Annotated in this window: 39 protein-coding genes (1 of these 39 running past the window's edge); 19 read left to right on the top strand and 20 right to left on the bottom strand. The window is 49.7% G+C overall.

The genetic code is table 11. From position 1 onward, the window contains the following. Positions 1-1,199: the 3' portion of a phosphoserine phosphatase SerB gene (serB, locus tag E5354_RS11995; RefSeq protein ID WP_135947604.1), read on the top strand. Its footprint begins 49 nt before the window's first position; only the last 1,199 of its 1,248 coding nucleotides appear in the window; its start codon lies beyond the left edge, outside the window; the stop codon is at positions 1,197-1,199. Then, positions 1,174-3,498, top strand: a complete 2,325-nt coding sequence (locus E5354_RS11990; RefSeq protein ID WP_135947603.1) for a patatin-like phospholipase family protein — start codon at positions 1,174-1,176, stop codon at positions 3,496-3,498. The genes serB and E5354_RS11990 overlap by 26 nt, the downstream gene beginning before the upstream one ends. 141 nt (positions 3,499-3,639) lie before the next feature. Here E5354_RS11990 and E5354_RS11985 read toward each other — a convergent pair whose 3' ends face one another. The 4 genes from E5354_RS11985 to E5354_RS11970 form a co-directional block, all read right to left on the bottom strand. Further along, the gene (locus E5354_RS11985) at positions 3,640-4,110 is read right to left on the bottom strand and encodes a DUF4252 domain-containing protein (protein ID WP_135947602.1); all 471 of its coding nucleotides are present in this window, start codon (positions 4,108-4,110) and stop codon (positions 3,640-3,642) included. After that, positions 4,097-4,618: a hypothetical protein gene (locus tag E5354_RS11980; protein WP_135947601.1), complete on the bottom strand. Its 522-nt coding sequence runs from the start codon at positions 4,616-4,618 to the stop codon at positions 4,097-4,099. The genes E5354_RS11985 and E5354_RS11980 overlap by 14 nt, the downstream gene beginning before the upstream one ends. Continuing rightward, on the bottom strand, positions 4,615-5,091 hold the full coding sequence (locus tag E5354_RS11975) for an RNA polymerase sigma factor (protein ID WP_168353898.1): 477 nt from the start codon (positions 5,089-5,091) through the stop codon (positions 4,615-4,617). The genes E5354_RS11980 and E5354_RS11975 overlap by 4 nt, the downstream gene beginning before the upstream one ends. Positions 5,092-5,234: 143 nt before the next feature. Beyond that, a complete protein-coding gene (locus tag E5354_RS11970; RefSeq protein ID WP_135947599.1) occupies positions 5,235-6,512 on the bottom strand; it encodes a replication-associated recombination protein A in 1,278 nt (425 codons plus the stop codon). A gap of 313 nt (positions 6,513-6,825) precedes the next feature. Here E5354_RS11970 and E5354_RS11965 point away from each other — a divergent pair, with 313 nt between their 5' ends. From E5354_RS11965 to sprA, 5 genes are all read left to right on the top strand, one after another. Next, entirely contained in the window at positions 6,826-7,065 is a 240-nt protein-coding gene (locus E5354_RS11965) for a hypothetical protein (protein WP_135947598.1), read from the top strand. A gap of 25 nt (positions 7,066-7,090) precedes the next feature. Further along, positions 7,091-8,059: a PstS family phosphate ABC transporter substrate-binding protein gene (locus tag E5354_RS11960; RefSeq protein ID WP_168184334.1), complete on the top strand. Its 969-nt coding sequence runs from the start codon at positions 7,091-7,093 to the stop codon at positions 8,057-8,059. A gap of 73 nt (positions 8,060-8,132) precedes the next feature. Beyond that, positions 8,133-9,749, top strand: coding sequence for a tetratricopeptide repeat protein (locus E5354_RS11955; RefSeq protein WP_135947596.1), 1,617 nt, complete (start codon positions 8,133-8,135; stop codon positions 9,747-9,749). 117 nt (positions 9,750-9,866) lie between these two features. Further along, on the top strand, positions 9,867-10,448 hold the full coding sequence (gene ruvA, locus E5354_RS11950) for a Holliday junction branch migration protein RuvA (RefSeq protein ID WP_123396846.1): 582 nt from the start codon (positions 9,867-9,869) through the stop codon (positions 10,446-10,448). A 49-nt stretch (positions 10,449-10,497) separates the two neighbouring features. Further along, positions 10,498-17,916 (top strand): cell surface protein SprA, encoded by a 7,419-nt coding sequence (gene sprA / locus E5354_RS11945; protein WP_246863809.1) that lies wholly within the window; start codon positions 10,498-10,500, stop codon positions 17,914-17,916. On the opposite strand, the gene fmt is transcribed toward sprA, so the two are convergent. Then, positions 17,917-18,879: a methionyl-tRNA formyltransferase gene (gene fmt / locus E5354_RS11940; RefSeq protein ID WP_135947595.1), complete on the bottom strand. Its 963-nt coding sequence runs from the start codon at positions 18,877-18,879 to the stop codon at positions 17,917-17,919. Positions 18,880-19,032: 153 nt separating this feature from the next. On the opposite strand from fmt, the gene E5354_RS11935 reads away from it, so the two are divergent. After that, on the top strand, positions 19,033-21,105 hold the full coding sequence (locus E5354_RS11935) for a hypothetical protein (RefSeq protein ID WP_135947594.1): 2,073 nt from the start codon (positions 19,033-19,035) through the stop codon (positions 21,103-21,105). Positions 21,106-21,685: 580 nt separating this feature from the next. Here E5354_RS11935 and E5354_RS11925 read toward each other — a convergent pair. The 5 genes from E5354_RS11925 to E5354_RS11905 form a co-directional block, all read right to left on the bottom strand. After that, positions 21,686-22,402, bottom strand: coding sequence for a LytR/AlgR family response regulator transcription factor (locus E5354_RS11925; protein ID WP_135947592.1), 717 nt, complete (start codon positions 22,400-22,402; stop codon positions 21,686-21,688). Then, positions 22,399-23,124, bottom strand: a complete 726-nt coding sequence (locus E5354_RS11920) for a sensor histidine kinase (RefSeq protein ID WP_168353897.1) — start codon at positions 23,122-23,124, stop codon at positions 22,399-22,401. Before E5354_RS11920 ends, E5354_RS11925 begins: the two co-directional genes overlap by 4 nt. A 290-nt stretch (positions 23,125-23,414) precedes the next feature. Then, on the bottom strand, positions 23,415-25,586 hold the full coding sequence (locus E5354_RS11915; RefSeq protein ID WP_135947590.1) for an outer membrane beta-barrel family protein: 2,172 nt from the start codon (positions 25,584-25,586) through the stop codon (positions 23,415-23,417). Between the two features lie 172 nt (positions 25,587-25,758). Then, the gene (locus tag E5354_RS11910) at positions 25,759-26,043 is read right to left on the bottom strand and encodes a winged helix-turn-helix domain-containing protein (protein ID WP_135947589.1); all 285 of its coding nucleotides are present in this window, start codon (positions 26,041-26,043) and stop codon (positions 25,759-25,761) included. Beyond that, a complete protein-coding gene (locus E5354_RS11905; protein WP_135947588.1) occupies positions 26,040-26,663 on the bottom strand; it encodes a hypothetical protein in 624 nt (207 codons plus the stop codon). Before E5354_RS11905 ends, E5354_RS11910 begins: the two co-directional genes overlap by 4 nt. Before the next feature lie 361 nt (positions 26,664-27,024). Here E5354_RS11905 and E5354_RS11900 point away from each other — a divergent pair, with 361 nt between their 5' ends. Then, positions 27,025-27,465 carry a hypothetical protein gene (locus tag E5354_RS11900; protein ID WP_135947587.1) on the top strand — a complete coding sequence of 147 codons (441 nt, stop codon included), beginning with the start codon at positions 27,025-27,027 and terminating at the stop codon, positions 27,463-27,465. Between the two features lie 231 nt (positions 27,466-27,696). Further along, positions 27,697-29,376 (top strand): putative transporter, encoded by a 1,680-nt coding sequence (locus E5354_RS11895; protein ID WP_123396857.1) that lies wholly within the window; start codon positions 27,697-27,699, stop codon positions 29,374-29,376. Positions 29,377-29,503: 127 nt separating this feature from the next. On the opposite strand, the gene E5354_RS11890 is transcribed toward E5354_RS11895, so the two are convergent. Further along, positions 29,504-33,346 carry a response regulator gene (locus E5354_RS11890; protein WP_135947586.1) on the bottom strand — a complete coding sequence of 1,281 codons (3,843 nt, stop codon included), beginning with the start codon at positions 33,344-33,346 and terminating at the stop codon, positions 29,504-29,506. Positions 33,347-33,958: 612 nt separating this feature from the next. Between E5354_RS11890 and E5354_RS11885 the strand changes: the two genes are divergently transcribed. From E5354_RS11885 to E5354_RS11865, 5 genes are all read left to right on the top strand, one after another. Next, entirely contained in the window at positions 33,959-37,060 is a 3,102-nt protein-coding gene (locus tag E5354_RS11885; protein WP_246863808.1) for a SusC/RagA family TonB-linked outer membrane protein, read from the top strand. 44 nt (positions 37,061-37,104) lie between these two features. Continuing rightward, positions 37,105-38,769, top strand: coding sequence for a RagB/SusD family nutrient uptake outer membrane protein (locus E5354_RS11880; RefSeq protein WP_135947584.1), 1,665 nt, complete (start codon positions 37,105-37,107; stop codon positions 38,767-38,769). 283 nt (positions 38,770-39,052) lie between these two features. Continuing rightward, positions 39,053-40,204 (top strand): alpha/beta hydrolase-fold protein, encoded by a 1,152-nt coding sequence (locus E5354_RS11875; protein ID WP_135947583.1) that lies wholly within the window; start codon positions 39,053-39,055, stop codon positions 40,202-40,204. Between the two features lie 121 nt (positions 40,205-40,325). After that, positions 40,326-41,072 carry an acetylxylan esterase gene (locus E5354_RS11870; protein ID WP_123396862.1) on the top strand — a complete coding sequence of 249 codons (747 nt, stop codon included), beginning with the start codon at positions 40,326-40,328 and terminating at the stop codon, positions 41,070-41,072. 2 nt (positions 41,073-41,074) lie between these two features. Next, positions 41,075-42,526: a family 43 glycosylhydrolase gene (locus tag E5354_RS11865; RefSeq protein ID WP_135947582.1), complete on the top strand. Its 1,452-nt coding sequence runs from the start codon at positions 41,075-41,077 to the stop codon at positions 42,524-42,526. Between the two features lie 87 nt (positions 42,527-42,613). Here the strand turns inward: E5354_RS11865 and E5354_RS11860 are convergent, their stop codons facing one another. From E5354_RS11860 to E5354_RS11845, 4 genes are read right to left on the bottom strand one after another with little or no spacing between them, the layout of a single operon-like run. Next, positions 42,614-44,779: a M3 family metallopeptidase gene (locus E5354_RS11860; protein ID WP_246863807.1), complete on the bottom strand. Its 2,166-nt coding sequence runs from the start codon at positions 44,777-44,779 to the stop codon at positions 42,614-42,616. A gap of 27 nt (positions 44,780-44,806) precedes the next feature. Further along, on the bottom strand, positions 44,807-45,937 hold the full coding sequence (locus E5354_RS11855; RefSeq protein ID WP_168353896.1) for an endonuclease/exonuclease/phosphatase family protein: 1,131 nt from the start codon (positions 45,935-45,937) through the stop codon (positions 44,807-44,809). Between the two features lie 8 nt (positions 45,938-45,945). Next, positions 45,946-46,887 carry a rhomboid family intramembrane serine protease gene (locus tag E5354_RS11850; RefSeq protein ID WP_135947580.1) on the bottom strand — a complete coding sequence of 314 codons (942 nt, stop codon included), beginning with the start codon at positions 46,885-46,887 and terminating at the stop codon, positions 45,946-45,948. Beyond that, complete coding sequence (locus E5354_RS11845) at positions 46,874-47,644, bottom strand: rhomboid family intramembrane serine protease (protein WP_135947579.1); 771 nt, start codon at positions 47,642-47,644, stop codon at positions 46,874-46,876. Before E5354_RS11845 ends, E5354_RS11850 begins: the two co-directional genes overlap by 14 nt. 248 nt (positions 47,645-47,892) lie before the next feature. Between E5354_RS11845 and E5354_RS11840 the strand changes: the two genes are divergently transcribed. Together E5354_RS11840 and E5354_RS11835 are read left to right on the top strand one after the other, a co-directional pair. Continuing rightward, on the top strand, positions 47,893-48,165 hold the full coding sequence (locus E5354_RS11840; RefSeq protein ID WP_123396868.1) for an HU family DNA-binding protein: 273 nt from the start codon (positions 47,893-47,895) through the stop codon (positions 48,163-48,165). Between the two features lie 133 nt (positions 48,166-48,298). Further along, the gene (locus tag E5354_RS11835; protein ID WP_123396869.1) at positions 48,299-48,898 is read left to right on the top strand and encodes a porin family protein; all 600 of its coding nucleotides are present in this window, start codon (positions 48,299-48,301) and stop codon (positions 48,896-48,898) included. A 79-nt stretch (positions 48,899-48,977) separates the two neighbouring features. Here E5354_RS11835 and E5354_RS11830 read toward each other — a convergent pair whose 3' ends face one another. The 4 genes from E5354_RS11830 to hpt all read right to left on the bottom strand — a co-directional run bounded on the left by E5354_RS11830 (position 48,978) and on the right by hpt (position 52,604). After that, positions 48,978-49,559, bottom strand: a complete 582-nt coding sequence (locus E5354_RS11830; protein ID WP_135947578.1) for a hypothetical protein — start codon at positions 49,557-49,559, stop codon at positions 48,978-48,980. An 18-nt stretch (positions 49,560-49,577) separates the two neighbouring features. After that, entirely contained in the window at positions 49,578-51,365 is a 1,788-nt protein-coding gene (locus E5354_RS11825; RefSeq protein ID WP_135947577.1) for a MutS-related protein, read from the bottom strand. A 73-nt stretch (positions 51,366-51,438) separates the two neighbouring features. Next, positions 51,439-52,020, bottom strand: a complete 582-nt coding sequence (locus E5354_RS11820; protein ID WP_123396872.1) for an adenylate kinase — start codon at positions 52,018-52,020, stop codon at positions 51,439-51,441. A gap of 38 nt (positions 52,021-52,058) precedes the next feature. Further along, positions 52,059-52,604, bottom strand: coding sequence for a hypoxanthine phosphoribosyltransferase (hpt, locus tag E5354_RS11815; RefSeq protein ID WP_123396873.1), 546 nt, complete (start codon positions 52,602-52,604; stop codon positions 52,059-52,061). 203 nt (positions 52,605-52,807) lie between these two features. Between hpt and E5354_RS11810 the strand changes: the two genes are divergently transcribed. Beyond that, positions 52,808-54,328, top strand: a complete 1,521-nt coding sequence (locus E5354_RS11810) for an NAD(P)H-hydrate dehydratase (RefSeq protein ID WP_135947576.1) — start codon at positions 52,808-52,810, stop codon at positions 54,326-54,328. Positions 54,329-54,356: 28 nt separating this feature from the next. Further along, positions 54,357-55,436, top strand: a complete 1,080-nt coding sequence (locus E5354_RS11805; RefSeq protein ID WP_135947575.1) for a DUF4831 family protein — start codon at positions 54,357-54,359, stop codon at positions 55,434-55,436. Positions 55,437-57,432: 1,996 nt separating this feature from the next. On the opposite strand, the gene E5354_RS14245 is transcribed toward E5354_RS11805, so the two are convergent. Then, a complete protein-coding gene (locus E5354_RS14245) occupies positions 57,433-57,588 on the bottom strand; it encodes a hypothetical protein (RefSeq protein ID WP_168353895.1) in 156 nt (51 codons plus the stop codon). Between the last annotated feature and the right edge of the window lie 83 nt (positions 57,589-57,671).

Here is a 57,671-nt window from a genome sequence, read left to right as displayed (position 1 = left end):
ACCGCCCGGGTGTGACATCGGCGCTTACCGAGATTCTTGCCAATTACGATGCGGCGATTCTTGATATAGGACAGAGCGACATACATCATACATTGTCGCTCGGACTGCTTTTCAAGACCTATAGTAACGTGTCGGGTAACATAATGAAGGACTTGCTGTTCAAGGCGAGCGAACTCAACGTGCAGATACGCTTCACTCCCATATCGGTTGCCGAATACGAGGAGTGGGTGACGCTGCAGGGAAAGAACCGCTGGATAGTGACGCTTCTCGGCCGACGGCTGACTGCGAAGCAGATTGCTGCCGTGACCAGTATCATTGCCGATCAGAATCTTAACATCGACAGTATTCAGCGATTGACCGGCCGTGTTCCGCTTGAGGAAACGGCCGAGTCGCGCACCAAGTCGTGCGTGGAATTTTCGGTGCGTGGAAATCCTCGTGATGTGAGCGAGATGCAGTCGCTGTTTATGAAACTTTCAGGCAGTGAGGACTTTGACATATCGCTTCAAGAGGACACGATGTATCGCCGTTGTCGTCGCCTCGTGTGCTTCGATATGGACTCTACACTCATTGAAACGGAGGTAATCGACGAGCTTGCAATGCGCGCCGGGGTGGGCGACAAGGTGAAGGCGATAACCGAGCGGGCCATGCGCGGTGAAATCGACTTCGATGAAAGCTTCAGGGAGCGTGTAAGCCTTCTCAAGGGACTCGACGAGAGTGTAATGCGTGACATCGCCGAGCATCTTCCAGTGACCGAAGGCGTGGGCCGCATGATGGAGGTGCTGAAACGTGCCGGATTCAAGACGGCGATACTCTCGGGCGGATTCACCTATTTCGGCAACTATCTTAAACAGAAATTCGGCATAGATTATGTATATGCCAATGAGCTTGAAATCGTCGACGGCAAACTTACCGGCCGTTACGTAGGCGAGATTGTCAACGGCCGACGCAAGGCGGAGCTGTTAAGGCTTCTTGCCCAGGTCGAAAACATCGATATAGCGCAGACTATAGCGGTGGGTGACGGAGCCAACGACCTCCCCATGCTTGCCACGGCGGGACTTGGAATCGCTTTCCATGCCAAACCGAAGGTTAAGGCCACGGCAGGGCAGAGCATATCAACAATCGGACTTGATGGAGTGTTATATTTTATAGGTTTTAAAGACTCTTTCATTTCCGATGGCTCTAAAAGTAAAAATTATTGAAAAAACGAGGGAATATTTCGCAGCCATTTCGGCTTCGATTATTTTGTTTACTTGTTGTGGGGTTGCCGATGCTCAGCAGTCGGTAGGCCTTGTGTTAAGCGGTGGCGGTGCCAAAGGCATTGCTCACATAGGTGTTATTCAGGCGCTTGAAGAAAACGACATTCCGATCGATTACATTGCGGGAACATCGATGGGGGCCATTGTCGGCGGTTTTTATGCATCGGGATATACACCGGCCGAGATGATGCAACTTATTGAATCAAAGGGTTTCCGCTATTGGTCGACAGGCGAGATTGACCCTTCGCTCGTCTACTATTATGCCAAGGACGATCCCACACCGCGGCTTGCTACCGTAAATGTGAATTTCCGCGACAGTTCCGCAACAAAGTCAATTCTTCCGTCGAGTATAATCAATCCGCTGCCTATGAACTTTGAGTTCATGAATCTATTTGCAGCCTATTCGGCTCAGTGCGGCGATGATTTCGACAAGCTGTTTGTGCCGTTTCGGTGCGTGACCTCCGATGTCTACAACAAGCACAAGATTGTGTGTCGCTCCGGCTCGCTCGGCGATGCCATACGTGCGTCGATGTCGTTTCCCATAGTGTTTGAGCCTATCGAAATGGACGGTGTGCTGGTTTACGACGGTGGCATCTACGACAACTTTCCGGTTGATGTAATGCGCGAGGATTTCGCTCCCGACATCATGATAGGCGTTGATGTGAGTTCGCCTGATGCCAAGCCCAATATCAATGACCTTTTCAGTCAGGTCGAGGACATGATAATACAGAATAACGACTATTCGCTTCCGGCCGACGAGGGCATAAAGCTTCGTATCCATCTCGAGGAGTTCTCACTACTTGATTTTGAGGCTTGTCGCAGGATTTATAAGATAGGTTATGACTATGCAATGTCGATGATGGATTCGATAAAGAGCCGCGTCACGGCGCGTGTGCCGGCGGAAACACGCAATTTGCGCAGGGCTGTGTTCAAGTCCAAGACCCCCTATGTGGAGTTTGACTCGGTCAAGGTTCACGGGGCTGCTCCGTCACAGAATGCTTTTATAAAGTATATGTTCACCAACGGCCGCACCGATACATTCGGACTTGCGCAGGCCAAGGATGCATATTATAGGGCCATATCGCCGGGCAAGTTGCGAAATCTGGTGCCACATGCCGTGTTTAACGACTCCACGGGCACATTTACGCTCGACCTTCGTGCCGACATAAAAAACAACTTCAATGTGGGAGTGGGAGGTTATATAAGTTCGTCGACCAATTCGATGTTGTTTTTGTCGGCCGGTTACAATACGCTTAGCTTCAATTCGCTGAACTCCGATATAAACGGATGGGTGGGGCAGAACTATCTTGCAGGTGCGTTGAACCTCAGGCTTTCGATGAAATCGTCCATACCGTCCTACCTGAAACTTCAGGCCGTCATCTCGCGACATAAGATGTATGACAACGACCGCATATTCTATGATAGCGGAAGCACGTTGGTTACATCGTCGGAGGCTTTTGCCCGGTTGCGTTACGGCATGGCTGCGGGACGCAGCGGAAAGGTTGAGCTCGACCTCGGGGTGGGACGCCTTAGCTCGCGATTCTACAAGGATCTGATTGTGAGCGCCGACAATCGTGACAGGCTCACCAATGTACTGGGGCAACTTAGGCTGCACTATGCCTACAATACGCTCAACGATGTGCTCTATCCGACATCGGGAATGTTGATAAGGGCCACGCTCGACGGTGTTTACGGCAATGAATGCTACTATCCGTTGAACGACAATTCGCTTGAGGTGCGCGACACCAAGGGATGGGGCGAATTTACATTCCGCTATGAACGATATTGGGGGTTGAGCAATAATTTCACTATGGGCTTCGAGGGTAATGTAGTTGCTTCGTCGCAAAAACTCCATGACAACTATGCCGCTACGATGGTCATGCTTCCCGCATTTCATCCCACGGCATCGACCTATAGCGTGTTTAACACGGCGTTATCGGCTCCGCAGTATGTCACGCTGGGCTTGCAACCGATATGGACCATCAGTCAGATGTTTCAGGTGCGTGGCGAGTTCCACGGCTTCATGCCCTGGCGCAGGGTGAAGGGCGGAAAGGCCGGTATGCCGCCACATTACGGCGATTGGTTCAGCGATCCTGCATTCTTTGGCGAAGTGGCGGCCATCTATTCACTGCCGTTTGCCCATCTCACGGCTTATGCCAACTATTGTAACAATCCCGGTACAAAGTGGAACTTCGGATTGTCGTTCGGCCTTTTTTTCCTCGCTCCCACGTTCATGCATTGACGACTTATTACTGACATAGGTATAAAAAAATTCAGGCACATTGGCTTCGCCAGCTTATGTGCCTGATGAGTTTTTGAAGCGGATGTTTATTTAATAAAAATGTAAATTGAATTATTACTGGTTATGTTGTAGAAGTATCGATTATAAATTCTTTAAGTCGTCGGCTGAAAAGTCGCCGGTTATGTAGATGGCCGACAGCTCGTGCTTGTCAGCGTCGGAGCGCGTCACATTGATTATGTACAGCTCGCTGAATCGCTCTCCGTTACGCACTGCATATATTTCGACCGAGTCGCCCTCGTCGATTACCTTGCTCAATGTTTCCATCTTATCGGCATCTTCCTTAAGCGCGGGTATTATCATTTCGATTGTAACGGGATCCAGACACGCTAGTACCTCAACGCTTTTGAGCTTGTTTACGGCTTGCGACAGGTTGATAGAGCCGTTAAACTGCATTCCGTCCATAGACTTGAGCATCGATTGCGGAATGTAGACATACTCTACATTCTCCTTCTTGGCGAGATTTTCAAATGTCTTGTTTTGGGCCGTCAGTGACGCAGGAATCAGCAGCATTGCCGCAAACATTGTATTCAATATGTAGTTACTTAACTTCATCGTTGTTAGCGTTTAGAAAGTCGTTGTACAATATACCTATTTTGGTTATCTCATCATTTACAAGAGCCATCTGCTTGTCGGCTCTTTTCAGGCTTGCCGATACCTCAAGGAGCGCCTTTTCGGTTTCAAACGATGCAATCTGAGGGTCAGTTATCTCATAGGGATTGCTCTCCGAGCCGAAAAAGAAGAATGTCGCCAGCGAAATTGCTATAGCCACTCCGGCGGCTACGCTTCCGGTTGTGATCCAGCGGCGGCCACGGTTGTGGGTCTGCTCCTGACGCTCGAGATGATCGATTAGTAATCCGAGCTGCGGACCAAGATCTTCGGGCACCTCTATGTGGGGACGCTTTCTTGAAGCGATGTAGAGGTCGCGGTCGACAATAAGCTCTTCGGGCACCGATTTCATGTCGGCGAAGTAGCGGTCAAGGCGTTTTTCGTCGATTTGCGACGAAAGCCCCGAGTAATAGAGGTTTAGCAGTTGTTTTATTTGATATATTTCCTCGTTCATCTTATGAGATGTTTGTATAGTTCTTTAAGTTGCCGCCTGGCTCTCGACAGCAGAGTCCTTGTGTTGTAGGTGGTTATTCCGAGCAACTCCGAAATCTCCTTTACTGAGCAGTCGGAGTAGGCTCTCAGCCTCAAAGCCTCGCGTTGGATGGCCGGCAGTGTATCCATCAGTTGCGCCACCTTTTCCAATGTGTCGCGCTGGTCGATGCGCTTGACGATGTCGTCATCGGCTTCGTCGTTTTCAAGCGCGATGTCAAGAGGCTCGTTACGGCGATAGCGCGTCCTTGTCATGTCGATGCATTGTCGCTTTATTGTCGTCATGCAGAAACCCTTGGCCGACTGAATTCCTTCGAGTTCTTCGCGCTTCGTCCACAACTTCACCACTGCTTCCTGCACTGCGTCAAAGGCATCATGTCGATCTTCAAGGATGATATAGGCCACCCGATACATCTCCTCGTAGTGTGGCAATATCATTTTTTTGAAAGTCGTAGAGTCCATTGGTTGTTGCTCGTCGGTATTTTTATGGTTTAAGCAGCGGTGATGCTCTCTTCTTGGAGGGCGTCATCGATGAATACATATTATAGACGAATGAATGGGAGGAAATGTGACAGAAAATGTCAATTTTTTTTGCCCCAGCGGCTCTCCTGCAGTGCGCGCAGCTTTGCTTCCGACTGATTTTCACCGGGTTTCCACAGTGATGGATGTTCGAGCTCCTCGGGCATGAACTCTTGTCGCACGAAGTTGCCCGGATAGTCGTGGGCATACTTGTAGTTCTTGCCGTAGTCGAGCTCTTTCATCAGTTTGGTGGGTGCGTTGCGCAGATGCAACGGTACGGGCAGGTTGCCTGTCCTCTCGACAAGGCTCAATGCTGCGTCGATGGCCATGTAGGCCGAGTTGCTCTTGGGCGATGTGGCAAGATATATGGCACATTCCGACAGCGGAATCCGTCCCTCGGGCCAACCGATTTTGTGGATGGTGTCGAATGTCGCGTTGGCGAGCAGAAGCGCGTTGGGGTTGGCGAGGCCTATGTCCTCGGCGGCCAGTATTACGAGTCGGCGGGCTATGAATTTTGGATCCTCGCCTCCGGCTATGAGCCGGGCGAGCCAGTAAACTGCCGCGTCGGGGTCGCTGCCGCGTATGCTCTTGATGAATGCCGAAATGATGTCGTAGTGCATCTCGCCGCTTTTGTCGTATGCGGCGGGATTCTCCTGCAGTCGGTTGGTGACTACCTCGTCGTTTATGACAATAGGTTCGGATTGAGGGGTTGATTGGTCAAGCAGGTCGAGAATGTTGAGCAATTTGCGTGCGTCACCTCCCGAGAATCTAAACAGTGCCGTGGTGCTCTCGACCCTGATGTCACGCTTTTTCAGGATTTCATCGGTGGTTATGGCGCGTTGAAGCAGCTCTTGCAGCTGCTCCTCTTCGAGAGGCTTAAGCACATATACCTGGGCGCGTGACAATAGCGGGCGAATCACTTCAAATGACGGATTCTCGGTGGTGGCTCCGATTAATGTCACGGTTCCGTTCTCGACAGCACCGAGCAGGCTGTCCTGCTGCGACTTGTTGAAACGATGGATTTCATCGATAAACAGTATGGGGCGTCCCTTTGAGAATATGCTTCGGGCGTCGGCTTTGCACTGTTCGAGCACCTCTCTCACCTCCTTTACTCCCGAGTGAACCGCACTCAGTGTATAGAAAGGCGACTCGGTGGTGTTGGCTATTATGCGTGCAAGCGTGGTCTTGCCCACTCCGGGAGGGCCCCACAGGATGAACGATGCCACATGACCGGTGTCGATCATGCGCCGCAGTATGGAACCGTCGCCTACCAGATGCGTTTGTCCTATGTATTCTTCGATTGTGCGCGGTCGTAGCCGCTCGGCCAGTGGTGCTTGCATTTTTTTGTGCTTCTGAATCTTGTTTCTATTACAAAAGTACCTAAAATCGATGAAAAAAGAGGAATCTACGTGTTAATTGTAATTAATATGTTAACCCATGATTACTAAATTGAGATTTTTTATTTAACTTTACAAACCTAAAATTTTGGTCGGTGAAATAGGATTGTCATGATGCTCTTCACTGGCCGGAAATTATATTGCAGGCTTTGTGCAATCGTTTGTTTACGAACTATTAACTTAGCCGGGTGTTAGTATGATATAGGCATTCGTTCAAGCGTGTGCTGCATCATTTAAACACTAAAAACTTTTTGTTATGAGCAACGAAGGAACAGGAAACAATGGCGGAAAGACCGCTCGCACCATTTTCGGTATTATTATGATAATAATATACGTGGGAATGGGTATTTTATTGTTAATCAACTATTTCAGCTGGATGGACAACGGCTGGCAATGGCTTCGTTGGGTTGGCGGATGTCTTTTCATCGTTTACGGACTTTGGAGAGCCTATCGGCAATTCAAGGGCATCGACCGTAATGTCGGCGATCCTGAATAGTAAGTAATAATTAATCCTGAATAACGTGAAACTGAAAATAGCCATAGCATTATTAAGCGCGTCACTGCTCGGACTTGGCTCCTGCCGTAAGGCTCCGACCAACACCAGTACTTCGGGACTGGCGACAATTGTGTGTGACGACAGCTTTGAAAACATAATGAATCAGGAGATTGATGTGTTTGAGTACACCACCAAAGGCAATGCCAACATCATCCCCTATTACGTTTCCGAAAAAGCGTGCATAGACTCTCTTCTTGATTTCCGCACCAAGACAATTGTGATAGCACGTGACCTTACCGAGAAGGAGAAGGCCTATCTCAAGAGCGAGAAGAAGCTCGTGCGCTCCAATCGCATAGCGGTAGATGCCATCGCCCTTATAGTAAACCCCGGAAATCCTGTTGAGATACTTTCGGAAAAGGAGATTGGCGAAATTCTGTCGGGCGAAATCACGCGATGGGATCAAATCGAGCCCAGCAAGCTTGGTGAGATTCAGGTAGTGTTTGACAACGAAGGTTCGAGCACCGTGCAGTATATGCGTGATTCGCTGATGAATGGCCGCAAATTCTCGCCCAATGTCTACGCACAGAATTCCAATCAGGAGGTGTTTGCTCAGGTTCAGCAGCGCAAGAGTGCGCTCGGTATAATAGGTGTAAGCTGGATTAGCGCCGACATGCGCACACGTGACCTCCCTCGCGAGGAGCGCATAAAGTCGCTTGAGCGTCAGGACACCACGGTGGCCGAGTTTGACACTTCGATCAAGGTTCTTAAAGTGCGCCGCGACGACAGCATCGAAGCCTATAAGCCCTATCAGGGTTACATCTACGACGGACGCTATCCGCTATATCGCTCGATCTACATGATTACGACATCGGCCAATGGCAGTCTTTCCCACGGTTTTTATTCATTCGTAACCGGCACAATCGGCCAGAAGATAATTCAGCGCACAGGTATATTGCCGGCTCGGGTACAACCGCGTATGGTGAATTTGAATTAGAATTACTTGAAACAATACAAAGCTCATAATATTATAATAACTGAAATAACAACAAAACAGATTTATTAAAACGATGAAAATCAAACTTTTGTTATCCCTGTTAGTTGCAGGGGCTTTAAGCGTATCGGCGCAGCAAGGTTACAAGGACGGAGTTGAATACTTCAAGGCCGGACAGTACGAAAACGCCAAGACTCTTCTTGAGCGTAATCTTAACGATGCTTCTACCGACAAGGCTGTTGCCTACTACTATCTTGGTGCAATTGCCGTTCATGACAAGGATTTGACCGCAGCAAAGTCTGACTTTGAAAAAGGTCTTGCCGCTAATCCCAACAACGCCTTCAACAAGGTGGGTCTTGGTGAACTCGCACTTATGGGCGGTGACGCAAAGGCTGCTTCAAATTACTTTGATGAGGCTCGCAAAATCAACAAGAAGGATGCCAAGGTGATGGTTGCTATCGCTCGCGCTTACTTCAACACCGACCCCGTTAAGTATGCCAAGGAAATCGATAAGAATCTTGAGCAGGCTTACAAGGCCAACAAGCAGGAACCCGACATCTTCGTTCTTCGCGGTGACATGAAGGCTGCCGAGAAGGAATGGGGTGACGCTGCCGGAAACTACGAGAACGCTATCCTTTATTCAAAGGGTCTGCCCGAGGCTTACGTTAAGTATGCCAACGCTTACTTCAACGTGAACCCCGAATATGCTATCGCAAAGCTGCAGGAGCTCCTTAAGGAAAGCCCCAATTCAGCTCTCGGTCAGCGCGAACTTGCTGAGAAGTACTATCAGAACGACCAGTGGGCAAAGGCTGCATCGGCTTATGGCGACTACATCAACAACCCCAACCACTTTACCGAGGATGAGGTGCGCTATTCGGTACTTCTCTACTACGGTCAGCACTATGATGAGAGTCTTGCCATTGCCAACAAGCTTCTTGCCAGCGATCCCAACAACTTCCAGCTTCAGCGTATCGCCTTCCTTGACAAGGCTGCAATGAAGGACTACACTGCCGCAAAGCAGCTCGCTCAGCGTTTCTTCGCTCTCAACGACCCCAAGAACAAGTACACATCCAACGACTACTCTACCTATGCTCAGGTACTTGAGGAACTCGGTGAGGATTCACTCGCAGTGTTTGAATATGAGAAGGCTCTTGAGGTTAATCCTGAAAAGAGCGACCTTTACAAGGCTCTCAGCTCGGCTTATTCAGGCATGAAGAACTACGACAAGGCTCTTGAGGTGTTCAAGAACTTCATCGACCGTGGTGACTATGTGACCAACGACCTCGTTATTCTTGCCAACCGTTATCAGAACGTAGCCGCTACTTCGGAGAACGGTTCAGAGAAGAAGCAGAACGCCATCAACAACGCAATCGCTACCATCGACCAGGTTATCGAGCGTGTTCCCGATCACTATGTTCCCGTGCGTAACAAGGCCCGTATGTTCCTCGTGAAGAACGACAATCAGCCCTCAAAGGAGATGGCCGACATTTACATGCAGGTTGTTTCGATGCTTGACAAGGATCCCGAAAACAAGACCAAGAACAAGGATGTCTACAACGAGGCTTACAGCCAGATAGCATCTTACTACATCTCGGAGCGTGATGTGCCCATGGCCAAGGAGTACTACGAGAAGGTTTACGAACTCGATCCCACCAACCAGGCTCTTCGCGATTACATCGACAAGATGAAGTAACAGGCATTATCCTGTCATTCAATATAAAAAAGTCGCTCTTTACGGGCGACTTTTTTTATGTCGGCGAGTTTTTGCAAGCAGTCGATATTTTTGTATTTTTGTGAAAAATATGCGTTTATGATAGAATATATAAAGGGCGTGCTTTCAGAGCTGACTCCGGCCTATGCCGTGCTTGAAACTGCCGGTATCGGATATATGCTCAACATAACACTTCCGGCCTACGAGGCTTTGGAAGGGAAGAGCGATGTGAAGCTTCTTGTCCATGAAGTGATACGCGAGGACGCGCATCTGCTTTACGGATTTGTCGATGAGCGTGAGCGCAATCTCTTCCGCCTGCTTATAGGTGTGTCGGGAGTGGGTGCCAACACTGCCCGCATCATCCTGTCGTCGATTCCCGCCCCTGAATTGGAGGTGGTTATTGTAAGCGGCGACCACGCCCGTCTTAAAAATGTGAAGGGAATAGGAATAAAAACGGCGCAACGTGTCATTGTCGACTTGAAGGATAAAATAAAACCTGCCGAGGAAGCGTTACTATTACAACCGTCGGCTACATCCGATACCTACGACGAGGCTCTTGCCGCACTGGTGATGCTCGGCTTTGCGCGTCAGCAGTCGCAGAAAGTGTTGAAGAAGCTCTTTGATGCCGATCCTTCAATCAAGGTGGAGCAGGCTATAAAGAAGGCTCTTGCCATGCTTTAAAGATAGTGACGAGGTATAGTGGCTGTCGGGAGTGGACATCCACTATGCAATGGAAGGTATAATTCATCATATATGCCGTTGGGCTCTCATCGTAGCGGTTTGCTGTGTGTTAGGTTGCATGGCAGGTTCGGTTTTTGCCGCCGAGCCGGGCGACGGAGAAGGTGGTGACGGGGCGACTGACAGCCTCTCATTGCGCTTCCCGGTGCGTCCTACTGTCGCTCCCGACTATGAGTCGCTTGCCAAGGATGAGTTTGCTCTTGATCTCGACACTCCCTCCAATGTTGTCACTGAAGTTGAGTATGACCCCGAGTCGGGGTGTTACATCGTGCGCACCAAAGTTGGCGACTGGGACATAGCTACACCTTTCATGCTCACTCCTTCGCAATATTACGACATCGACATGCGCCACTCGATGCAGCGTTACTTCAACCGTCGCAATTCAATGACCGAGGGGCGTAGCGTCAAGGAGCGTGAGCCCTTCAATGTGCTCGACATGAGTTTCGCTTCGGGACCGCTCGAACGCATATTCGGCCCCGGTGGCATTCAGCTTCGCACACGCGGTACGGTGCTCATATCCACCGGAATAAAAAGCACCAAGACCGATAATCCCGCCCTGTCGCTGACCTCGCGACGCAAGACCTATTTCGACTTCGACCAGAAGATTCAGGCAACTGTGAATGCATCGGTGGGCGACCGATTGAAATTCGGCATGAATTACAATACCGATGCGACATTTGACTTTGACAGCAAGAACATCAAGCTGCAATATGACGGCACCGAGGACGACATCGTCAAGTCGATAGAGGCCGGTAACGTGAGCATGACCACCGGCTCGTCGTTGATACGCGGAAGCACTGCGCTGTTCGGTATCAAGACGCAGCTTCAGTTTGGCCGACTCACGGCTACGGCATTGGTGTCGCAGCAAAACAGTGAGTCACGCTCGGTGAGCACACGTGGTGGAGTACAGACAACTCCGTTTACCGTCAATGCTGATGAATATGATGCCAACCGTCACTATTTTCTCGGACACTTCTTCCGCGACAATTACGATGAGTTTGCCTCGCGCTTGCCTCTCGTGTCGTCGGGCGTCAAGATAACGCGCATTGAGGTGTGGATTACCAACAAGAGCGGCAACTACAGTCAATCGCGCAACATTATCGCTTTCATGGATCTTGGCGAGAGCAAGGTGCTTGCAAGCGACTATTGGCGTCCCGATCCCGCTATAAAAAATACATCCAATCGCTCCAACAATCTGTTGACGGTTATCAAGGATGAATATCCCGATGCACGCAACATCAACATGGTCACGCAGGCGCTTGCGCCACTGCAGGCATTCGGTATAGAAGGAGGCCGGGAGTTTGAGAAAGTTGAGAGCGCACGACTTCTACAGTCGTCGGAGTACACGCTGAATTCCACGCTCGGATATCTGTCGCTGAATGTCGCGCTAAATGCTGATGAGGTGCTTGGCGTGGCCTATGAATACACCTACAACGGGCAGGTGTTTCAGGTGGGCGAGTTTTCATCCGACATAACCGTGTCCGACCAGTCGCTCTATGTCAAGATGCTAAAGAGCACCACGTTCGACCCGCATCAGCCCATGTGGCATCTGATGATGAAGAATGTATATTCGCTCGGGGCCTATCAGGTGGAGCCGTCCAATTTCAAGCTGAATATAAAATATCTGAGCGACACTACCGGCACACCGATAAATTACCTCCCTATAGCCCGATTGTCCCACAAGCCGTTGCTGCAGGTGATGAATCTTGACCGTCTTGACGCCAACGAGGCGTCCAATCCCGATGGACTCTTTGACTTCATCGACGGCTACACGATACTTCCTTCGACCGGAAAGGTGATTTTTCCCGTGGTGGAGCCGTTTGGAAAGCATCTTGCCCGAGCTATTGACAATCCTGTCATTGCCGAACGTTACGTGTACCAGGAGCTGTATGACTCGACACTTGTCGTCGCACGCCAGTTTGCCGATAAGAACAAATTCATTCTTACCGGTGAATATCAGGCCTCCAACGGCGCACAGATAAGGCTTAACGCCATGAATGTGCCGCGTGGGTCGGTTGTGGTGATGGCCGGAGGTGTGCGCCTTGTTGAAAACAGCGACTACACGGTCGACTATTCGATGGGTATCGTGACGATAACCAATCAGAGCATAATCGATTCGGGGCAGAGCATAAGCGTCACGCTTGAAAATCAATCGTTGTTCAGCACCCAGCGCAAGACACTGCTCGGACTCGACCTCAATTACAGGTTCAGCAACGACTTCAACCTCGGCGCCACGGTGATGCACTTCTCGGAGAAGGCGCTCACCGAGAAGGTCAACATTGGTGACGAGATTATAAACAACACTATATGGGGACTGAATCTCTCCTATAACAAGCAATTCTTCTGGCTCACCAATCTCATCAACAAGATTCCTACGGTTAATGCCGTGCAGCCGTCGACACTGAATGTGCAGGCCGAGTTTGCCCACCTTGTGCCTCGCGGACAGAAGTCGGGTTCCAACAAGGGCAGCTCCTATGTCGATGATTTTGAGTCGACACAGACCGGCATCGACCTCCGTTCGCCCTACGCATGGAATCTGGCGTCGACACCTTATCAGGCGGGCCCCGATGCACTGTTCCCCGAGGCGGCGTTGTCCAATAATGTCGACTATGGCAAAAACCGCGCGCTGCTTGCATGGTACTACATCGACCGCATGTTCACGCAGCGTAACTCGTCGCTCGTGCCGGGATATATTGCATCCGACCTGAAGCAGCTCTCCAACCCCTATGTGCGTGAAGTCACATCCACCGAGATTTTCCCCGACCGTCAGCTCAACTACGGCGAATCAAACATAATACAGACACTGAATCTGTCATACTATCCCACTGAACGAGGCCCTTATAACCTTGATGCATTCGACATCGACGATAACGCACTGCTGCTTAATCCCGAGAAGCGATGGGGTGGTATAATGAGGCGACTCGACAACACTAATTTCGAGCAGGCCAATATTGAGTATGTGCAGTTCTGGTTGATGAATCCGTTTCTCGACCCCGACAACCCGAATTATGACGGCGGTGACATGTATATTAACTTCGGTGAGATAAGCGAGGACATACTTAAGGACGGAATGAAGTCCTACGAGAATGGAATACCCTACGACCGTAACGACGAGTATCTCACCGAAACGGTGTGGGGACGAGTTTCCAAGCAGAATTCATTGACCTATGCCTTTGACAACAACCGAGGGTCGCGACTTGTGCAGGATGTGGGCCTTGACGGTTTGAAGAATGATGAGGAGTTCGGTTTCGGTGCTTATCGTGACTATCTTGAGCGGTTGCAGCGCAAGCTCCCGCCCTCCACGATAGAACGAATGAAGAGCGACCGCTTTTCGGCATTCAATGACCCGGCCGGCGACAACTACCACTTCTACCGAGGTTACGACTACGATGCCGAGCGGCTATCGATTCTGGAGCGTTACAAGCGTTACAACGGAGTTGAAGGCAACTCGCTTTCGCCCGAGGATGCTCCCGATCCTTTGTACCAGTCGGCTCGCACGGGCCCCGATGTCGAGGATATAAATCAGGACAACACGCTCAACGAGTATGAGCGTTACTTCCAGTACAAGGTGTCGATTCGTCCCGAAGATCTTGTGGTGGGAAAGAACTACATCACCGACAAGCAGGTGTCGCTTGTGCGTACACGTGACGGTGAGAATCAGCAGGTGGAGTGGTATCAGTTCAAGATTCCGTTGAGCGACTATGAACGCATTGTAGGCTCCATATCCGACTTCTCGACTGTAAGGTTTGCCCGCATTTTCCTCACCGGGTTCAAGCAGGTTACGCATTTGCGCTTTGCTACTCTAGAGCTTGTGCGCGGGGAGTGGCGGGCCTATGACTTCAATCTCAATTCGCGAGGTGACGCTCCGGCCGAAGGCGAGCTTGACCTGTCGGTTGTAAACATCGAGGAGAATGCAGGACGTGAGCCTGTGAATTATGTGTTGCCTCCGGGTGTGAGCCGAATAACCGACCCGGGACAGTCGCAGATAACGCAGCTCAACGAGCAGTCGATGTCGATGAAGGTGACAGGGCTTCAGTCGGGTGACGCACGTGCCGTCTACCGTAACACATCCCTCGATTTGCGTAACTATAAGCGTATTCAGATGTGGGTACATGCCGAGAGCCTTATTGACGACCTGACCAATCTGCAGTCGGGTGAGCTTTCACTGTTCCTGCGACTTGGTTCCGATGTGAAAAACAACTACTATGAGTATGAGATACCTCTTGAACTGACTCCTCACGGACACTACTCACAGGAGCCGGCGAGTGAGCGTTACAAGGTGTGGCCCGAGGCCAATCGCCTTGACTTCGTGCTGCAGAATCTTGTTAACCTGAAGAAGATGCGAAATGCGGCAATGCGTAGCGAAAACAGCACTGTCAGCTACAACAAGGTGTTTGAGGGCAGGGACCCCGACAAGGAATCCAATCGCATGTCAGTGCTCGGGAATCCCTCGTTGAGCGATGTGAGGGTGATGATGATAGGTGTGCGCAACAATGCGTCGACGGCACGCGACGGCATTGTGTGGGTCAATGAATTGAAGGTGACCGACTTTGACGAGAGCGGAGGTTGGGCGGCAAAGGCCAATGTCAATCTCGGAGTATCGGACATAGCGACATTCAACTTCGGGACACATTATGAAACATCAGGTTTCGGTGCGGTGGACCAGCCTCTCAATTCGCGGCGCATGGACGATTACCGTCAATACAACTTTGCTGTTCAAGTCGATGTGGGGCGCTTCCTACCCGAAAAGATGAAGCTGCGTGCTCCCGTGTTCTATTCGGTGATGAATGAGAAGAGCACACCCAAATATAATCCTCTCGACCGTGACGTGCTTCTGAAGGATGCCCTCGACATTGCCGACACACGTGCCGAACGTGACTCGATAATGAATTATGCCGTCGATCGCTCTACGGTGAAGAGTTTCAGCATATCGGGATTGCGCTTTGATGTTAGAAGCGCTAATCCCATGCCCTGGGATCCGGCCAACTTCACGTTTAATTTCTCGTTTAACAAGCGTAACGACCGTAATCCCACAACTCAGTATCAATATGTGAACGATTATCGCGGCTCGTTCCAGTATCAGTGGAATCCGTTTGTAAAGGGAGTCAAACCCTTCGGATGGATCGGCTCCAAATTGCGTAACCTGCGATTCCTGTCGGAGCTTGAATTGAATTATCTGCCCGCCAACATTTCGTTTATCACAACGATGTCACGCTACTACTATGAGTCGCAGACACGCAGTGAGGTCGACCGCGATTTCACGTTGCCGGTTTCGGTGTCAAAGAATTTTCTGTGGGACCGTCAGTTAAACCTTACATGGAATCTTACCAATCGGCTGAGCTTCACGTTCATATCCAATACATCGGCACGAATCGACGAGCCAATGGGAGCCGTGAATCGCAAATTGTTTCCCGACCGTTACCGCGAGTGGCGTGACACCGTAATCCACAGCATAATGCACCTCGGCACGCCGTGGGCCTACAATCAGAGCTTTGTCGCGTCATATCGCGCTCCGTTCAATCGCATACCTGTGCTTGACTTCATGTCGGGTACAATGAGCTATAATGCCGTGTACCGCTGGAATCGCGGAGCTGAGATTGACGGTGTCGACATAGGCAACACCATAAACAGCCAGGCGTCGTGGAATGTCGACGGACGCATAAATGTTGAAGGACTGTATAATAAATTTGACTATCTCAAGAGGGTCAATCGGCGCTTTTCGTCATCGAGCCGTGGAAGCGCTGCGCCTACGCGAGCCAAGCGTTACGAGCGAACGTTCAAATTGTCGGCCGACACTTCAATCGTGATACGACACAATCTGCGCAACAACAAGGTGAGGGTTACGGCCACGACACTTGACGGAAAGCCTTATAGAGTGCGCACCAAAGTCCTTGACCGCAACCGTGTCGAGGTATTGAGCCGTGGCGACCAAAATCTTAAGTTCACGGTAACTGAGGTTATCGACAATCGCCGCACTACATGGAGTGACATCGGTGAGCACGCCACCCGCTTTGCCATGATGCTGCGAGGCGTCAATGTGCGCTTCCGTTCCACCGGTTCGCTGTCGGTGCCGCTGTTTAATCCCGAGATAGGCAATGTATTCGGACAGTCGCGCAGTTACGGCCCCATGGCTCCGGGACTGGACTTCGCTTTCGGTTTTGTCAACGAAGATTATGTGAACAAGGCAAAGGAGCGCGGATGGCTGTTGTGTGACGACGGACAGACATCGCCGGCTATATGGTCGCGCACGAGTGAGGTGACATTTGAAATCGACCTCGAACCCATAAGGGGACTTAAAATCAAGCTCACCAACAACCGCACTGACAACCGCACCAATCAGATACAATTCATGTATGACGACATGCCTGTCACGCGCACCGGAAGCTACACCAAGACGCATTGCGCCATTGCCACATCGCTTCATCGCTTCAAGGCTATCGACGGATACCATAGTGACGTATTTGACCGGTTCCTGGAGAATATACCTGTTGTGGCCGGGCGCGTTGAGGCTCGTTATGCGGGATTGCGTTATCCTATGGGCGGTTTCATGAAGGACAATCCTGTCGCGGGACGCGTATTTGACCCCTCGGTTGCGGGAGTCAACCATTCAAGTAGCGATGTGCTCATTCCTGCTTTTTTAGCCGCTTACACGGGCGTTGATGCACGCAAGATATATCTTAATCCCTTCCCCTCGCTGGCTCATGTGCTGCCCAACTGGCGCGTGACCTATGACGGATTGATTCGCATCGGTTCGCTCGACCGATGGTTCAAGGCGGTGACGCTCACACATGCCTATCAGTGTACCTACACGGTAGGCTCCTATTCGTCGTTTCTCGACTGGATGAGTGTCGACGGTGATTTGGGATTCACTCGCGATGAGCTGACGGGACAGCCTGTGCCTTCGTCACCCTACAACATATCGTCGGTTTCAATAACTGAGCGGTTTGCTCCGCTGCTCGGCATTCAGGTCACGCTTAATAATGACCTGCGCATAAGCGCCGAATATCGTGACGGTCGCACACTGACACTCAATTCCGATGCCGGACAGCTTGTTGAGGCCTGCAGCAACAATGTCACGGTGGGAGTGGGTTACAAGATAGTGGGATTCAACACCGTGCTGCGGCTGCGCGGCTCAGGTCACGGCATAAGCAACGACCTCACGGTGAATGCCGATTTCTCCTATCAGCAGAATCAGGCTCTTATACGACGCATCGAAACCGACTATACCCAGGCCACATCGGGCACGAGAACGATAGGCTTCAACATTTCAGCCAATTATGTGCTTAATCGCAGGGTGACGCTCGGAGCGTTTATCGACCGTCAGGTCAACACTCCGCTCATTTCATCGAGCGCTTACCCCACGAGCACGGGAAGTTACGGTGTTACGCTTAATCTGAGCCTTGACCGATGACTATTGTGCCTTGTAGGCGGCGGGATTGAATCCGCGCAGAAATTCGGCTGTATCCATGCGTCGTTTCCCTGAAAGTTGAAGCGACAGCACTTCGAGCCACTTGTCGCCGCAGGCGATGAGCATGCGGTGATTGTCGCTCTTTATGGTTCCGGGCTCGGCCGATGCGTCATCGTCGGTAACGGCTGTTGTGAATATCTTAATCGTCTTGATGTCGTTGTCGGGTGACACAAGTTCACACCATGCGGCGGGGTAGGGCGAGAGTCCGCGCACGAGGTTGTGTATGTCACGTGCGTTACGTGTCCAGTCGATGTGACATGTTTCCTTGAATATCTTGGGAGCCGGTGTGGGTTCTACGCCTTTGGTCAGCTCGTCCTGCGGCGTTGTCGTCAGGTTGCCGTCGAGTATTCGCTGTACGGTGTCGATGGTGAGTTCGGCGCCGAGCATCATCAGGCGGTCATGGATGTCGCCTACATTATCTTCGGGATTTATCGGTATGCTTCGGCGATCGATTATGTCGCCGGTGTCGATGTCATGTTTCAGGAAGAATGTAGTCACGCCCGTTTCGGTGTCGCCGTTTATCACCGCCCAGTTCAGCGGAGCGGCGCCTCGGTATTTTGGAAGCAGCGATCCGTGGAGGTTGAACGTGCCGAGCCTGGGCATGCTCCACACCACTTCGGGAAGCATTCGGAAAGCGATTACGATAAACAGGTCGGCATTGAGGCTGCGCAGCTCGTCGACAAATTCGGGATTCTTCAGGTTGGCGGGCTGCATGAGGTGCATTCCGTGTTCCACGGCATACTGCTTGACCGGCGACTGCAGCAGCTTGTGGCCGCGTCCGGCAGGCTTGTCGGGCATCGTCACTACGCCTGCAATGTTGTATCCACCCTCGTGAAGGCGCTTGAGGCTCTCGACCGCAAATTCAGGCGTTCCGAGAAACACTATCTTCAGTTCTTCCTTGTTCATGTCGATAAAATTTTCACAAAGGTAATGATTTTTGTGAGATTTGGCTAATCGTGTAACGTAGCCAAAGATATATGTAACACAGGTTACGTTAATCATCGTTGTTTATTGGCTAACTTTGTAAAACATGAAGAATTTTTTAACAGTGTTAATATAATGAAGATAAAAAACATTGCTTTTGGAAAAATGGCTGCGGTGTTGCTATGCTCCGCTGCCGTGACATTCGGCGCCGGCGACATTTACGGTGCGAAGAATGAGAAGGTTGGTGTGGGTAATCCTTACTTGCCGTTGTGGGAGCACCTGCCCGACGGTGAGCCTCGTGTGTTTGAGGATCCTGACAATCCCGGAAAATATCGTGCTTACATCATCGGATCGCATGACCTCAGGGTTAATGAATATTGCGGTCCCGACATCAGAATGTGGTCGGCTCCGGTTGAGGACCTTACCGACTGGCGTGACGAGGGCCCCATATTCACCTACGAAAAGGACGGTAAGTGGGATGTCATGTTTGCCCCCGACCTTGTGGAGGTAAAGCGCAAGAACGGTAAAAAGGAGTATTATCTCTATCCCCACAGCCGCGGTCCGCGACGCGAAGCAATGGTGTGCAAGGGCAGCCGTCCCGACGGACCTTTCGTGCCTGTGAACCTCACTCCCGACGGATCACAGACAGTGGAGGGCAGTATCCTCGGATTTGACCCCTCAATCTATGTAGAAAATATAACCGACAAGTCGGACCCCGACTATAAAATCGGCTTCCGCGCCTATGGATTCTGGGGCTTCCAGCGTTCATCGGCCGCACAGCTCGACCAGAACACCATGTACTCGGTGCGTCCCGGTACTGAGGTGATACCTTACTTTGTGCCCGCCGGTGTGCGTTACGGTGTAGTGCGCGACCCCGAAGGCACCGAATACCCGGCTCTTTACAAGGAGCAGAATCCCGGCGATTTCAACTTCTTTGAGGCATCGTCGATACGTAAGGTTGGCAACAAGTACATAATGATATTCTCGGGACATTCAGGCCCCGACTACGGACAGGGCAGCTCCAACTCGACACTGCGCTATGCATTCGGTGACTCTCCTCTGGGTCCCTGGCGCAGCGGAGGCGTTCTTGTCGACTCGCGCGGTATCGTGCTCAATAAGGAGGGCGATGCTCTTGAGGCTACCAACGCCGCTCACAACACTCACGGAAGTCTTCAGGAGATAAACGGCAAATGGTATGTGTTCTACCACCGCCCGCCACGCGGATTCGGATTTGCCCGTCAGCCTATGGTGGCACCCGTGAAGATTGAATGGGACGAAACTCCCGTAGCAAAGGGCGGAAAGGTTACCATTACAGGTTATGACCCCTACAGCAAGGACGGAAAGTGGAGCGCAAAGGCTTCCAACGGTGACGAATACACCGGCGCCGAGGTTACTTCGGAAGGTTTCCAGATTTATGGACTTGATCCCTATAAGTACTATTCGGCCGGATATGCCTGCTATCTTTCCAATATAGGAGCGCAGCAGGATTCATGGGACATTTGGGACAACAACATGCCCGTTACCATGGCCGGTGGCGAAATCGTGGGTTACAAGTACTTCGGATTCGGCGGCCTTGACGAGGCAAAGGACGGTCTTAAGCCTTTTGCCGGAACCAAGAAGGGCAACGGTACCGAATTCAATCTGTTCCTCACTCCCAAAGCTCGCTGGCCCTTCACTATAAGCGTATGGCTCGACGGTCCCTGGGACAACGATGTATGGAAAGGCAAGAAAATAGGTGAAATCAAGGTGCCCGCAGGTGCTCCGCAGGAGTTGACAAAGTACACCATCGATGTGTCGGACGCTGTTGACGGTCTTGAGGGCAAGCATGCCATATTCCTTGTTGCCGAAGGGCCTCGCGGCGCGCGAAATCTCGTGTGCGAGCTTCAGGGACTCGGATTCAGCACCAAGAATGATCCTCTTGAGTGTCCTGTAGTTCCCAAGGTGACGATTGCTGTAAACGATGTGGCACTCGATCTTCCCGAACATCCCGTGCGCTCGACCAACGACAACGGTTACACAGGATATGACCAATATGAGGTTGATTACCGACTCATGTCGTCGGCTACTCCCAAGATTGTTGCCGTGTGTGACAACCCCGAGGTTAAGATTGACATTACCCAGCCCAAGTCGGCTACCGACAAGGCAGTTGTGAAGTTTGACTACAACGGCGTAGTTAAGACCTACACCATAGTTCCCAAGAAACAGTAAGTCTGTCCGTAATAAATGCAGCAAAGGCTGAGTCATGTCGATGGCTCAGCCTTTGTTGTGTATTTCACAAAACCGGTTATATAGAGCCGGTTCGACAATAAATATTAACGGCAGGGTCGCATAGTGAGGAGCGATTTTTGGTCTGCGAGGAAGGAGTGTACTGGATGTACACGACTGACAAACAGACGGAAAAGCGCCCGCAATATGCGAGGCGATGGTAATTTCGGTTCAACCAAAAGGGAAAAAGGTTTGATTTATGTTATATCTCAGTAACATAAATCATTGGCTCCATGAAAATAAAGTTTAGGCATTGCCGGCGGAAGCGCATCCGTAAGTTTTTGTCAGGCTTCCATGGAAAGGAACGGACAGACCTCTATAAGATATTCACAGCTATTGCATATCTGGTTTACACCGGATGTCAGTGGAATATGCTGCCCCGATATTTGATGGGACGAAAGTTACCTTCGCCTCGGCCACTCGTTGGCGCTTTTCTTCATCTCTTTCGGTCACGATGGAGCCCCATCGCTCCCTCAATAGCTAAAGAAAATCACTCAACAATTGACCGCCCTGCCGTTAACATTTATTGTCGTACCGGCTCGATAAGTTGAAACAAATATTTCCTGTAGTTGCGGGAAATATTTATTTCTCCAACCGGATTCATCGTTATAAAGTTCTTTTCGATGCTGCCTATGCGCGTCAGGTTGATTATGAATGATTTATGAACCTGAACAAATTTCTCGGCCGGAAGACTTTTCAACATATCCTTCAATGTGGTTCTCACGATTATACAATCGGAAACAGTCATTATGCGCACATAATTCTCAAGAGATTCAATATAGACTATGTCCCTTAAATCTATGCGGTGAATGATGCGGTCGGAGCGTACGAATATATAATCCTCGACTGTGGCGTTACGCTTAAAATCAAGATACTGACGAACCTTGTCTATGGCTTTTTGGAAACGGATATAGGAAACAGGTTTAAGGAGGTAGTCGGAAATATTAAGCTCATATCCTTTAAGGGCATATTGTTCATAGGCGGTAATTATTATTATCGCTGAATCAATCGTGCAGTTGGATATGAAATCCAGTCCCGATATTTCAGGCATGCATATATCCATGAATACAATGTCGGGAGCTTTGTTTGTTTTAAGATAGGCTTCAAATGAAGGAATGTCGTGAAACTCTCCTACACAATTGATGCAAGGAGTGCGATTTATATAGCTCGCAATGCCGTAGCGGGCTGTGGGTTCATCATCAATGATTGCACACGACAATGTAGGGATGTTATTATTCATAATCTAATTAGTAAATGCGTTGAGTATAGTCCTGAATCACTGCTCTCCTCAAAATCATATCTGCCCGGATATAAAAGGACAAGTCTTCTCCTAATAGCCTTTAACCCGATTCCTGATGCATCATGCATGATTTTGTCATGCTTCATTTCGGGAAGAGTGTTCTCAACCTTGAAATCAACTATTCCCGGCGATCGCATAAGGCTGATATGGATTCGTTTGGGGTTGCCTCCCGAATGTTTGAATGCATTTTCCACAATAGGGAGCAGGAGATAAGGGTGAATCCTATCTTGAGGATATCGGGCATCAATGGATGCCGACACTTCCACCGAGTCGCCATAACGGGTGCGACACAGTTCAATGTAGCTTTTCAATGCTAAAATTTCTCTCTCAATCGGTATGGGTTCATCATCCTCATATAGTTGCATTCTCATAAAGTCGGCCATCTGTTCGATTGTATTTCGAGCTTTAGTGTTATTCTCGTCGATGCTGAAATATATAGTGTTAAGCATATTAAACAGAAAGTGGGGATGATATAGCGACCTAAGCAGGCGCAATTCGGTTTTTACATTCTCGTTCTGTGCTTCTTTTTCCCGTAGTTTCTGATAGGCGTACTTTAGAATGGTATAAAGCAACAGCGACATGAGAAGCGTGATGGTGACAGGAATTACAAATTCGGGCAGATAATCGTAAAACGGAGTTTCATGGGAAACTATCATTATCATGACAGGTAACGTGACTGCAAATATGACAACAACCAGATACTCCAATGCAATGAGGATATGGCGGTCGGCGCAAATTCTAATCCATCGGTTTGCTGCAAAAAAATATAGATAACAGCCTCCAATCAACCCCATTAATTCAATTGCTATAAATTCTGTTGAATGGGTAAAATAATTGTGTCCCATAGGTACATCATTAACAAGCCTGATCAGTAGAAATAACATCGAGGCATAAATCAATGGCGCTATTTTCATTGCTTTTTGTTATAATTTGCGGTGTATATGGTATTTATCTACAAATTTACGCGATTCATCTCGTCTATACAAGATTTGCGATTCTCTTTGCCGGAAGTATTTTTGCCTGAATTAAATCGAAAGGAGAATGAAACGCCCAATCTTCTCATATTTTCAAATTCACGCTCTTGTAAAGAAGCTTCACGCCCCGAAATTACTATTTTTGAGCATGTACGGTTGGTGTTGAAAACATCGTTCATGTATATTGCCAAATTTAGGCTATTGTTGAAGAATGATTTTCTAAATCCTAAATATGCGCTCCATGACGATGATACTTCAGCCTGACCATAGGCCGCTTTGCTCCTGTAGGAAACATTTAGTTCGGTAGCCCATCCATAAGGGAGATTCAGGCGGTTCCTGACATCGATCATCGGGGTGAACATTATGTTGGACGACGAATCAAGCGATGCCGGAAAATGGTAGTTGGAATACACTATATTTGCGGTTATGGATGAAGCCCACCATGAGCTGATGTTTATGTTGGCTGCCGAAACAGTACCGATGAACTGCAGATACCGAGGTAAATTCTCAGGCGTCACATAGACTGTTTTGTCGGTTATTTCACGATAACATTTTACTATTTCATCGGATGTATACATGGCTCTTACGCCTATTCTCAGCCATGAATTGTTAGAGTAGGCCATATCGACGCAATGGGTTATAGCTTCTTTAAGATTGACATTCCCACCTACATGTGTAATGTCGTCGAATATGTGTATGAACGGATCTAAATCGGCAAATCGAGGACGCGTTATTTTTTCAGAGTAGGATAGAATCCAGCTACCTGATTTGGTGTCGTTAATCGACAATGCCACAGACGGATATATGCGAAAGTCATGCCCGGCGTAATCCTTGGATTCGGCGCTTTCATTTCCTGAAAATGCGTTATGTGTAGAGCTTTGTTCCATTCTCACGCCTAAAGATAACGCTGAAATGCCATAGGTGGCTTTGGACTCAAAATATAGAGCATTGACATTTTCGTTATATCCAAAATCGGAACCGAAATTGTCGGCCTGATTTTGCCGCGAGTTTATTTGTGCGGCTTTAAGGTCTTCATAATTTCCATGGCTGTTCATCTTTACATAGGATATGCGGGTGCCGCATGAAAGATGCCAATGAGATGAAAGCCGCCGTCGATAATCCATCGCTCCCACCAAACCGAATATTTTGCTCGACATATCTCCTATAATCGAGTTGCCTGTGTTGTCATTCATGAATTGGTCTTCGGAATTGTGATAGTTGAAGAAATCAAGCGACAGGTTGAAATCGGTTTCGGGGTGGTTGAATATCCGCTTTAGATATACTCCGCCATAAATATTTTTATTGATGAAGCATGCGGTATTATCCGTAACCGTAGGCTCGCTATCGGGAATGAATGTTGTCATGACAGCCGGCTCTCTGCGTTTGAAATAGTTATAATTAACGACACTTCCTGTCTTAAATGAAGAATTAGGCTGATAGTCATAGTAAAAACCTATATTGTGCATGACATCGTGCCGGATGCGATCGTAATTCTGTTGTAAATGTTCATCGTTATCGCTATATGGACGCACTGTGAATAGTTTGGATGTGTTACGTGCTCTATTCCCTGAATATGTAAGTTGGAGGTAGTGGCTGTTCATAAGATATTCCGTATATATATTTCCATAGACATTACGCGCTTTCCCGATATGTCCACCGGAATTGAGGCCAATGGTAAACCCTTCGTCTTTCTTTCGCTTCTTTTGCAGATTTATGATGGTTGAGGCCTCGGAAGCATCCCTTTTAGCGCCGGGAACTGTGAGTATCTCTATTTTTTCAATACCTGATGTCGACAGCGACTTGAGGTGTGAAATCAGCATCTCACCTGTCAATATCGACTTCCGTCCGTCGATATAGACGCTTATTCCGCTCTCTCCATTGACTGATATCACCCCATTGCTGCCGATGGATAATCCCGGGATTGACTGTAGTGCGTCATATACATTGGAGCCGATTGCCGATGTCATTTCCGAAGGCAAATATGAAATCCTGTCAGCCCTGACGATGGACAGGGGTTTCCGTGATGTCACGACAATCTCCTCCAGATTGGCGAATCGCACACTGTCGGTGACTATGTTGCCATTATCTTGAGCGTTCATGATGTTTATCCCGGTAAGGAGGAGGCATAATGTGATTAGATTGGTATTCATGATGTGTTGGTTTTACTTTTTCACAAAAGTATGCAGGATGGAATGTGCGGTTGAAATAAAAGTGACAAACTGCATCTCAGCAGTGACAAAGTGGAATTATGTATTTGCAGCGAAGGCTGAGTCATGTCGATGGCTCAGCCTTTGTTGTGCATGGAGGGTGGGGGAACGGAGGCTAAAGGTTCAGGTATTGCCGCAGGTCGTCGACATACTCCTCGAAGGCTTTTCGGCCGGTGTCGGTTATCGTGCACACGGTGCGCGGTTTTTTTGCGACAAAGCCCTTGTTGACCGCGATGTAGCCTGCTGTCGACAGCTTGTCGAGCTGGACGCTCAGGTTGCCTGCCGTGGATTCGGTTTTCTCTTTGAGATAGACAAAATCCGCTTCGTCAACGTTCATCAATATTGACATTATGGCAAGGCGCAATTGGGAGTGAAGAAGTGGATTCAATTCTTTCATCAGTTTCTACGAGCTTTAGAGTTGAGAATGTGTCCGGGAATGACCATCATGAAGATGATTGCGATCATGAACATCGGCAAAAACCAGTTGGCATAGAGCGTCACATTGCCCGATATGCAGCAAATGGTGAATATGCCAAGAAGCATTCCTGTCGCGCCTCCGAATATGAATGACTTTTCCCTGATGACTATGCCTTGGGCTATCTCGGCAAAAGGCACTATGATAAGTGCGAACGTGAACATCGTGTTCCAGGTGTCGAGGCCCAGAATGAGCAGGAATCCTAAGCACATCAGTGTAGTTGCCAGGCCTGAAAAGCCTACGGTTGACCATATTCGTGACATTATTTTGTCGGAATAGCTTTTAACTCCCGACTTGATCTGCTTCTTGCGGCTCATTATGGGTGTTATTATTCCTCCAATCCAGATGGCAAACCAAAGCCAGTTCCATTGCTGATTGTGGGTCGTTGCGATTAGAATCCAGATGAGGGCCGTGACCGTAAGGATGAGATAGCCCCACATCAACATGATGTTTCCGTCGCCCATCATGTAACGCTCTTTGGTGCGAGAAATCATTGAAGTGATTACTTCAAGACTCTCTTTTTCGGTAAGTTTTCGTTCTTCCATTTTTAAGGAGTTTAGAGATTTCTATTTGGTTTATTTTATAAACCGGAATTTTCTTAAAAAAGAGCGGTCGCGCGATTCCGCTCTTTCTTGATGCAAATATAAACAAGTTTATTTTATAAACCAAATATTTCTCAACAAATTTTATCTCGGATGCGATTCCACGTTTCCATCGCAGTAGGACAAGAATCAGTAATGCGTTGAATATCAGTTCTATTATTATCATTATTTGGCGCAATTATTCTATGGAATTATTTGTAAAGTACTGCTATTTTTCTTTAATTTGCATCTGAGCAAGTATTTACACACCCATGCATCATGTAAAGTAATCTTATAATTTAGTCATTTAATAAATAAACCAATCATGAAAATTACAGGAATTATGAATGCTGCAATTCGCAATATGATTATTGTTGCGATGTCATTGACTATCGCCATGTGCGGTAATGATGATGACGGTCTTATCAAGGTAGATGACGGAATCCACCCTGTTGAAAATTTGGTCGGGGTATTGAGCAATGAATCAGGTTCTTGGCTGTTTTATCCCGATTCGGGATTCTCCAATCCTTTCATATTGGGAGATTGCGAGGGCAATCACATTGAAATCAAGAATTGGAAGGATGAATATAAGGAATATGCCAAAGGATGTATGATTCAAGGCTCGTATAGAAAGATAGCAGTAGAGCCATCTAAAGTCGAAGGCGTATTTGCGTCGACCAATTATTATGAGCTTACTATTGATAAAATAGAATCGTATATATTGACTGCTCGTTCCCGAAGTGATGTTGGCAATCTTTTAGAATAAGTCAAATATTGGGGTACGGGGTCTAAACGATAATTCATACATGAGATTCTGGCAATAAATCAGCAATAAATCGGAGCCTGAGTGAAATATTTGGGAGGGAAAATAATCAAACATTTGATAAAAAAGCGTAACTTTGCACTCTCAATACAGGCGGTTGCACACGATGTAATCATTTGTTGTTGGCTTTCAATGATTTATATGCTAAATTCATAAATAATACAATCGGAACTCATGGATTGGATTCAACAACTACTTGCACCGGGAAATATGGCGCTGGCGAGTACGATAATTTTGTACTCGTTTGTCATAGCCGTAGGTGTCTTTTTAGGTAAAATCAAGATTGGAGGTGTTTCGCTCGGTGTCACGTTCGTCCTGTTTGTAGGACTCGTTATGGGGCATTTGGGTTATGTCGTAAACAGCGAGGTGCTGCACTTCATTCGTGAATTCGGCCTTATATTGTTTATCTTTTCAATAGGTTTACAGGTAGGCCCCGGATTCTTCTCGTCGTTCAAGAAGGGCGGAATGTTGCTCAACGGTCTTGCCATGCTTGTGATAGTGCTCAACGTAGCTATCGTGCTGGCAATCTTCTTCATCGACGGAAACACTCCTATAACCGCACTTGTGGGCGTTATGTCGGGAGCCGTCACCAACACTCCCGGACTTGGAGCCGCACAGCAGGCCATACTTCAGGTCAACCCCGGAGCCTACAGCATGTCGGAGGAGATGGCTATGGGTTATGCAGCCGCTTATCCTCTCGGTGTTATCGGTATAATCCTCTCGATGTTTGTGATTCGCGCCATCTTCCGTGTAAAGATGGACCGCGAGGTCAAGCAGATTGAGGATGAGATCGACAGCAGCCAGCTGAAGCCTCACATCGTGACATTTGAGGTGGCCAATTCATTGATCGACGGTAAAAATCTCGTGCAGCTGCACGACATCATATCATGTAACTTTGTCGTGTCGCGTCTGCGTGACAGCAGCGGCAATGTCATAATACCCAACTCACAGACCACCGTACACATCGGCGACAAGCTCTACATCGTCATGTCGGCTCAGGATGAGGATCGCTTCAAGGCTGTTATAGGCCCTGAAATCGACATGGACTGGGAGGCAACTCCGAGCCCTGTAGTGTCACGCCGCATCGTGGTTACGAAGAGTCACTACAACGGTGTGGCTCTCGGTTCGCTGCGCCTGCGCATGGGCTACAAGCTCAACGCCACCCGCGTCAACCGTGCCGGTGTCGACCTGCTGGCATCGCCAAGCCTTCGCCTTCAGATAGGCGACCGCATCACCGTCGTGGGACAGGAGGAGGACATCAAGCGACTTGCCGACAAGCTCGGTAACTCGATGAAGCGTCTTAACGAGCCCAACATGATAACGCTCTTTGTGGGTATATTCTTCGGTATTCTTGTTGGAAGTATTCCTATCGCGTTCCCCGGCGTGAGCGTGCCTATGAAGCTCGGTCTTGCAGGTGGTCCCCTTGTAGTGGCAATACTTCTCAGCCGCTTCGGCTACAAGTTAAAGCTTGTCACCTACACCTCGTCGGCTTCATCGCTGCTGATGCGTGAAATCGGTATATGCCTGTTCCTCGCTTCGGTGGGAATCGCTTCGGGAGCCGGATTTGCAAAGACGGTGTTCAACTACACCGGTATGTGGTGGGTTATATGGGGATTCATCATCACGGTGGTGCCTCTGCTTGTGGCAGGATGCATCGCACGCGGTGTCTACAAGATCAACCTGCTCACGATAATGGGTCTTTTCGGCGGCAGCATGACCGATCCCCCCGCTCTTGCCTACGCCAACAACAGCACCGGCAACGATGCACCGGCGGTTGCTTACTCGACCGTGTATCCGTTGACCATGTTCCTGCGAGTTGTGGCAGCCCAGGTGCTTGTGCTTTGCCTCGCATAGTTTGGAGATAGTAAGATATATAAACATAACGGCCGCATGACATCAAAATCATGCGGCCGTTATGTTTTTTATGTGTCGTCGCGTCAGCTGCAACGGCTGAGCGTCACCTGTCGCTGTGGGAGCGTCATCATGCCCTGAAGTCGGTAGGTGACTTGCCGAAGTGCTTCTTGAATACGGTGCTGAAATAGCTGATTGAGGAGAATCCGCATTTGTAGGCTATTTCGCCTATGCTGTACTGGCGGTCGTTCAGTAGCTTCATTGCATGGTCCATCCTGATGCTTCGTATAAAGTCGACGACAGTCATGTCGGTAAGTGCCTTTATCTTCTTGAACAGCAGCGATGTGCTCACACCCATTTCCCGTGCAAACTCCTCCTTGCTGAAGTCGGAGTCCTCAAGGTGGTTCACCACAATCTTGAGAGCCTGGCGCACAAATGCGTCGTTAAGCTCGTTGGATTCTTTGGTGTCGGCCTCTTCAACCGTTTCGCCGACCTCTGAAATCAAGCGGCTTCCGAGTGCGCGGCGGTTGAGTATTATCGACATGATGCGCTGTGTAAGCGTCTTCATGTCAAAGGGTTTGGTCATGTAGTCGTCGGCTCCCAATCCAAGGCCGTGTAGCTCGTCGGACTGGTCGGAAAGCGCGCTGAGCAGGATTATGGGGATGTGGGATGTTTCAAATGTCGACTTGACAAGGCGACACAGCTCAAATCCGTCCATGCCGGGCATCATGATGTCGGAAACAATCAGGTCGGGGAGCTCCTTCTTGATGTATTCCCATGCATCAACGCCGTTGGAGGCGGTGGCCACGTTGAAGTGACGGCCGAGCGGACGCTTCATGAAGCGGCGCAGGTCGTCGTTGTCCTCACATACGAGGATGCGCATGTTCTTTATCTCCTCATTGTCGATCGACTTGTCGGCCGATTCGGGTTCCTCGGCGTTCACGGGCAGCGGAGCGGAGTCGCACAGGCGGTGAGGAATCACTATTTCAAACCGTGAGCCTTCATCTTCACGGCTCTCGACAATGATTTTGCCGTCGTGCAGCTCTACGAGCTTCTTGGTCAACGCAAGTCCTATGCCTGAGCCGCTTATGCGTGAATTGACGGCGTTTTCGCTGCGGAAGAACTCCTTGAAGAGGTTGTCGAGCGACTTCTTGTCGATGCCTATGCCGTGGTCGACGATGCTGAGTCGCCATTCATTGTCGTTGGCTGTAAAGTTGATGTCGACCGACGAGTATTCGTGGGAGTATTTGATGGCGTTGGAGAGCAGATTGTCGACTATGCGCTCGATTTTTCCGGCATCCACGGCCGTTACGTAGGATTCGGGCTTGTAGCTGTAGGTCAATGTGATGTTGCGCTTCTCGGCGATGGACTCAAACATGCTTATGCGGCTGCTGATAAGCGGCACGATGTCGTAGTTCATAGGATGGAACTGTCCCTTGCCGAGGTCGATCTTCTGGAGGTCCATCAGCTGGGTGGTGACCATTGTGAGCCGTTGCATCTGGTCTATGGCAAGTTGCAGATACTGTTTCTCCTCCTCGTTGATGTTGGGCGACCGCTTTATCTCCTCGATAGGTGCCTTGATGAGCGTCAGCGCCGTCCTAAGGTCGTGGGCCGTGTTGATGAAGAATTGTAGCTTGTGTTCGGCGTGACGGCGGTTGATGCGGTTGATGTAGAAGCGCAGCAGCAGATAGAGCAGGGTGGCTATCAGCATCACATAGGCGGTCTTGAACCACCATGTGGCCCAGAACGGGGGCTTGATGTGGATCGATATCTTGCGCTCCGATATAAGATCGGGATTGTAGAGCCTTATATATAATGTGTAGTTGCCGGGGTTGAGGTTGGTGTAATTGATGATGCTGAGGTCGGAAAGTTCGCTCCAGTCATCATCAAATCCCTCCATCTTCCACGAGAAGAGCGATGTGTGCGAGCGGCTGCCGAGCGGCTGCAGGCTGAACGTTATGTTGTTCTGGTCGTGTTGCAGCGTCAGGTCGGTTATCTCGTCGAGCGGCATCTCGGGCATAATGTCGGGCATGTCACGCATCGAGCGGCTTGAGAGCAGAATGTCCTGCAGATATATTCGTCCCGAGGGTGTGCGTGACGTCATCGACTCGGTGTCGAGTATAATCAGTCCTTCGGAGGTTCCCCATGCCGAGGTACCGTTGCTGAGCTTTACGCTTGCATCGGAAGTGTAGTCGATTTTGCCCGCTGTTTCGGGAAAGTCAAATGACGCTACGCTCTTGTCGGCGATATTGAAGCGGCACAATCCGTTGTCGGTGCCGAGCCACAGATTGCCGTTGTGGTAGAGGATGCTGTTGATGTTGTCGGACACCGAACCGTGCTTCAGGTTGAACGTTTCGGTAGCCTGTGACGCAATGTCGTAGCATATAAGCCCGTTGCCGTTACTTGCCACCCATATTTTGCCTTCGGTCACTTCGATGTCCTGTATCATGTTGTCGGTCAGCAGCTCTTTGATCTCCTTGGTGTTCTTGTCGAGCGACAGCAGCTGGTTGTTGCTTGCCATTATCAGGGTGGAGTCGTCGAGTTCGGCAATCGTCGATACTGGCCTTACGGGATACTCATCGAATTGCCCCGTCACGTGGTCATACTTAATTATCGCGCCTATCATTCCGGCCATCCACATGTCGCCGTTGCTGTCGCGGAGAATGTCAAATACGAATCCGTTCTTCGAGAGGATTCCCTGGCGGTCGGTGTGATGCGCCTTGATGCGCTGTGTATTTCCGTCGAGCACATAGACGCCGTTGGAGTAGGTTCCTACCCAGATGTCGCCTTTGCTGTCCTCACACACCGAGCGCACTATGAATGATTCATATTCGTGACCGAAACGGTTGGTCCACTTTTCCGTGTCGGGATTCCAGTGGCTCAGTCCGCCGTTGGTTCCTATCCATATACGCCCCTTGCTGTCCTCGGCCACATCATATATATAGTCGTTTGTCGGCGAATTGGGGTCGTTGACGCGGTGGCGGAAGTGGGTTATGAGTGGCGAGTTGAGCTCGGCTATCGACACGCCGCCCGTAAACGAGCACACCCACACCCTGTCGGGGCTGTCGTAGCACATGTCGAGTACGCCGTTGCCGGCGATGGAGTGGGGGTTGTCCTTGTCCTCCTGGAATATCTCGGTCACGCGGCTTCCGTCGCGCGAGAGCTGCCAGATGCCTCGTCCGTCGATTCCGCACCAAATGGCCGAGTCCGACACTATTTCGATGTCACGCACATACTGGTGGGGGAATCGCTTGATGGGTGAGGCCTTCAGCTCCTTGGTGTCGCAGTCGAGATAGTAGAGTCCGTCAGACATCGTTCCGATCCACAGCCGGTTCATGGCTTTGTCGAGCTTTATCAGGGTGGGGAACACTCCGGGATTGTCGTTCCACACTTCACGGTCGTAGTTTTCGGTGTTTATGCGGTAGACTCCTCCCGTGCTTGCGACTATAAGGTGCTTGCAGCCGTCCATCGTCATGTCGCCCACAGCTCCTTCCACGCCGGGAATCCTGGTGCACTTGCCGTTGACGCAGTGATAGAGCCCTGCCGAGGTGGCGAGCCACAAAATATCCTTATCCCCCCCTATTTTAATGTCGGCCAGATAGATAGCCTCGACATTGAGCGCCGACAAGAGGTCGAGATAGTGCTCAAATCGGTCGAGCCGCTTGTTATATCGGAATATTTCACCATGGTTGGTGAACACATAGAGCTCTCCTTTTCGATGCACAAGCTCGACCGACACTATATTAACTGTAGTGTAGGGTACGTTATAGCATTTGCTTTCATCGGAAAGGCGGTATATGCCCGACTTTGTGGCAACCCACATAAATCCGTCATCATCCTTGCATATCGACGACGGCTCGCGTATTGTGATGCCGTAAGTGTCGTCGGCATTATAGAATCCCATATCACTGGCATAGATTTTCAGGGCTGATGACATGAGCATGAAAATTATAGCAACTAAGAAATGCTTCATGATTAGGTATATTGTATCGCAGACGCAAATATAACGAAAATAGTTTGAAATATGTCAAAAAATGCTGCATAAGTTTTGCCTCCCGGAGTTTTCGACTAGCGGGATATTTGAACGATTTTTTACAATTCAGCGGCGTGGCAGGCGAGGCTTGCTCAATCCTCCCCCGGCGAGGCGTCATTATAACCAATGTTAATTGCATTTCGACTGTAACAACGCCTCACGCGATGTTACGCTGATTAAGGCGATGTAACAACCGGGCGTGTCGGCAACGATGGTCGAGATGCCCCGTGAGGATGCCGTTTCATGATGTGATTCAGCGGCATAAGCGGTACTTGCATTGACCTCGGGTAGGGGAGCTGTAATGTAACATTGCGGCTTAACTCCGGGAAAAGATCGGCGCAGGCGGCTAAAAGTGTAAAATTTACACTATTTTAACGTATGTAATCATTTTTTTACAAAAATGACCTCAATATCCAATAATGCAAAACAAATATCTAAAATTTAATCCCGCTCCAACGGCTTCAATCTATATTTGCCATTACAATTTTTCAATCATTTCAATTAAATTTAATACTAACTAACGGAATGAAAAAAGTAATTTTTATTTTAACGATGCTCTTAGTCAGTATCGGGATGTCGGCCCAGACCCACACGGTGACGGGTGTTGTGACCGATGTCGACCATGAACCTATGGTCGGAGTGAGTATAATAGAAAAGGGTACCTCTAACGGAGCCATGACCGATTTAGACGGTAGGTTTACTTTGAAGGTAGGTCCCAATGCCACACTTCGCATATCTTATATAGGATATGAAACACAGGATGTGAAGGTGGGCAACAAGACCTCAGTTAATGTTGTACTTAAAGAAGACAATCTCCAACTTGACGAAGTGGTAGTGGTTGGTTACGGTACTCAGAAGAAGAGCGACGTGACAGGATCAGTTTCTTCAGTGTCGGCCGACGACCTGAAGGGCCTCGCCACCACCGATGCCGGTGCCGCACTTCAGGGTAAGGCTGCCGGTGTACAGATTCTTAACACTTCAGGTGCCCCCGGCGCAGGAGCAAGCATCCGCATCCGCGGTTACTCCTCCAACTCCGGTAACCTCGGCCCGCTGTTGATCGTCGACGGTCTTAAGGTTGACAACATCCAGTACCTCGACCCCTCGATGATTGAGTCGATGGAGGTACTTAAGGATGCCGCATCAGCCGCCATCTACGGTGCCCAGGCAGGTAACGGTGTTGTACTTATCACCACCAAGAACGGTGCCGTTAAGGATGGACAGCCCAAGGTTATCTACTCGTTCAAGGCTATCAACCAGCGTCTTGGCAAAACTCCCGAAATCTTCGGTGCTCGTGATTGGGTCCGCTACAAGGAACTTTCAGGCTACGACATGAAGACTATCTGTGAGGCTGCCGGTGTTGACTATGACAACCTCGAAAAGCATGAAACCAACTGGATTGACCAGGTATTTGAACCGAGCTGGGCTACTCAGCATTCAGTAATATTCCAGGACGGTAACGAGAAGGGTAACTTCTTCACCTCTATTAATTATGTAAACAACGACGGTATCGTAGTCGGAAAGAAAGATACCTATCAGCGTCTTAGCGCTCAGCTCAATGCCGAGTACAAGCTCTATAACTGGATTCGCGTAGGAACCAACACCTCTATCGAGCGTTGGAAGACCAAGAGCGTGCCTCACCAGAGCGCTTACGGTTCAATGCTTACACCTGCCCTCTTGCTCGACCCGCTTACTCCGGTATATTGGGACAGCGTTGAAGACTTCACAACCGATATGAAGACTCAGTATGATAAGAATCCTTCAACCATCCTTGTTGCTCCCAACGGCAAGTACTATGCTACTTCCAAGTTCCAGATGGACGACAACGGTAACCCGTTGCTTCAGCTCGACCGTATCCACTCCAGCAACGGCGGTTTCACGGTTCGCGGTACCGGATTCATGGATTTGATGCCGTTCAAGGGCTTCATCTTCACTTCGCGTTTCTCTTATCGTATATCGCAGAGCAACAGCCACAACTATTCCGAGCCTTTCTACATGAACGGTCAGGCCAAGGCCACCGACTATTCAATCTCGGCAAGCGCCAACAACAACTACTACTATCAGTGGGAAAACTTCGCCAACTACAACAATGATTTTGGCAAGCACAAGGTAGGCGCCATGGTCGGTATGTCATATACCCAGTATAAGTCAGACAACGTATCGGCTTCAGCTACAGGTACCGAGGGTGCCGAAATCCTCAAGGGTACAGGCAGCAAGTTCCAGTATCTTGACTATGTAAACTCGGCAAGCACCACCACTAAGAGCATCGGTAACGTCATCAACATGTCGACGAGCCTCTCTTACTTCGGTCGTGTAATGTATGCTTACGACAACCGTTACAACGTTCAGTTCAACTTCCGTGCCGATGCATTCGATACTTCCAAGCTCCCCGCCAAGAAGCGTTGGGGTCACTTCCCCTCTGTATCAGCAGGTTGGACCGCCAGCAACGAATCATTTGTTCGCGATCACATCAATCCCGATGTTCTTTCACTCTTGAAGTTCCGTGCATCATGGGGACGTAACGGTAACATCAACGTGCTTAGCGGATATCCCTACGCAGCTCCTATCGCCTATAACCAGGCTTGGTATCAGTATGGTGACAACCCCGATTTGTTCTACGGTTCTTATCCTACCCGTATGGCCAACCCCGACCTCCGTTGGGAAACTTCCGAGCAGTTTGACTTCGGTATCGATATGCGATTCCTCAACGGACGACTCTCAGCAGGACTTGACTACTACAACAAGAACACCAAGGACCTTCTCGTGACTATCACCCCGATTCCCGAGGTTTATGCCAACGGTACTACTATCATCAACGCCGGTAAGGTCAACAACCGCGGTTTTGAAATGGAACTCAGCTGGCGCGACCGCATAGGTGATGTAAGCTATAGCATTTCAGGTAACATGTCGACACTGCGCAACCGCGTAACCATGCTTTACGAGGACATCGACCGCATCTCAGGTACTGAGGGTGGCGTCAGCGGTTGTAATAACCTTGCCTACAGCGCATTCGAGCAGGGACACTCAATATGGTATTTCCGCGCCTACGACTACGCAGGAGTTGACCGTGAAACAGGTGCTCCTACATTCCGCAACGGAGCAGGTGAAATCGTAGCTTCATCGGAGCTTACTCCCGATGACATGAAGGATGTTGGTTCTTCAATTCCTCGCTTGACCTACGGTCTTACACTTAATGTGGCTTGGAAGGGTCTTGACCTCACAGTATTCGGAACCGGTGTTTCGGGCAACAAGATATTCAACGTGCTTTATCGTGCCGACACCCCGATGCGTAACTCTTTGAAGTACTACTACGAAAATGCTTGGACACCTGACAATCGCGGCGCTTCAATGCCCGATCCGCAGCAGGTAGCTACCGACAGAAAGTTCTGGAGTTCAACCGCATCAATGTTCAACGGCGCCTACTTCAAGATCAAGCAGATTCAGCTCGGTTACACCCTTCCCGCCAAGCTTACGAGAAAGGCTTACGTGAAGAACCTCCGCTTCTTCGTTTCACTCGACGACTTCTTCACATTCTCAAGCTATCCCGGCATGGATCCCGAAACCGCCACTACATCAAGCAGCAGCTCTGCCGGATATGACATAGGTTCTTATCCTACAATGAAGAAGGTAACCTTCGGTGCCACTATCGGATTCTAATCCATCGGTGATAATCTCTAAAAACTAAAAACTAAAAAATAATCATGAAAAAAATATTATATCCAATTTTAGGCCTTTGTGCGGCAATGTTTCTCGGCGGATGCGAAGACCGACTCGACATCGAGCAGAAAGGCGTAATATCGGCCGACGATTTCTATCAGACCGACGCCGATGCGCAGAATGCCCTTAATAATCTCTATCAGTGCTTCGCTTATCACATTGCCGGTAACGAGGGTGTCTATGTGGCTCTTCCCGTGCTCTTCAATGAAGCCGGTGACGATATGCTCGCAGCAGGTAACATGTATGGTGACAATGACTTCGGTGCCGAGATTAACGAATTCCGTTACACTTATCAGAACCAGGTAATCGAGAACACCTACAAGGGACTCTATGCCGTAATATATGATGCCAACACCATCATCGACCGCGTGCCCGACGATTCTCCCATAAAGAAGCGTGTTCGTGCCGAGGCTATCACATTGCGTGCATGGTCGCACCTGATGCTTGCCATCGGTTGGGATTGTCCTCCTCTTGTTGAAACAGTTCTTCCCGGTGATGCTCGTCCTTCCAATTATGAAGGCGGTCATCAGGAACTTCTCCGCTGGTGCGCCGAGCAGGCTGAATCAGTGGTAAACGACCTTGACGAGCGTATCAGCCCCACCGATAAGGTTGGCGCATCGAAGGTTACCAAGGGTATGGCCCTTACAGTTGCCGGAAAGGCTCGCCTCTTCATGGGTGACTATGAGAATGCCAAGAAAGATCTCAAGCAGGTTATCTCATCCAATAAGTATGAGCTCGTTCCCACCGATCGTTGGGCCAATCTGTTCCACACTTCGGGCGACCTCTGCGAGGAGATGATATTCCAGTCCAACTGTCTTGATAACGCCAATGTAGGTGACTGGAGCGGAAAGATCAACCGTACCTCATGGATGTGGATCCAGTTCTGGAACTGGCGTACCGACAAGCTTGCTTCACGTCCCCTCTTCATCGGTGCCGACGGTTGGGGCGGCCACTCAATCCGTGCCGACTTTGCCGAGCGTATGCTTGCCAACGACGGTGACTCTCCCCGCCGTAAGGCTACCTTCATGACCGGCGATGAGTTCCTCTATGAAATGGCATGGAAGGATACCGAAGGCATGACTCGCGCACAGCTTGAAACAACCGACAAGATCGGTATCAAGGATCCCACCGGCCTCTACGGCTTCGGCGGTTACTTCGCCCACAAGATAGTTCCCTGGCCCGAAGATAACGAAAAGGGATGGTACGGATTCAAGAACCTCACCATATTCCGCTATGCCGAAGTGCTTCTGATGTATGCCGAGGCATGTGCAATGACAAGCGACAACGACGGTCTTCAGTATCTTAACGCAATCCAGAACCGCGCCGGTTCAGCTCACGTGTCATCGGCTCTTACTCTCGACGAGGTTAAGAACGAGAAGGCATTTGAAATGTGGATTGAAGGCGTTCGCTTCCCCGACATGGTTCGCTGGGGCGACACCGACGGTATTGTCAACAACGGTAAGAACATACCTACTACCTACGATGCATTCTTCAAGCTGGGCGAACCCAAGCACCGTCTTTACGTAGAGTATTCCAATCCCAATAAGGGTCAGACCGGTTTCGTAAAGGGCAAGCACGAATACTTCGCTTATCCAAAGGTTGCAATCGACCGTAACCCGAATCTGCAGCAGAATCCCAGCGGATTGTAATCGCCTTGAACATGGAGTTAGTTTCAACTATGATTAAATAACAAAACTATCTCTCTGATAGGAAGCGTAATCGCAACCAGTGCCGCCCGGGAGTAACATTACTGCCGGGCGGCTTTATTCTAAGACCCGGTTCAAATATTGGGGAACGGGGTTAAAAAAAATAGCCCCGATACTCAATAATGTAAAACATATATCTGTTTTTTAACCGGTATGAGGCCGTGTAACGCGTATATTTGCTGTAAATTCTTCAATCATTAAGTTTAATACATAATTTTGCTATCCAATGAAAACATTTTCAAAACTCATTCTGTCGACCTGCCTCGTGCTGCCGTTGGCTTTAGGAGCCCAGCAACCCGCCTATCCCGCAGGAACCGTTCCCAACGAACATAATATAAACGGGGCCGACTATCCCCGCATCGGCGATGACGGACGAGTTCACTTCCGCGTATTCGCCCCCAACGCCCAGAAAGTTGAAATCAGCTTCCGCGGCGAGATGACCAAGGGCGACGACGGCTACTGGACACTTGTGTCAAAGGAGCCCGAAGTTGTGGGATTTCACTACTATCAGGTGATAATCGACGGCGTAAGCGCAGCCGACCCCAACGGCAAGCCCTTCTTCGGAATGGGTAAGTGGGTGAGCGGTATCGAGATTCCCGAAAAGGGCGTCGACTATTACTCGCTGAAGGATGTGCCTCACGGACTCGTGAACCAGAGCTGGTACTACTCCAAGATACGCAACGAGTGGCGCCGATGCCTCGTGTACACTCCGGCCGAGTATGACAAGAACCCCAATAAGAGATACCCGGTGCTCTACCTGCAGCACGGCATGGGCGAAAACGAAACCAGCTGGGCCAACCAGGGCAAGATGAGCAACATCATGGACAACCTCATTGCCGAAGGCAAGGCAAAGCCCATGATCGTGGTGATGGACAACGGCAACATAGAGTCGTTTAACACTCAGCCGGGCGAGTCGCGCCAGGATGCCATGAAGCGTTTCGGCGGTCAGTTCCCCTCGATTCTCGTAGAGGAGATAATTCCCCACATCGACTCCAACTTCCGCACTCTCACCGACCGTGAGAACCGCGCGATGGCCGGACTGTCATGGGGTGGACTGCTCACCTTCAACACCACACTCAACAATCTCGACAAATTTGCCTACATAGGCGGATTCAGCGGAGCCGGCAGCATCGACCTCGACAATCTCGACACCGTATATGGCGGCGTGTTCAAGGACCGCAAGGCATTTAACGACAAGGTTCACGCATTCTTCCTGGGCATCGGCTCGGAGGAGGGCCCGCAGCGCACTAAGAGCCTGAGCGACGGACTCAAGGCCGCCGGCATCAACAATGTCTACTACGAATCGCCGGGCACCGCTCACGAATTCCTCACATGGCGCCGCTGCCTCAAGGAGTTTGCACCGATGTTGTTTAATTGAAATATAATGTATATCTTTACATATATATAATAGAGTGACGACAATTATGACCGTCGGAGGCAGTGATAATGTTGCCGATGGTCAACCATTAATAATTTAACCTTAACCAATAATTATTACAATGAACATCATTCACGGAAACAAAGGACTTTTGGCGTGTCTTGCAATGGCATTGAGCTTCTCGTCCTTAGCTCAGAATCCATCTCCTCCCCAAGGCAACTTCCCCCCGCCAAGACAAAATTATGAAATTCAGACGCCCACTTACCTGAGCGACTATTTCGAGGAGAGCACAGCACCCTCGAAAGCTCCCAACGAAGAGGGATTCATTCAGCGCTGGATGCTCCTTGAGCCTATAAGCAAGCCCAATCGCTCCAATGTCGTGTTTACCGACAGCTATCTCAACCATGTGCTTGATTCGATCTACTTCAAGGATCAGTTCACCGTTCTTCCCAAGGACGGCGCCAAGGTTAAGGTGGGCAAGCAGAAACTCCAGTGGCACGCACTCGACAGCAAGCTCTACAACGTGAAGCTCTATCGTCTTGCAGCCGCATTGAAGAAACCCGTCTACGGCGTGATTTTCTGGGCTGTTACAGTGATTGACTGTCCCGAGGACATCGAGAATGTAAGACTTTCAGCCGGTTCCAACTCAGCATCGAAGTGGTGGCTCAACGGCGAGGAGGTTCTGATGCTTTCGGGCGACCGCCGCATGGTGGCCGACGATGGCGTGTCGCCTCGTCTTACCTTGAAGAAAGGCAAGAACGTGCTTCGCACCGCTGTTATAAACGGCCCCGGCATGAGCGACTTCTGTGTCCGCTTTATAGATGAGCAAGGTAACCCAGTCAAGAACTATTCAATCACTTATCAATGATTATGAAGACAAAGAGTATATTAGCCGGGTCGATTGCACTTGTGTCGGCACTGGTGCCCCAGATGACATTTGCCCAAGTTGGAAAGCCTTATATACATGACCCTTCCACTATTATGGAGTGTGACGGCAAGTACTACACCTTCGGAACCGGCGGTGGCGGACTTATATCGGAAGACGGATGGACTTGGAACGGCGGCGGTGTACGCCCCGGCGGCGGTGCCGCACCTGACGCCATCAAAATAGGCGACCGTTACCTTATCGCCTACAGCGCCACCGGCGGTGGCCTCGGCGGCGGTCACGCAGGCCGCGTGCTCACGATGTGGAACAAGACTCTTGATCCCAACTCGCCCGACTTCGCCTACACCGAACCTATCGAGGTGGCTCACTCGCTCGACGACGAGGATTGTGACGCTATCGACGCAGGATTGCTGCTCGATCCCACAACAGGGCGCCTCTGGCTTACCTACGGAACCTACTTCGGCTTCATCCGCATTGTAGAGCTTGATCCCAAGACGGGAAAGCGTGTTGAAGGCAATGAGCCGGTAGATATCGCCATCGACTGTGAGGCAACTGACCTGATGTATCGTAACGGATGGTACTATCTGCTTGGTACTCACGGCACTTGCTGCGACGGCCCCAACTCTACCTACAACATCGTGGTAGGCCGTTCTCGCAACGTGACCGGTCCTTATCTTGACAACATGGGTCGTGACATGCTCAAGGGAGGCGGTAAGATGGTGATTGCCGCCGGCGACCGCAAGACAGGCCCCGGACACTTCGGACGCTACATCGAGGATGACGGCGTTGAGAAGATGTCGTTCCACTACGAAGCCGACTTCGACCAGGGTGGCCGCAGCGTGCTCGCGATACGCCCCTTGCTGTGGAAGAACGACTGGCCTGTTGCCGGCGAGGTTTTGAAGGAAGGTACTTATGAGATAGAATCGGAGCGTCGCGGCTATGCTCTCGAGCTTGCCGTTGACTTCGTGAGAATGAACACAGAACGTCGCCGTTTCTGGGGCGAAGACAACGAGCCCGTTGAGCCCATTAAGTCACAGACTCTTGAAGAGGTGATCGGCACATGGCCCGAAGGCGACATCGACGTGCGCATCGGCGACTACATGTTCCGTCCTCACCAGCGCTGGACTATCACCGCTGTTCCCGAAGCCGGAGGCTATCTCGGCGGCCCCTACTATAAGATCGTGATCGAAGGCACCAACCGCGCACTGGCCGCTACTGCCGATGCCGAGGTTATCGCAGTGCCCGAGTTCACAGGCGCACCCGAGCAGCTGTGGCGCATCGAGCAGCTTACCGACGGTACCTACCGCATCATGCCCAAGCAGGTGCCCGGAACCGACGAGGAGCTTGTGCTCGTGTCGGTTGCCGACAGTACTCCTTCGCTTGGCAAGTTTGACATGAACAGCGACAACTCAAAGTGGACATTCCACGATCGTTAATGCATATTTTGACCATGATATAAAGTGAGAGCGCGGTGTCGTGATTGACACCGCGCTCTTTATTTGTGGGGATGATGTTTTGTCAGATTATTTTCCGCCGGGCATGGGGAGATTGCCGGGCTTTGCAGGCTCGTTGATGAGTCCGCGGTTGCGCAGCAGTGCTTCGGGAGTGGGCTTCTTGCCGCGGAACTTCACGTAAAGCTCCATGGGATCGTCGCTGCCTCCGGCCTCAAGAACGTTCTCCTTGAACGACTTGGCGGTTGCGGGGTCAAATATTCCCTTCTCCTTGAATAGCTCAAATCCGTCGGCGTCAAGCACTTCGGCCCACAGGTAGGTGTAGTAGCCCGAAGCATATCCGTCGCTGCCGAATATGTGCTTGAAGTAGGGGCTGCGGTAGCGGTAGGCGACCTGCGAGGGCATTGAGAGCTTGTCGGCCACGTTCTTTTCAAATGACTCCACATCCACGTTGTCGGCATCGGTCAGCTGACCCCACTGGAGGTCGAGCAGAGCGGCACCTACGAGTTCGGTGGTTATGAATCCCTGATTGTGGGTTGAAGCCTCGTCGAGTTTCTTGATGAGCTCGTCGGGAATCACCTCGCCTGTCTTGTAGTGGTGGGCGTAGGTCTTGAGCAGTTCAGGCTCCATGGCCCAGTGCTCGTGAATCTGCGAGGGAAGCTCCACGAAGTCGCGGTCGACATTGGTTCCGGCCTGGCTCTTGTACTTGGCGCGTGTGAGCATTCCGTGGAGTCCGTGGCCGAATTCATGGAACATCGTTTCCACTTCGTCGAGCGACAGCAGGCACGGAGTGTTGCCCGTGGGGCGGGTGAAGTTGGCTACATTGTAGACGATGGGACGCTCGGCGTTGCCGTCGTCGGTGACAAACGAACCCTTGAACTCGCTCATCCAGGCTCCCTGGCGCTTGCTCGGACGGGTGTAGTAGTCGGTCATGAACACGGCTACATGTTTGCCGTCGGCATCGGTTACATCATACACCTTTACTTCGGGGTCGTACTTGGGAGCGTCGGGAATCTCGGTGAATGTCACTCCGTAGAGCTTCTTGGCCATGCTGAAGATGCCTTTGCGTACGCTGTCGACATGGAAATACTGGCTCACGAGGCCTTCGTCGAGATTGTATTTGTCCTTGCGCACCTTCTCGGCATAGTAGTAGTAATCCCAGGGCGCGATGGTGAAGTTGTTGCCCTCCTTGTCGCTGAGAGCCTGCATCTCGGCCACCTCACGGTCGACGCGGGCGATTGCGGGCTTCCATATCTGCATGAGCAGCTCCTCGGCGCTCTTGACATTCTTGGCCATCACGTTGTCGGTCATGTAGTCGGCATAGTTCTTGAAGCCGAGGATGTTGGCCTTGCGGATGCGAGCCTTCAGAATTTCGGCGATTACGGGGTAGTTGTTGTATTCGCCCGATGAAGCGAGGGTGGTGTAGCCCTTGTACATCTTTTCGCGAAGCTCGCGGTTGTCGGCATACTGCAGCAGGGGCAGGCGGCTCGGAGCATGGAGCGTGAACACCCACTTGCCCTTCATGTTGCGCTTGGCGGCCTCTTCGGCGGCTACGGCTATGCTTGTTTCGGGAAGACCCGAGAGCTTGGCCTTGTCGTCGACTACCAGCTCAAAGGCGTTGGTGGCTGAGAGCAGATTCTTGTTGAATTTCAGGTAGAGGTCCGATAGGCGGCTGTTTATGGCCTTCAGCTCGGCCTTGTCGGCATCGTTGAGGAGTGCGCCGTTACGCACCATGTCCTTGTAGGACTTCTCGATGGCCAGACGCTGTGACTTGGTGTAGTTCATCTTGTCACGGTTGTCATAGAGGGTCTTGATGCGGGCGAAGAGCTTTTCGTTCATCGAAATCTCGTCGCTGTGAGCCGAGTAGAGCGGATAGAACTCTTCGCCTATGGCAGTCATCTCGGGAGTCGAGTTGGACTCGTCGAGGGCCATGAATACGAGGCACACACGTTCAAGCAGCGGTCCGCTGTGGTCGAGCGCAACGATCGTGTTCTCGAAAGTCGGAGCTTCGGGGTTGTTCACTATGGCCTCCACGGCCTTTTTCTGTTCGGCTATGCCGGCCTTCAGTGCAGGCAGATAGTCGTCGTAGGAGATGCGGTCAAACGGCGGAATCTCGTAGGGCGTGTCGTAGGGCGCCATGAACGGATTGGTGCGCGATGCCTCCATTGCATTGACTTGATTAGTTGCCGCGCCCATCATTGTGAGGGCTGTGGCAAGGGTTAAAAGATAATGATTCATAAGAGTAGATGAATATGATGAATTGTTTTATCGTTTTATAGTGTCGGCTGCCGCCGTGTCCCAAAGGAATGTTGCGAACAGCGGATAGTGGTCGGAGCTTCGCAGGTCGCCTCGCTTTATCCTTACGGCTTCCAAGTCGCCCCGATAGAGCATCTGGTCGATGCGGAAGTAGAAGCGGTTGTCGTTGTAGGTCACCGTGGGGCCGAATGCGCACTCCGAGTAGGCGTCCTTCAGGCCGTCGCTCTTGATTGTGCGATAGGCGTAGCTTCCGGGCACATCGTTGAAGTCGCCGACAAGGATAACGTTGCCCTTGCGGGTTGCGAGAAACTCCTTGATGTAACGTGCCTGTTGGGCTCTTATCCTGAATGCCGCGAGCAGCTTGGTGACGATGCCGTTTTTCACCTTCGACAATTCGCTGCGCGACGGATTGCGGAGCTCCTTGTCGGTGAGTTCGCGATACAGCTCCTTGTCGTCGTCGGTAAGTCCTATCGACTGCAGGTGACAGTTCACCACCGTCACCTCATGTCCCTCCACCTCTACATCGTAGGCGCAGAACGACCCCGAACCCCAGTCGGGCTGCGGAGTGTCGATTTCGGTTGCGTGATGTTTCGACAGCAGCACCTCGCCTGAGCGGTTGGAGTACAACCGGTAGGGGTAGCGCGAGTTGATAGAGTCACGTTGCGCTTTTTTGCCTACGCCGTTAAGGTTGGACGACTCCTGAAGGCACACGATGTCGGCGTCGGTCGACAGGATGTAAGATAGGGTGCGGTTGCCCCACTCGGGATTCACGCCTTGGTTGTCGCGAAAATTGTAGACATTGTAGGTGAGGAGTGTAAACGTGCGGCTTTCGTCGTCGGTCGACAGGCTGCGTGATGTGAAGTTGAGTGGCGATATGGTGAGAATGGGACCGATGCACGCCACCAGCACGGCGACTGACAGCCATGCAAGCTTTTTCCTGATGAAGAGGTTGACTGCAAGCAGGATGAGCGTAAGCACGATCCATCCCGGGAAAGTCATGTTGGCGAGCTGGGCGAGCGCAAACTTATCGGGGTTTATGTAGCCTCCGTAACCGGCCAGCAGCGTGCATAGCCCGCATGCTATGTTAAGGAGGGTCCATAACGACCTGATTAATGATGTACACACTCTTATTATTCCCATCGTCATTACTATTTTATGCGTCGGCTCACATCGAAGAGGCGTTGCTTCTCCTCATGCGTGAGCGCCGAATATCCCGATTTTTTTATTTTGTCGAGAATCTCGTCAAGCGTGGCCTCGTCGTCACGGTTGGTCGTGGCCGACTCGGCGGTTTTTCCCGATTTCGGCTTCTCCGCTTTGGCCTTGGATGAATTGTCGCTTTGATAGCGGTAGCGGGTGTAGTCGTTGCTCTGCTTTGCCGGGCGGGGTGATGTTATGCGTTTCACGAGATTGACCCACCAGTCGGCAAGCCGGTTGAAGGGCTTGGTGATGTCGGTGCCGTGCTTCAGCGCCACGGCATATATAACGCCTGTCAAGGCTCCGCCTATGTGGGCTATGTGTCCGCCTCCGTTATCGCCTGTTATGCTGAAAAAGTCTATTGCAATGGTGATTATGGCAATCCACTTCAGTGCGACAGGCCCGAAGAAGAGCAATCCCACCTTGTAGTCGGGATGCATGACTGCGGTTGCCGTCACGATCGCTATCACCGATGCCGACGACCCTATGAGCCATGCCAGCGTGTAGTTATAGGCCGGCACGAGGTTGTAGACGGCCATGAATAGCGCTCCGCCGCAGATGCCGCCGTAGATGTAGAGGGCGAGCATGCGCTTGGAAGTGTCGGTAAGCAGGAATATGGTGCCGAACCAATAGAGCCACAGCATGTTGAAGAGGATGTGCAGCAGGTCGTATTGGGCAAACATGTAGGTGATTATCGTCCACGGCTGGGTGATGAACAGGTCGGGGCTCGACGGAAGTTCAATCCATGTCAGCGCATATTCCGGCTTGATGTCGGTGAATGTCAACACAAGCGTCGCGATATGCAGCAGGGCGAAGAATGCTACATTAATATATATGAGCCTCACGAGCATTGAGCCGTAGACCCACTTGTTTTTCAATGTGTCAATAATACCCATTGCCTCCGATGATGCCTTTACGCTTCCAGTACAGGATTATGAGGAATCCGAATATCATACCTCCGAGATGTGCGAAGTGGGCGATACCGTCGGATGCCGAGCTGAGTCCCAGTGCTATTTCGATTACGCCATAGCCTATCACCATCCACTTGGCCTTGATGGGTACCGGGATGAACATGAGGTAGAGTGGGCGGTTGGGGAAGAGCATTCCGAATGCAAGCAGCACGCCGTAGATGGCTCCCGAGGCTCCCACGGTGATGAGGGCGTTCTCTATCTGGGCGCGTAACGAGGCTATCTGTGCCGAGCTTACAAGGTCGTTGGCCTGTGCCATGCTCAGGTGGTTGTCGTAGGCCCAGTGGGCTATAGTCATTTCAAGATTGTCGGAAACAAACTTGTTTATGGTGAATGCCCATGTGGCTTCCTGAATAAGGGCGGCGCCGATGCCGCACGATATGTAGTAAAACAGGAAACGCTTGCCTCCGAGTACGCGTTCCAGCGTTATACCAAACATGAACAGCGTGAACATGTTGAAGAAGAGGTGGGCGATGCTTTGCGTTGAGTGCATGAACATGTAGGTGAACAACTGAAGGACATTGAAGTCGGTAGCCCCTACATAGTGTAATGCTCCGTATTTAATCATCATGTTGTCGATTTTGCCGACAAACATCATGGCGAGCCAAATCAGTACGTTGATTATGATCAGGTGCTTCGTCACCGGTGGCATTATGCTGAAAAATGAGTTTCCGCTACGGTTCATTGACTGTATTTACTCGTTTTTATTGGTTGTTATGTGAATGTTAAATTTGTCATTGATTGACTTTGCATTGCAAAATCAATTACAAATTTAGATAAAATATCCCGTTATTTTGTGCTTAATTTTACTAATTGAGCTATTTGTGATGAAAATTTCGCAAAAATTACGATAAAAATATTCTTATTTAAAAATTTACATTTATATTTGTAGAATCTTAACAGACCGAAAATCTACATTTAATTATCACAATTATGAACAAAACAGAGTTAGTCAATGCTATTGCCGAAAAGGCAAACCTTTCAAAGGTAGATGCTAAAAACGCTCTCGATGCCTGCCTCGAAGCTGTTGCAGGTGCTCTTGAGCAGAACGAAAAAGTAGCCCTCATAGGCTTCGGAACATTCTCCGTAGCAGAAAAGGGTGCACGCACAGGTATAAATCCACGCACTAAGGAGACAATTGAAATTCCCGCACGCAAGGCCGTTAAATTCAAGGCAGGTTCCGAACTTACTGATAAGATAAACTAAACAGTAACCCAGCCTAACATCTCCATTTAGAAACTATTACGCGACCGCCTTCCATGAACAATACAAAGGGCGGTCGTGTTTATTTCTCGAAAATGTCATCGGATTCTTTAATTAAACACCATTATAATTCATTATGAACAAAATTAAAGGTTTATTTATTGTTGTGATGATGGCAATCATCGCCATCCCTGCTTCGGCTCAGTTCCGTATTGGTCCGCGTCTTGGATTCAACGTTAATGAGCTTCATTTCAATCAGAGTGTGCTTGACAGTGACAATAGGGCCGGATTCACCGGTGGTCTTATGGCTGAGTTTACAGTTCCTTTGGTGGGTCTGGGTTTTGACGCATCGTTCATGTATGTTCGTCGTGACGCCCGTTGGCTCGAAGGCAATGAGTACACAAGCGACAAGCGCGACTACTTTGAAATTCCTATCAATCTCAAGTGGAAAATAGGTGTTCCCGTTATCGGTAAGATAATCACTCCCTATCTTGCAACCGGTCCCAGCTTTGCATTCCTTACAAGCGGAAAGAATGTAAGGGACGGCATCAAGAACAAGTCATTTGACGCTGCATGGAACTTTGGCTTCGGTGTAGAGCTGCTCTCTCATCTTCAGATTGGAGCAAGCTACGGTCTTGGTATGACAAAGGCTCTTGAGGCTGTAGGCGGTGCAAACGGTGTCGACATCGACGGTAAGAACCGTTACTGGACAGTGACTGCCGCTTATCTCTTCTAAGAAAAATATTGTATGAATAAATCGAGGGGCTTCGCCATGCGGCGGAGTCCCTCGATTGCGTTATTGCCTTAATCGGGTATTATTCAGTGAGATTAAGCAGCTCGCTGTTGCGCACAAGGTCGGTGATTACGGGAATGTAGTCGTCGACATCGGTCATGATGTCGACAAACTCCGTAATGTCCTTCAATGATTGGTAGGCGTCGAGCATCAGGTTCTTGTTGGCATTCTGTTGGCCTGCTTCGTAATAGTAGTGATATAGCATAGTGCCGATCGACGAGGTGACGATCTTTACCTGTTCGCGCACTTGATTGTCGGTCGAGGGTTCGCTGTTCATCAGCACTCCTGAGAGAGCCTGCCATGCTGTAACGTATATCGACATCATGTCCTCGGCCTTGACTTTCTCGCGAGCAGTGTAGGCTATAGCGGTTATACATGCGGCGTAGCCCTCCTTGTAGCGGGCCGATGCGATCATTGTTTCGGCATAGGCGGTGGAAACTATGATAAGCTGTCGCGCGAGAGTGCCGCGATTTTCTGTTTTTGCACGCCATTGATTGAAAGTTTTGGCAAGCAGCTCTTCGGCGAGCATTATCGATGACAGCCGTTCTCGCTTCATGAGTAGAGCGTATATCTCCTTTACGGTTTCCAGATAGTTCTCTTTCATTGTATATGTCGTTTTGCGTTATATTATTCCCATGTGTTGCATGAGGAAGTATGCGTTTAGGTTGTGGGCGGTGCCTTTGCGCAGCTTGTAGTCAAATGTCAGGTTGTCGCCCTTGATATTTGCCTCAAAGCAGTAGGCCGATATGTTTTGTGGATACTCTTCGGCCAGAACGCCCAAAGCCAGGTCGTGGGTTGCGAGCAATCCCGATACCGGCAGCTTAATGAGTTTCTTTATGAGTCCGAGCGACCCTCGCTGCTTGTCGGCTGAGTTGGTTCCGCGAAGTATTTCGTCGAGTAGGATGAACATCCGTTGCCCTGTCGATGCGCTTTCGACTACCGATTGCAGTCGCTTCAGTTCGGCAAAGAAGTAGCTTTCGCCATCGGCGAGCGAGTCGTTGGTGCGTAATCCGGTGAACAGCATCGTTGGTGAGAATGTCATAGCCTTTGCCGCCACGGGTGCGCCCGTCATCGCCAGAAGATAGTTTATGCCGATTGTGCGAAGATAGGTGCTCTTGCCGGCCATGTTGGCTCCCGTGATTATGATGAAGGAGTGGGGTGTCATGGGCGGCAGGGGGTTGTTGACGCGTGATGATTTGCCTATGAGCGGATGGCCCATCTCAGCGGCTTCCATTATCACCTCGCCACTGCGGTCGATTTGCGGATAGGTGTAGTCGGGATTCTCGAAATCGAATGTTGCGAGCGCCGACAGGGCATCGATTTCGCTCAACGTGTCATACCATGAATCGAGATGTCGGCCGTAACGCTTCATCCATCGGTCTACATTGGATATGACGCGGTAGTCCCACAGCGATGTGCCGTTGAAGAGCAGATAGCCCACGGCATTGTAACGCTGGTCGAGCGACTTTAGCTCCTTGGCGAGTTTGGCGATCAATGTCGACGCTTCGGTGCCGTCGACATTCAGTCGCTGCTGTAGTTGTTGAAGTAACGGTGAAGTGAACTTTGACTCTTCAATGTGCCTGAACAGGTCGACACGTGATGTCAGCGAACTCACTGTTTCGGTGAGGCGTGAGTGCAACCGGCCGATGTGCTTGGCACCAAGAGCCGACAATCCCAGAAATGATAGGAATGTCCAAAGACACCATGATGACGCTATCCAATCGAGATAGCTTAGCACGGCCGTGGTAATGAATATAGGGAATGCCGCATAGCTGAGAATTGTCAAGGCTATTGGCATGTTTATAGGCGGAATGGCGACAGCCGATGCTGAGCCGCGACTGTCGGCGAGGCTGCTTTCGGCCATTCGTCCCGATACCTGCATGGAGTCGCGCAGCGATGTCATGTCCGATAGCTCCATTACTGCCTGTTGCCGCCTGATTACGTCGTCGGCATCAAGGTCGGGAGTCATGAGCCGGTGGGCGAGTTTGTCGCTGCCTCCCGGTGTTGCTGTTGAGTCGAGCAGCGAGAAGAGTGATTTGTCGCCAAACACATCGAGGTCGTAGGAGTAAGGGTGGTTGCTGTCGATGTAACGCTCTCCTCGCGGAAGCCCCGATAGATTCCCGTCGAGCACCTGCAGGCGCGACTCGGCAAATTTCAGCAAAGCTTCTTCACGCAGCCGATGCGTGATTACATTGTCATGCCACTTGACAAGCGCAAGAAATGTTATGACCGCTGCCGCTATCGCGATAGACATCGCCGTGACATCGTGTCGCAACATGATGCCCAGCACTATCGCTGCGATGAATACGACAACTCTCAGCCATGATATGAGTCGGCCTTTTCGTGAGAGTGAGGCAATCATGTCACGGGCTTGTGTCGATAGGGCGGTGTAATGTTTTCGGGCTGTCACGGTTGTGCGGTGTTATTGAAAAGAGGCCGCGTCATGGTTGACGCAGCCTCTTGGTTATGCGCTGTTGTAATTGTTACTCTTTTGTGGCTTTGGCTATGGAGCACTTTATTGACTCAAATATGTCGTCGATGCTTCCCGAGCCGTGTATGGCATGGTACTTGCCTTCCTGCTTGTAGTAGTCGCGCAACGGCGATGTCTGGTTGTGATACACTTCAAGACGCTTGTTTATGGTTTCAAGGTTGTCGTCGCTGCGTCCCGATTCCTTGCCGCGCTTGAGCAGGCGGTCGACAAGTTCGTTGTCGTCGACTTCAAGTCCTACTACGGCGTGTACCTTTGAGTTGCGGTCGGCCAACATCTTTTTTAGAGCCTTAGCCTGAGGTATTGTGCGAGGGAATCCGTCAAATATCACTCCGTTTTCAGCCTCGGGGTTGTTGTCGAGCACATTTGCGAGGATGTCGACCATTAGTTCGTCGGGGATAAGTTTGCCCTGTGATATGTAGCTGTCGGCGATTTTACCGAGTTCGGTACCTCGTGCTATGTGGTCACGCAGAACCTCGCCGGTCGATATGTGGAAAAGACCGTATTCGTCGATAAGTCTTTCGCTTTGGGTGCCTTTGCCGCTTCCCGGCGCACCAAAAATTACTACGTTGAACATGTTAATCTGTTTGGTTATGAATAGATATTTGTAATAGCCTATAAATTGTCGTCGTGCAACACGTATATGTCACGCAGGTTTCGTGCAAGTCCGTCAAGGTCGAGTCCGAATCCTATTATGAATTTGGGCGGGATGGCAAATCCCACATAGTCGGGATTCACTTCACACTGCAGCGACTCGGGCTTGAAGAGCAGTGTTGCGATGCGTATCGAGGCGGGATTTTTCTCCTTGAGGTCGGCCACGAGTTTTTTTATTGTGTTGCCGGTGTCGATTATGTCCTCGACAACGATTACATCGCGACCTTCAAGATTTTCTGAAAGTCCGAGCACCTGCTTTACAACTCCGGTTGTCGATGTGCCCTCGTAGCTCTTAAGGCGTATGAATGAAATTTCAGCATCGATGTCTATCGCCCTGAACAAGTCGGCGGCAAACGGAAAAGCTCCGTTCAGTACACACAGGAACAGCGGTTGCTTTCCTGCGTATTGCTTGTTTATCTCGCGGGCAATCTCGGCTATGCGATTCTGGATTGTATCATTGGTTATGTAAGGCTCAAATGTGAGTCCTTTATAGGTTACCTGGTCCATTATACAATATTGTTTGTGCAAATTTAGCGAAAATATTCCTTTCGTTATGTGGGTTTGCGGAAATTTTTGACGATTATCGTAAACAAAGCGATAAATACATTCAAGCATCCAATATATTTTGTACCTTTGTGTCTTTCAACGGGAACTATTGCTATTTGTTGAGTTCCTGAGGTAGCGTAAAGTTTAATGTCTTTTTTCGTAAGATGAAAATATTCACCAATGAACAGATAAGGTCGATTGACCGATATACTATAGAGAACGAGGGCGTTACTTCGCTTGAGCTCGTCGAACGGGCAGCTACCGCGATAGCCTGTGAACTTATTTCGCGATGGCGTCCGAGTCATCGTATATGTATCTTCGCCGGTCCCGGCAACAACGGTGCCGATGCGCTTGCTGTAGGGCGTATGCTCATCGAGCAGGGATATAATGTAGAGATATTCCTTTTCAATATATTCGGTAAACTTAGCGATGAATGTGCCTACAATCGCAAGCGCCTGTTGGAGATTGACAATGCCGACTTCACCGAGGTGGTGGGCGGAAACTTCCAGCCGCCGGATTTGTCATCGGATGTAGTTGTGCTTGACGGTCTTTTCGGATCGGGACTGCGTGAACCGCTTACCGGTGGCTTCCAGTCGTTGGTTAGCTACATCAATGCGTCGGAGGCTTATGTAGTGTCGATTGATGTGCCTTCGGGACTGTTTGGCGAGTGGAACGAGAATGTGTTGAGCCGTAATGTGGTTCATGCCGATTTGACACTGGCCATTCAATTTCCGCGCCTTGCATTCTTTATCGTTGACAACGCCGAATTCATAGGCGAGTGGAAGGTTCTCGACATTGAGCTGAGCCAGCAAGAGATAAAGAGCTCGCCCTACGACTACTTCCTTGTCGAGAAGAGCGACGCCCGCAATATGCTCCGTCCTCGCGGATTGTTTACATCTAAGGCCGATTTCGGTAACGCACTGCTTGTGGCCGGAAGTTACGGCATGATGGGCGCCGCCGTGATGGGTGCGCGTGCCGCGTTGCGCTCGGGAGTTGGGAAGCTTACCGTGCATTCACCCCGATGCGGGTACAATATTATTCAGACATCGGTGCCTGAGGCTTTGTTCCAGGCCGACCATCATGACATTGCCATAACCGACATAACGCTGAAGCATGACTACAACGCTGTGGCCATAGGCCCCGGCATAGGTACTCACGATGTCACAAGGAAAGCTCTTGAGAGCTTCATCATATCCCACTCTTCGGGAAAACCCCTGCTGCTCGATGCCGATGCCCTGAACTGTATATCGCAGCGTCGTCACCTGCTCGACGCGCTTCCTCCGTTGAGCATAATCACGCCTCATGCGGAAGAGTTTGACCGCCTCTTCGGAGAGCACAATACCGCTGAGGAACGACTGAAGACGGCGATAGAGCAGTCGGCCTACTATCAGATTATAATATTGCTTAAGGGCCGTTACACCGCCGTTGTGCGTCCCGACGGCAAGATCTATTTCAACTCAAGCGGCAATCCCGGGCTTGCCACTCCGGGAAGCGGCGATGTGCTCACCGGCATTATAGCGTCGTTCATGGCACAGGGATATATTCCCGCTGTTGCCGCCACTCTCGGTGCATTTGTACACGGTTATGCCGGCGACATAGCAGCCGAGCGTCACGGCCGTTACGGTGTGCTTGCTTCAGATGTGGCCGAGTGTACCGGCCGCGCCATACGCGATATAATGCAATGATTTAACACTATTGAACTATAACGATAAAATGAAGACATATTTGCTATCACTTGCCTGCCTTGTGGGTGCCTCAATGGTTGCCCCGGGGCAAACAACCCAAAAATTCACGGCTACTAAAGCCAATGACTACGGATTGGTCTACTCGCTTCCCGTGACAGTGCTTGATGTGACAATCGAGGCCGAGCATGTGGTTAAGAAACCGGGTGAATTCTATAAATATGCCAAAAAATATCTCAATGTGAGCGATCCTATATCGGAAATGTCGGAGTCGTGGACAGTTAAGCGTGTAATTGTCACTCCGCGCGGTGTAGCCGACAGCAAGGAGCAGTATCTGATGCAGTTCAAGAGCGGACAGGCTCCATTCTTGATAATGGATGACGCCAATCTGCCTGTCGCCATAAATACCGAAGAGCTCAACCTGCCCGAACCGCCCGAACTTCCCGAACCGGTGGAAGCTCAGCCTACGCCACTTGAAACGCGTGCTGCAAAGGAGGTGATAAGCGAGGAGATGCTTCAGAGCCAGTCGAGCGCAAAGCGAGCCGAGCTTGCCGCTCAGCGTATATATGAGCTGCGACAGAGCCGTAATGACCTTATAACAGGTCAGGCCGACCAGATGCCGCCCGACGGAGAGGCCATGAAGCTTGTGATGGATCAGATTGCAGCTCAGGAGGCGGCCCTTACGGCGATGTTTATAGGCACCGAGCAGCGTGAAACCGATGTGCAGACTATAACATACCGCCCCGACGATGAGGTGACCAAGGCCGTAATCGCGCGCATATCGGCTATTGACGGAATTGTCGGTGCCGATGACCTTTCGGGCGACCCTGTCACCATTTCGATTCGCGTTACCGAGCGAGGCAAGATGCCTGTCAACGACAAAGGCGAGGAGAAGGAGTTTCCCAAGGGTGGAGTGGCATACTGCATTCCCGGCTCGGCTGATGTAAAGATTGATTTTGAAGGAAAGACATTTGTGAATAAATCCTTTGAAATGGCTCAATACGGCATCGTGTTCGGTCTTGAGCCCAAGATGTTCAGCGACAAGAAAGCTCCGGCTTATCTGCTGTTGGATCCCGTTACAGGTGGAATACGCGAGCTGGGCACTAAATAGGTTGAAGTGTAAACGATTACGACAAAACGGCTTTGTTAAAAAATATTAATATAAACATGGCCGTTTTGTTGATATTAAAATTTTATATACATTTGCTAACATAAATCGGATACCAGTTGGAAAATCAACTCAAAAAATTTAGACTTTATTGATAATCCGATGATGAATTTCGTCGGACTTGACATATTTATTAGAAAAGGAAAGCAACAACAAATAAGTGAATCATAGGTTAGAAATCCGGCCGCGCGAGAGCGTATCCGGATTTTGTTTTTCCTTAAATGTTAATTTTTTAGTGAAAGTTGGTTTTATGAACAAAAATGACTAACTTTAAGTTACCCAAGAAGGCATTAATTAAAGCCAAAAGAATATGAAGCCCATAAAGAAACCGTTTGTAAAGAGTTCTCAGAAGCCACAATGTGTTTCTGACGGCAAGTCGCGCTCTAATATGATTAATATTACTTTGGTTTCAGAAAAAGAGCGAGAAATTTACCGTGTTCCCTCATACGGATATATTTTACCGTGAGTGGATTGATAGGACACTATAAAGCATAATTAATAATGCGAAGCAAAGATCCATGTACGCTTCGCATTATTGATTTGTGGGGGTTCAAATCTACAAAAAGTCATAAACTATATATCGTCGTATTTTCGGTTCTGAAACTTTCGTACAAGGATATGATATCAAAAATTCAATATACTTGCTTATCAACAAGGATATGTTGGGAAAAGGAACTATATCTATTTATAAAATTGAAGCAGAAATATCACGATTATATGACGGGGAATATTCGTTGATATTGGAACCATGAGATTGCCGGTAGCAACATTTTTTAATCAAAGCTTCAAACAGTACTAAACAAGCGCCACCGAAAGAAGTGTTAGCTCCAATCGGCAGCGATTATTTTTAAGTGCCGATATTTTTATCGGCTTGATAGGAGGTTGAATTGTCTGAGGTTATTTCTTTTTATTTGGATGATTCTTTTTGTATTGTTTATAGTAATAACCTCCGATTAGTCCTCCGATAATTCCTGCTACGACCGGGAGATATGCGTAAAATGGAAGATTCATAATTGTTTTGAATTTAAAGTTAATAATTAAATGATTGATATTATCGTGTGAGTATCAGGGTTGTGCATTAACCATTCCGGATTATTCCCGAGGCCCGATGTTTAAAGGGACTTGTATTGCTTTCGGTATTTTATGTACTGAAAAAGGAATACAAAGCCACCGGCCATAAGCGAGCGAACAATGATCGGATATGTTTCCATATCATAAAATAGTGAGCAAACAAAGCAAAAACATGACAATATAGAGAAATATCGACACAGCACTTTACTTCGACATTTCTCAATTACATATCTCTGTGTCAAGCCGGGACACTCGGCGTTGTATGAGTTGATCGACATTTTTAGAACCGACGGATAGAGGCCGGCGCAAATAAAAGTGAGTGCCAAGCCGATGCTCGCAGTAATAAAATATGGAGTAGAAAAGTAGTGATCTATATCGCGACCGCCTATCAAGTCTATGACAATTGATAGAATTAAAATCGCGGCGATTATCACGAAATATTCAAGGCATGTTTTTAATCCATAAATAAGACTCTCTTTCATGTCATTAATCATTGATTTCATGATGTAAAGTTACTAAAATAATATCTCGTGTCAAATTAAATCATCTTACATTTTGAATTGTAATGCATTTGTAATCAATGTGTGCAGATAAAAACATCTTACATCGCCTAACAGAAGCGTCAATCATTCAAAATAACCGAGATATTCATCCTTGCGGGGTGACTCTCTTTTTGAAATCATAGATTTCAGGGGGGATTTATATATATATATGTTCCTTAGTTCGGTATCGGTGAAAATACTGATGGACGGCAGGGAGAAACCGCAGAAAAGATAGAGAGCAAATCGATATTGCGACGGTGGAATCTTTGGGAAATCGGAGTGGAAATTCGCCATGAGGTTATTCTTGTAGCCGTTTGCAATGTCGGTCAGCTCTTGGTGCCGAAGTTGGATAAGGCACTCTTCACATCGGAATATATGCGTTTCTGTTCCTGGGCGGTGTCCTTACATTCAAAATAGGTTGTGGCAAGCGCGTCGATGAGGTTGAAGCGTGTGTGAAAAAGTTCGGATATCCTTGCCGACATATCCTTGTTGCGACAATCGCTTTTAAATCAATATTGTCCTAAATAATTTTTGAGTGCTACTCAACGTGCAGAGGCATCAGCCT

It is taken from the genome of Muribaculum sp. NM65_B17 (genome assembly GCF_004793735.1).
GTDB classification, from domain to species: Bacteria; Bacteroidota; Bacteroidia; order Bacteroidales; family Muribaculaceae; genus Muribaculum; species Muribaculum gordoncarteri.
The sequence above is the reverse complement of the archived record's forward strand: the minus strand, read 5'-3'. Positions and strand labels throughout refer to the sequence as shown.

Coding starts and splice junctions, on each gene's coding strand:
- sprA (WP_246863809.1), top strand. CDS start 10,498: ATGGAAGGTATAATTCATCATATATGCCGTTGGGCTCTCATCGTAGCG.
- E5354_RS11990 (WP_135947603.1), top strand. CDS start 1,174: ATGGCTCTAAAAGTAAAAATTATTGAAAAAACGAGGGAATATTTCGCA.
- E5354_RS11805 (WP_135947575.1), top strand. CDS start 54,357: ATGAAGACATATTTGCTATCACTTGCCTGCCTTGTGGGTGCCTCAATG.
- E5354_RS11850 (WP_135947580.1), bottom strand. CDS start 46,887: ATGGGTATTATTGACACATTGAAAAACAAGTGGGTCTACGGCTCAATG.
- E5354_RS11925 (WP_135947592.1), bottom strand. CDS start 22,402: ATGAATAATAACATCCCTACATTGTCGTGTGCAATCATTGATGATGAA.
- fmt (WP_135947595.1), bottom strand. CDS start 18,879: ATGAACAAGGAAGAACTGAAGATAGTGTTTCTCGGAACGCCTGAATTT.
- E5354_RS11915 (WP_135947590.1), bottom strand. CDS start 25,586: ATGAATACCAATCTAATCACATTATGCCTCCTCCTTACCGGGATAAAC.
- hpt (WP_123396873.1), bottom strand. CDS start 52,604: ATGGACCAGGTAACCTATAAAGGACTCACATTTGAGCCTTACATAACC.
- E5354_RS11900 (WP_135947587.1), top strand. CDS start 27,025: ATGAAAATTACAGGAATTATGAATGCTGCAATTCGCAATATGATTATT.
- E5354_RS11875 (WP_135947583.1), top strand. CDS start 39,053: ATGAAAACATTTTCAAAACTCATTCTGTCGACCTGCCTCGTGCTGCCG.
- E5354_RS11870 (WP_123396862.1), top strand. CDS start 40,326: ATGAACATCATTCACGGAAACAAAGGACTTTTGGCGTGTCTTGCAATG.
- E5354_RS11895 (WP_123396857.1), top strand. CDS start 27,697: ATGGATTGGATTCAACAACTACTTGCACCGGGAAATATGGCGCTGGCG.
- E5354_RS11860 (WP_246863807.1), bottom strand. CDS start 44,779: ATGAATCATTATCTTTTAACCCTTGCCACAGCCCTCACAATGATGGGC.
- E5354_RS11920 (WP_168353897.1), bottom strand. CDS start 23,124: ATGATAATGATAGTTTCCCATGAAACTCCGTTTTACGATTATCTGCCC.
- E5354_RS11985 (WP_135947602.1), bottom strand. CDS start 4,110: ATGAAGTTAAGTAACTACATATTGAATACAATGTTTGCGGCAATGCTG.
- E5354_RS11840 (WP_123396868.1), top strand. CDS start 47,893: ATGAACAAAACAGAGTTAGTCAATGCTATTGCCGAAAAGGCAAACCTT.
- E5354_RS11970 (WP_135947599.1), bottom strand. CDS start 6,512: ATGCAAGCACCACTGGCCGAGCGGCTACGACCGCGCACAATCGAAGAA.
- E5354_RS11955 (WP_135947596.1), top strand. CDS start 8,133: ATGAAAATCAAACTTTTGTTATCCCTGTTAGTTGCAGGGGCTTTAAGC.
- E5354_RS11980 (WP_135947601.1), bottom strand. CDS start 4,618: ATGAACGAGGAAATATATCAAATAAAACAACTGCTAAACCTCTATTAC.
- ruvA (WP_123396846.1), top strand. CDS start 9,867: ATGATAGAATATATAAAGGGCGTGCTTTCAGAGCTGACTCCGGCCTAT.
- E5354_RS11820 (WP_123396872.1), bottom strand. CDS start 52,020: ATGTTCAACGTAGTAATTTTTGGTGCGCCGGGAAGCGGCAAAGGCACC.
- E5354_RS11830 (WP_135947578.1), bottom strand. CDS start 49,559: ATGAAAGAGAACTATCTGGAAACCGTAAAGGAGATATACGCTCTACTC.
- E5354_RS11965 (WP_135947598.1), top strand. CDS start 6,826: ATGAGCAACGAAGGAACAGGAAACAATGGCGGAAAGACCGCTCGCACC.
- E5354_RS11845 (WP_135947579.1), bottom strand. CDS start 47,644: ATGAACCGTAGCGGAAACTCATTTTTCAGCATAATGCCACCGGTGACG.
- E5354_RS11975 (WP_168353898.1), bottom strand. CDS start 5,091: ATGATATTGCCACACTACGAGGAGATGTATCGGGTGGCCTATATCATC.
- E5354_RS11810 (WP_135947576.1), top strand. CDS start 52,808: ATGAAAATATTCACCAATGAACAGATAAGGTCGATTGACCGATATACT.
- E5354_RS11905 (WP_135947588.1), bottom strand. CDS start 26,663: ATGGAAGAACGAAAACTTACCGAAAAAGAGAGTCTTGAAGTAATCACT.
- E5354_RS14245 (WP_168353895.1), bottom strand. CDS start 57,588: ATGTCGGCAAGGATATCCGAACTTTTTCACACACGCTTCAACCTCATC.
- E5354_RS11890 (WP_135947586.1), bottom strand. CDS start 33,346: ATGAAGCATTTCTTAGTTGCTATAATTTTCATGCTCATGTCATCAGCC.
- E5354_RS11865 (WP_135947582.1), top strand. CDS start 41,075: ATGAAGACAAAGAGTATATTAGCCGGGTCGATTGCACTTGTGTCGGCA.
- E5354_RS11935 (WP_135947594.1), top strand. CDS start 19,033: ATGAAGATAAAAAACATTGCTTTTGGAAAAATGGCTGCGGTGTTGCTA.
- E5354_RS11880 (WP_135947584.1), top strand. CDS start 37,105: ATGAAAAAAATATTATATCCAATTTTAGGCCTTTGTGCGGCAATGTTT.
- E5354_RS11835 (WP_123396869.1), top strand. CDS start 48,299: ATGAACAAAATTAAAGGTTTATTTATTGTTGTGATGATGGCAATCATC.
- E5354_RS11885 (WP_246863808.1), top strand. CDS start 33,959: ATGCTCTTAGTCAGTATCGGGATGTCGGCCCAGACCCACACGGTGACG.
- E5354_RS11855 (WP_168353896.1), bottom strand. CDS start 45,937: ATGGGAATAATAAGAGTGTGTACATCATTAATCAGGTCGTTATGGACC.